At 53.9% G+C, this 57,671-nt stretch carries 44 protein-coding genes and 1 tRNA gene (1 of these 45 running past the window's edge); 13 read left to right on the top strand and 32 right to left on the bottom strand.

Annotated features, from left to right (window positions below):
• The 3 genes from ABD949_RS13350 to ABD949_RS13340 all read left to right on the top strand — a co-directional run.
• A protein-coding gene (locus ABD949_RS13350) for a glycoside hydrolase 5 family protein (RefSeq protein WP_345244212.1) crosses the window boundary here: on the top strand, positions 1–970 show its 3' portion. It extends 140 nt beyond the left edge of the window; the window shows 970 of its 1,110 coding nt (coding positions 141–1,110); its start codon lies beyond the left edge, outside the window; its stop codon occupies positions 968–970.
• Positions 971–1,421: 451 nt separating this feature from the next.
• A complete protein-coding gene (locus tag ABD949_RS13345; protein WP_345244211.1) occupies positions 1,422–2,282 on the top strand; it encodes a sterol desaturase family protein in 861 nt (286 codons plus the stop codon).
• 428 nt (positions 2,283–2,710) lie between these two features.
• Positions 2,711–3,670 (top strand): fasciclin domain-containing protein, encoded by a 960-nt coding sequence (locus tag ABD949_RS13340; RefSeq protein ID WP_345244210.1) that lies wholly within the window; start codon positions 2,711–2,713, stop codon positions 3,668–3,670.
• 114 nt (positions 3,671–3,784) lie between these two features.
• On the opposite strand, the gene ABD949_RS13335 is transcribed toward ABD949_RS13340, so the two are convergent.
• Positions 3,785–5,290, bottom strand: coding sequence for a capsule assembly Wzi family protein (locus tag ABD949_RS13335; RefSeq protein WP_345244209.1), 1,506 nt, complete (start codon positions 5,288–5,290; stop codon positions 3,785–3,787).
• A 210-nt stretch (positions 5,291–5,500) separates the two neighbouring features.
• Between ABD949_RS13335 and ABD949_RS13330 the strand changes: the two genes are divergently transcribed.
• The 4 genes from ABD949_RS13330 to ABD949_RS13315 all read left to right on the top strand — a co-directional run bounded on the left by ABD949_RS13330 (position 5,501) and on the right by ABD949_RS13315 (position 11,140).
• A complete protein-coding gene (locus ABD949_RS13330) occupies positions 5,501–6,265 on the top strand; it encodes a methionyl-tRNA formyltransferase (RefSeq protein WP_345244208.1) in 765 nt (254 codons plus the stop codon).
• 4 nt (positions 6,266–6,269) lie between these two features.
• Positions 6,270–7,151: a polysaccharide deacetylase family protein gene (locus ABD949_RS13325; protein WP_345244206.1), complete on the top strand. Its 882-nt coding sequence runs from the start codon at positions 6,270–6,272 to the stop codon at positions 7,149–7,151.
• A gap of 7 nt (positions 7,152–7,158) precedes the next feature.
• Complete coding sequence (polA, locus tag ABD949_RS13320) at positions 7,159–10,176, top strand: DNA polymerase I (protein ID WP_345244204.1); 3,018 nt, start codon at positions 7,159–7,161, stop codon at positions 10,174–10,176.
• Between the two features lie 103 nt (positions 10,177–10,279).
• A complete protein-coding gene (locus ABD949_RS13315; RefSeq protein ID WP_345244202.1) occupies positions 10,280–11,140 on the top strand; it encodes a universal stress protein in 861 nt (286 codons plus the stop codon).
• A 186-nt stretch (positions 11,141–11,326) separates the two neighbouring features.
• Here the strand turns inward: ABD949_RS13315 and ABD949_RS13310 are convergent, their stop codons facing one another.
• From ABD949_RS13310 to ABD949_RS13295, 4 genes are all read right to left on the bottom strand, one after another.
• On the bottom strand, positions 11,327–12,721 hold the full coding sequence (locus ABD949_RS13310; RefSeq protein ID WP_345244200.1) for a pyridoxal phosphate-dependent decarboxylase family protein: 1,395 nt from the start codon (positions 12,719–12,721) through the stop codon (positions 11,327–11,329).
• A gap of 96 nt (positions 12,722–12,817) precedes the next feature.
• Positions 12,818–14,329, bottom strand: coding sequence for a catalase (locus tag ABD949_RS13305; RefSeq protein WP_345244199.1), 1,512 nt, complete (start codon positions 14,327–14,329; stop codon positions 12,818–12,820).
• A 252-nt stretch (positions 14,330–14,581) separates the two neighbouring features.
• Positions 14,582–15,421 carry a class I SAM-dependent methyltransferase gene (locus tag ABD949_RS13300; RefSeq protein ID WP_345244198.1) on the bottom strand — a complete coding sequence of 280 codons (840 nt, stop codon included), beginning with the start codon at positions 15,419–15,421 and terminating at the stop codon, positions 14,582–14,584.
• Positions 15,422–15,533: 112 nt separating this feature from the next.
• Positions 15,534–16,280 carry an NUDIX hydrolase gene (locus tag ABD949_RS13295; protein WP_345244196.1) on the bottom strand — a complete coding sequence of 249 codons (747 nt, stop codon included), beginning with the start codon at positions 16,278–16,280 and terminating at the stop codon, positions 15,534–15,536.
• Positions 16,281–16,414: 134 nt separating this feature from the next.
• Here ABD949_RS13295 and ABD949_RS13290 point away from each other — a divergent pair, with 134 nt between their 5' ends.
• Both ABD949_RS13290 and ABD949_RS13285 read left to right on the top strand, forming a co-directional pair.
• A complete protein-coding gene (locus tag ABD949_RS13290) occupies positions 16,415–17,311 on the top strand; it encodes a sugar phosphate isomerase/epimerase family protein (protein WP_345244194.1) in 897 nt (298 codons plus the stop codon).
• A 9-nt stretch (positions 17,312–17,320) separates the two neighbouring features.
• Positions 17,321–19,648: a glycoside hydrolase family 3 protein gene (locus ABD949_RS13285; protein ID WP_345244192.1), complete on the top strand. Its 2,328-nt coding sequence runs from the start codon at positions 17,321–17,323 to the stop codon at positions 19,646–19,648.
• A gap of 165 nt (positions 19,649–19,813) precedes the next feature.
• On the opposite strand, the gene ABD949_RS13280 is transcribed toward ABD949_RS13285, so the two are convergent.
• From ABD949_RS13280 to ABD949_RS13230, 11 genes are all read right to left on the bottom strand, one after another.
• Entirely contained in the window at positions 19,814–22,258 is a 2,445-nt protein-coding gene (locus ABD949_RS13280) for an outer membrane beta-barrel protein (RefSeq protein ID WP_345244190.1), read from the bottom strand.
• A 200-nt stretch (positions 22,259–22,458) separates the two neighbouring features.
• Positions 22,459–24,366, bottom strand: a complete 1,908-nt coding sequence (gene acs, locus ABD949_RS13275) for an acetate--CoA ligase (protein WP_345244188.1) — start codon at positions 24,364–24,366, stop codon at positions 22,459–22,461.
• Between the two features lie 27 nt (positions 24,367–24,393).
• Positions 24,394–24,759 carry a response regulator transcription factor gene (locus ABD949_RS13270; protein WP_345244187.1) on the bottom strand — a complete coding sequence of 122 codons (366 nt, stop codon included), beginning with the start codon at positions 24,757–24,759 and terminating at the stop codon, positions 24,394–24,396.
• Positions 24,760–24,772: 13 nt separating this feature from the next.
• On the bottom strand, positions 24,773–27,505 hold the full coding sequence (locus ABD949_RS13265; protein ID WP_345244186.1) for a sodium:solute symporter family transporter: 2,733 nt from the start codon (positions 27,503–27,505) through the stop codon (positions 24,773–24,775).
• Entirely contained in the window at positions 27,498–27,710 is a 213-nt protein-coding gene (locus tag ABD949_RS13260; RefSeq protein ID WP_345244185.1) for a hypothetical protein, read from the bottom strand. Before ABD949_RS13260 ends, ABD949_RS13265 begins: the two co-directional genes overlap by 8 nt.
• A gap of 51 nt (positions 27,711–27,761) precedes the next feature.
• Positions 27,762–27,983, bottom strand: coding sequence for a DUF6814 family protein (locus tag ABD949_RS13255; protein ID WP_345244183.1), 222 nt, complete (start codon positions 27,981–27,983; stop codon positions 27,762–27,764).
• A gap of 41 nt (positions 27,984–28,024) precedes the next feature.
• Positions 28,025–29,611 carry an MFS transporter gene (locus tag ABD949_RS13250; protein ID WP_345244182.1) on the bottom strand — a complete coding sequence of 529 codons (1,587 nt, stop codon included), beginning with the start codon at positions 29,609–29,611 and terminating at the stop codon, positions 28,025–28,027.
• A gap of 29 nt (positions 29,612–29,640) precedes the next feature.
• The gene (locus ABD949_RS13245) at positions 29,641–31,029 is read right to left on the bottom strand and encodes a porin (RefSeq protein WP_345244181.1); all 1,389 of its coding nucleotides are present in this window, start codon (positions 31,027–31,029) and stop codon (positions 29,641–29,643) included.
• Between the two features lie 130 nt (positions 31,030–31,159).
• A complete protein-coding gene (locus tag ABD949_RS13240) occupies positions 31,160–31,579 on the bottom strand; it encodes an IS1/IS1595 family N-terminal zinc-binding domain-containing protein (RefSeq protein WP_345244180.1) in 420 nt (139 codons plus the stop codon).
• Between the two features lie 143 nt (positions 31,580–31,722).
• On the bottom strand, positions 31,723–33,651 hold the full coding sequence (locus ABD949_RS13235; RefSeq protein WP_345244179.1) for a propionyl-CoA synthetase: 1,929 nt from the start codon (positions 33,649–33,651) through the stop codon (positions 31,723–31,725).
• A 168-nt stretch (positions 33,652–33,819) separates the two neighbouring features.
• A complete protein-coding gene (locus ABD949_RS13230) occupies positions 33,820–35,436 on the bottom strand; it encodes a SulP family inorganic anion transporter (RefSeq protein WP_345244178.1) in 1,617 nt (538 codons plus the stop codon).
• Positions 35,437–35,600: 164 nt separating this feature from the next.
• On the opposite strand from ABD949_RS13230, the gene ABD949_RS13225 reads away from it, so the two are divergent.
• The 4 genes from ABD949_RS13225 (at position 35,601) to ABD949_RS13210 (ending at position 38,711) form a co-directional block, all read left to right on the top strand.
• Positions 35,601–36,809, top strand: coding sequence for a THUMP-like domain-containing protein (locus tag ABD949_RS13225; RefSeq protein ID WP_345244177.1), 1,209 nt, complete (start codon positions 35,601–35,603; stop codon positions 36,807–36,809).
• A gap of 50 nt (positions 36,810–36,859) precedes the next feature.
• Entirely contained in the window at positions 36,860–37,540 is a 681-nt protein-coding gene (locus ABD949_RS13220; RefSeq protein WP_345244176.1) for a hypothetical protein, read from the top strand.
• 269 nt (positions 37,541–37,809) lie between these two features.
• A complete protein-coding gene (locus ABD949_RS13215; RefSeq protein ID WP_345244175.1) occupies positions 37,810–38,367 on the top strand; it encodes a hypothetical protein in 558 nt (185 codons plus the stop codon).
• A 77-nt stretch (positions 38,368–38,444) separates the two neighbouring features.
• Positions 38,445–38,711 (top strand): YbeD family protein, encoded by a 267-nt coding sequence (locus tag ABD949_RS13210; protein ID WP_345244174.1) that lies wholly within the window; start codon positions 38,445–38,447, stop codon positions 38,709–38,711.
• A 15-nt stretch (positions 38,712–38,726) separates the two neighbouring features.
• Here the strand turns inward: ABD949_RS13210 and ABD949_RS13205 are convergent, their stop codons facing one another.
• The 16 genes from ABD949_RS13205 to ABD949_RS13130 form a co-directional block, all read right to left on the bottom strand.
• Positions 38,727–41,192 carry a bifunctional UDP-N-acetylmuramoyl-tripeptide:D-alanyl-D-alanine ligase/alanine racemase gene (locus tag ABD949_RS13205; RefSeq protein ID WP_345244173.1) on the bottom strand — a complete coding sequence of 822 codons (2,466 nt, stop codon included), beginning with the start codon at positions 41,190–41,192 and terminating at the stop codon, positions 38,727–38,729.
• Between the two features lie 10 nt (positions 41,193–41,202).
• A complete protein-coding gene (gene corA, locus ABD949_RS13200; RefSeq protein WP_345244172.1) occupies positions 41,203–42,381 on the bottom strand; it encodes a magnesium/cobalt transporter CorA in 1,179 nt (392 codons plus the stop codon).
• A complete protein-coding gene (locus tag ABD949_RS13195; protein ID WP_345244171.1) occupies positions 42,378–43,796 on the bottom strand; it encodes a DUF4403 family protein in 1,419 nt (472 codons plus the stop codon). The genes corA and ABD949_RS13195 overlap by 4 nt, the downstream gene beginning before the upstream one ends.
• A gap of 37 nt (positions 43,797–43,833) precedes the next feature.
• On the bottom strand, positions 43,834–44,007 hold the full coding sequence (locus ABD949_RS13190; protein WP_345244170.1) for a FeoB-associated Cys-rich membrane protein: 174 nt from the start codon (positions 44,005–44,007) through the stop codon (positions 43,834–43,836).
• Between the two features lie 64 nt (positions 44,008–44,071).
• On the bottom strand, positions 44,072–44,620 hold the full coding sequence (locus ABD949_RS13185) for a YfiT family bacillithiol transferase (protein WP_345244169.1): 549 nt from the start codon (positions 44,618–44,620) through the stop codon (positions 44,072–44,074).
• 112 nt (positions 44,621–44,732) lie between these two features.
• Complete coding sequence (locus ABD949_RS13180; protein ID WP_345244168.1) at positions 44,733–45,533, bottom strand: inositol monophosphatase family protein; 801 nt, start codon at positions 45,531–45,533, stop codon at positions 44,733–44,735.
• 17 nt (positions 45,534–45,550) lie between these two features.
• Positions 45,551–46,756, bottom strand: coding sequence for an Lnb N-terminal periplasmic domain-containing protein (locus ABD949_RS13175; protein WP_345244166.1), 1,206 nt, complete (start codon positions 46,754–46,756; stop codon positions 45,551–45,553).
• Entirely contained in the window at positions 46,749–47,477 is a 729-nt protein-coding gene (gene rsmI / locus ABD949_RS13170) for a 16S rRNA (cytidine(1402)-2'-O)-methyltransferase (RefSeq protein WP_345244165.1), read from the bottom strand. Before rsmI ends, ABD949_RS13175 begins: the two co-directional genes overlap by 8 nt.
• Positions 47,478–47,720, bottom strand: a complete 243-nt coding sequence (locus ABD949_RS13165) for a 4a-hydroxytetrahydrobiopterin dehydratase (RefSeq protein WP_345244164.1) — start codon at positions 47,718–47,720, stop codon at positions 47,478–47,480. It lies immediately after the preceding gene.
• Between the two features lie 128 nt (positions 47,721–47,848).
• The gene (locus ABD949_RS13160; RefSeq protein WP_345244163.1) at positions 47,849–51,757 is read right to left on the bottom strand and encodes a lamin tail domain-containing protein; all 3,909 of its coding nucleotides are present in this window, start codon (positions 51,755–51,757) and stop codon (positions 47,849–47,851) included.
• Positions 51,758–52,571: 814 nt separating this feature from the next.
• Positions 52,572–52,662, bottom strand: a tRNA-Ser gene (locus ABD949_RS13155).
• 55 nt (positions 52,663–52,717) lie between these two features.
• Positions 52,718–53,791 carry an asparaginase gene (locus tag ABD949_RS13150; protein WP_345244161.1) on the bottom strand — a complete coding sequence of 358 codons (1,074 nt, stop codon included), beginning with the start codon at positions 53,789–53,791 and terminating at the stop codon, positions 52,718–52,720.
• 11 nt (positions 53,792–53,802) lie between these two features.
• Positions 53,803–54,609: a TatD family hydrolase gene (locus ABD949_RS13145; protein WP_345244159.1), complete on the bottom strand. Its 807-nt coding sequence runs from the start codon at positions 54,607–54,609 to the stop codon at positions 53,803–53,805.
• Positions 54,610–54,682: 73 nt separating this feature from the next.
• Positions 54,683–55,690 (bottom strand): glycosyltransferase, encoded by a 1,008-nt coding sequence (locus tag ABD949_RS13140; protein ID WP_345244158.1) that lies wholly within the window; start codon positions 55,688–55,690, stop codon positions 54,683–54,685.
• Positions 55,683–56,321 carry a polysaccharide deacetylase family protein gene (locus ABD949_RS13135; protein ID WP_425576752.1) on the bottom strand — a complete coding sequence of 213 codons (639 nt, stop codon included), beginning with the start codon at positions 56,319–56,321 and terminating at the stop codon, positions 55,683–55,685. Before ABD949_RS13135 ends, ABD949_RS13140 begins: the two co-directional genes overlap by 8 nt.
• Positions 56,322–56,420: 99 nt before the next feature.
• A complete protein-coding gene (locus tag ABD949_RS13130) occupies positions 56,421–57,545 on the bottom strand; it encodes a glycosyltransferase (RefSeq protein ID WP_425576751.1) in 1,125 nt (374 codons plus the stop codon).
• Between the last annotated feature and the right edge of the window lie 126 nt (positions 57,546–57,671).

The following is a 57,671-nucleotide window of genomic DNA, read 5'->3' as shown; positions in this document are numbered from 1 at the left end:
CCCCAGCACCGCTATAAACCAAATTGAAATGTGGCAGGCCGAGACCTTTGACCCTGTTACCATTGACCGGGAGCTGGGCTGGGCCAAATCCCTTGGTTTTAACACCATGCGGGTCTTTCTGCACTACCTGGTGTGGCAGCAGGACCCGGCCGGGCTCAAGCAGCGTATGGATCAATACCTGACTATTGCCGCCAGTCATGGTATCCGCACCATGTTTGTCTTCTTTGATGATTGCTGGAATAAAGAACCGCAACTTGGCCCCCAGCCAGATCCGGTGCCCGGAGTCCATAATTCAGGCTGGGTACAGTGCCCCGGCCACAAAGAAGTGACCGACACCTCCCTGTATCCGGTGCTGGAGGCTTACCTGACCGATATCATGTGCACGTTTGCTGCCGATGAGCGGGTGGTGATGTGGGACCTGTACAATGAGCCTGGTAACTCCGGCCACGTTAATGAGTCGGTACCGCTGTTGACAAAGGTGTTCGAGTGGGCGTGGTCCGTGCGGCCGTCGCAGCCGCTGACGGTGGGGATCTGGAACTTCATCCCGGAATTTGATTTGCTGAACACGATGTCGATGTTTTACTCTGATATTGTGAGCTTCCACCACTACATGGATATCCCGCATCTGGAGAAGATCATCAAGATGTGCCAGGGGTATAAGCGGCCGGTAATCTGTACGGAGTATATGGCCCGTACTAATAAAAACTACTTCGAAACGCATATGCCGGTTTTGAAGAAGCATAATATTGCCGCCATTAACTGGGGGCTGGTCAGTGGCCGGAGCAATACCATTTATCCCTGGGGATCGCCGGAAAAAACCCCGGAGCCGGCGGTGTGGTTCCACGACATCTTCCGGGCCGACGGTACGCCGTTCTGTGCACGGGAGGTGAGTATTATTCAGGAACTCACAGAGTGTTTGATTATCGCTATGGAGGCCCCGCAGCAGACCGACGAATCAATGGTGGCTTAACTTCGATCAGGAAAATAAACAAACCGCCCCAGCCTGTTACGGGCTGGGGCGGTTTGTTTATGAAAGCCAGGGTGCCGATCTTTTTTTTAGGAAATATAGGGCTAAATGGTCCGGTCAGCTATGTAAATGGAGGTTATTGGCCCAAAACTGACAGAAATTGGCCTGAAACTGAAAGCCGGTTTACCCCAAAAAGCGGAACTTTCGCCTACAAAAAACGATTCGGAACCTCTCTCTTTAATCTGTGAAGAACGCGGGCTAACTGTAAAGGCCAATGGTATAAACGACTTAGTAAACCGATCGTGCTGCCATTGGCCCCACCGCTTCGTACTGTTCTGCCCTGCCTGGAGCGCGTCCGCGCCAGTTTAGCGTACTGTTGCTTGATGGAAATCAGTATATTTGTACTTACTAAAGTATGGATTAACTTATTCCACTATCAGCAGGCTAATTCGGTATGGAGCGCCTTATTCAATACTTTGAAACGATACCTTCTGCTCATCGTGCCCTGATTCTGGCCGGGGGAATCACCCTCTTTTGGGTTATTGAAAGTGCCCTGCCGCTGTTTCAGTTTGAGTACAGGAAAGTACGCCATGCCGGGCTTAATTTTTTCTTCACCCTGACCACTATTGTCGTTAATTTTCTGTTTGCCGTTCTGCTGGTAAAGACCTGTGACTGGGTGGTGGCTAATCACATAGGCATTATTCAATGGATTAGTCTGCCTTTCTGGGCTGAGGTGATCATCGGACTGCTGCTGCTGGACCTGGTTGGTGCCTATTTTATTCACTGGCTGCAGCACCACGTAAAAATCATGTGGCGCTTTCATATCATTCACCATTCCGATACGTATCTGGATACCACATCGGCCAACCGGCATCATCCTGGTGAAAGTCTTTTTCGGGCTATGTTCACGTCACTGGCCGCGTTAATCGCCGGCACACCTATCGGCATTGTTATGTTGTACCAGTCACTGTCGGTGGTGCTGTCGCAGTTTAATCACGCCAATATTCACCTGCCGCGCTGGGCCGACCAGGTGCTGGGCTGGCTAATTGTCACGCCCAATATGCACCATGTTCACCATCATTATGTCCTGCCGCATACCAACTCCAACTACGGTAACATTTTCCCAATTTGGGACCGGTTGTTTGGGACTTACATGGAACTGGCTCCAAAAGACCTGAAATATGGGCTTGACACCCATCCCGACAGCAGGGAACATTCGCATATCGGCACCATGCTGAAGATACCTTTCCAGAAACACCGGCCACCGGTGGGCACCGGCTCGGTGCAGCCTCAGGAAGAACTGAAGGAATCATAACCAAAGGGCTTACCAGTCGCCCTCTATACGGTCAGCCGATACTTTTGTTGAATTCTCGTTAAACGATGAATAGGCAATTCTGCTGGCAGCCGGATTAGTGAAGAAAATTACCTACCCTCAGGATTCCAGGTCCATTAAGCCCCGCGTAGGCGTTAATGCTTTTTGCCAAATAGCGTCAATAGCTTCTCCGATTTCCATTCCGCACTGATAATGTCAGAAACCATTCGATGAATGTAAAGAACCTGTATAGTAGTGTGTAGGCGGTATTTTTATCCGTAATAAAAATCTACCCATGTGGCAGGTCCTAAGATGGTGTTTAACTTTTTTTAAAAAATATTAAACAAACTAAAAGGCTTTGCGTTTTAAGTGTTGTAACATATTTAAGTTATCAGTTTATAACGTCCATTTTCACTTAAAACGTTTTTTCTATGATCCGCTCCACCTGGAAAGTAAAAGCTACTCTGCTTACCTTATTGGTAGCTACTGTCACCGTACTAACAAGTTGTAATAATGACGATGACGACGACACCGTACAGCCCCAGACTATTACGGACATCGTGGTGAATGATAATAATTTTACCCTGCTGGAGGCTGCTGTCGTTCGGGCTGGCCTGGCCGATGCATTGCGGCAGGGGAACCTGACTGTATTTGCACCCACCGACGCGGCTTTCCGGGCAGCAGGCTACAACGATGTGGCGGCTATCAATGCTCTGCCGGTCAATACATTACAGTCTGTCCTACAGTACCACGTGCTGAACCAGCGGGTTAACGCTGCGGCTATTCCTACGGCGGCCAACACGGCTCAGCCATCGCTGTTGACAACCAACGGGACGCTTTACATTACAAAAGACAATAGCGGAGTCACGGTTAACGGGGCACGGGTATCGCAGGCCGATATTGCAGCTTCAAACGGGGTGATTCACGTTATCGACCGGGTTCTGATGCCGCCAACGGGTGATCTGGTTGCACTGGCACAGGGCAACCCCAACTTCTCGCTGCTGGTAGCGGCCGTGCTGCGTGCCGGAACTCCAGTAATCAATGCGCTGTCAGGTCAGCAGGCCTTAACGGTATTTGCGCCCACGAATGCTGCTTTTCAGGCGGCCGGTTTTGCAAATGAAGCGGCCATAAACGCTGCCAATCCGGCAACTTTGGCTAGCATTTTGACTTATCACGTAGTGCCGGGCCGGGTGTTTTCGTCCAATATTCAAAACGGAATGGATGTGACTACTGCGCAGGGAACCACGATTCGGACGGCGGTAAACGGCAATACCGTTACGGTATTGGGGAGAGGAAATAACAATACGGCCGCCAACATAACAGCGGCTAATATGCTGGCAACGAATGGCGTCGTACACGTCATCGACCGGGTGTTGGTTCCAGCTCCGTAACCGCCATCCACTGCACTATCACTTCATTGACCATACGTCGGGTAATTAACCGCCGTTTACCACCTACAACCTGAACGGAAGGCTGCCTGTGATCCAGGCAGCCTTTTTTAATACTTACCAACTCTTCCTGACCGAAACAAAAGCGCCAGCCAGACTTGGGTATAGCTGTACCAGGTCAAGGGCCAGGCTCGTTGTCAGCACCGTATGGCTAAACCGGCGCAGGGGTACCTGTGCGTTCAGTAGCGTAGACACCTGCCGGTACGGTGCCGGGTAGAGCGCCAGATAGGTTCCAAAATTATGGCTTGCCGACACGCGTCCGGTCAGCTTAATCTGGTTAAAAAGCAGTCCTTCGGCACCCAGGTAAAAGACGTTGACCAGGTTGTTGGGAAAAAATCCACCCCAGCCCGACCGTAAGGCTTCGGGTCCCATTTCATTCCACGGAACAATAAACGGTGTACCAATGGCTCTTCCAAAATACGACCAGCCTTCTATATACTGGGTATGATTGAAGTAGTTGTCATTACCCTGAAATACGGAATTGGGGAGCCAGAAGGCAGGGCCTGTCTGATCCATGGTAGACAGAAATTCAACCACGATCCGGTTTATACGCAGCGCGGTATTCGTTTCGTTTGATGGTTGACGTTTCCAGCTAATTCCGGTGAGTCCGTCGGGCAGATTTTGGAAATATAATCCCGATTTATCATCGAAGATATGCTGGTGATACACCTGAAACTGACCAAATCTGGTAGTGGCTTCCAGCGCCAAGTCGATGCTTCCGACGGTGTTGCCCAGGGCGTAGCTGTCAAATTCATTGATTTCCTGGCTCCGATTACCAGAGGGAACGGTGCCGGTGATCACGTTACCGTAGTATTTAAAGGACGAAATCAGCTTGCCATTTTTGGCCAGAAACGGCAATTGTTTCAGATACTCGGCCTCCCCTCCCCAAAGCACCTGGTGATTCAGGCCCATATGAAACTTTACCGATGAACTGGGTTTGCCAAACCGGGTGTAGAGGTATTTCTGATGGAGGTAAGCCCCCCGAATATAAGGCACATTGAACCAACCGTGCGCAAAACCCGCATTCACCGCCACAAAATTCTTCAGAAATTTCAGGGGCACATAGCCCCGCGTGGCCAGTTGCACTTTAGGAACGGGCAGGGCATTGCCCGAGCCGATGATAAAACCGGAAGACAGGGTGGAGTCGCCCAGTCCGATTACCTCCCGCCGGCGACCGGCATAAAACTCAACTATTCCGTATTTTACCTTAACATAGGCTTCCGGCAGGTGAACCTGATTAACGGCCCCGGCATTGACAACCGGATTCACACCAAAACCCCAGCCAAACCGGTGCCGGCGGTTGGTTGTCGTATCATCTGCCGCATAGTCCTTACGTATACCGAACCGCAGGGTAGCTACCGGAGCCGAAAGCGGACTAATACCGTATTGGTTGGCCCGTAACCAAAAAGGCGTCCACCGGGAGGTTGAAACGTACCCTCCAGCCTCCAGATACATGTTTACCTTACTCGTATCCGGCGATTGGGCCTGGGTACCAACGCTGGCTAGCGCCGGCCATAGCGCCAGATGCAGTACTCTTGTTAAGCGTCGTGCCAGAATGGCCATACCATGTATGAAGTCAGAAACGGCAAATATATCAGAGTTGCCAGGTCCGGAACAGCCTTTCAATCAGATTACCGATTTAATAAATTTTCGGTTCTCTTCTGTTTTTTCATATTAATTTGCCTGCCGGTGGCCAGAGGTCGCCGGTTCAGGCTTCCCCATAGACGTCGCCGTTTCAGGGGTATCCAGGTTTAACTGTACAGCAACCCGTATATGAGAATAGTATTACTGACCCAGGATGATCCGTTCTACCTGGCCGAAAATATAGATTACCTGATTAAAAAGCTGCCGCCATACGCCAAAGTGGTGGCAACGGTGGTATTTGATGTGTCGCCGTTTGGCAAGCGGGAGAGTTTTACCGATAAACTGAAAAAGACGTATCAGATCTTTGGACCCGGCTTTTTTGTACGCTACGGAACCAAGTTTGTGATGTCGAAGCTTAATAAGAACAAAAACGTAAAGCATGTCCTGGAAACGCACGGGGTGCCGTTGATCGAGATTGAGGGCAACATCAACAAAGCCGAGAACCGGGAAAAGATTTCCGCCTACCAGCCGGATTTGCTCGTTTCAATCGCGGGTAATCAGATTTTCAAGCGCCCGCTGCTGGACCTGGCCCCCAAAGGCTGTCTGAACCTGCACACGGCGCTGCTGCCCAAGTACCGGGGGCTAATGCCCTCCTTTTGGGTCTTGAAGAACAACGAAAAGTATACCGGCGTGTCGGTGTTTTTTGTGGATGAGGGCATCGACAGCGGGCCGATTCTGGTGCAGAGGAAAGTGGAGATTGGCAACCGTTCGCAGGAGGAATTGATTAAGTACACCAAGCAACTGGGCATGGATGCTATTATTGAATGTGTGGAGAAAATCGAATCCGGCAACTACACCCTGATCGAGAACGACGAAAGCCAGATGACGTATTTCTCGTTTCCTACCCGCGAGGATGTGCAGGCGTTCCTGGCCGCTGGCAAGCGGTTTTATTAATACTATGAATATACTCACGTTTGATATAGAAGAGTGGTTTCACATTCTGGATCACCAGTCTACCAAGACCGAGAAGGAGTGGAGCCAGTACGAAAGCCGTATCCACGCCAACATGGACCGGATCTTTCAGTTGCTGGATGATACGGGCAACAGCGCTACTTTTTTCTGCCTGGGGTGGGTTGCCCGCAAATACCCGGAGGTAATCAAACGCATTGATGCCGCCGGTTATGAGGTAGCTACCCACTCAGACATGCACCAACTGGCGTATGAGCAGACACCGGAAGCCTTTCGCGAAGACCTGGCTCGTTCCATAGCCGTGCTGGCCGATATTACCGGCAAGAAGATCAGGGCGTACCGGGCACCGGGTTTCTCGGTAAAAGCGGAGAACCGCTGGGTGTTCCCGATTCTGGTGGAGCAGGGCATTGAAATCGATTGCTCGGTATTTCCGGCCCGGCGGGCGCATGGTGGGGATGCTACCTTTGGCAGTGCCGAGCCGTGTTACATCGACATCAACGGGCAGTTGCTGAAGGAGTTTCCCATCAATACGGTGCCGGTCTTGGGTAAAGATATGATCTTTTCCGGGGGCGGGTATTTCCGGCTGTTTCCGCCAAAGCTGCTCAGTCGGTTTATGCGGCAGTCGGGTTACGTGATGACGTATTTCCACCCCCGCGACTTCGATGCCGGACAGCCCTTGATTCCGAACCTGAGTGCGGCCCGCCGGTTTAAGTCATACTATGGGCTGAAAGGCTGCTGGAGTAAGTTGAAGTGGTTGCTGGAAACCTATCCGTTTGTGGATCTGGACCAAGCCGATAAAAGCATTGACTGGTCGACACGTAAGGTTCAAAAACTCGAAATTTCTGAATCTTACGGCAGCATAATTCGTTAATAAATAGATGGCTAAACCAGAGAAAAAACTCTTCCTGCTCGACGCAATGGCGCTGATCTACCGCGCCCATTTTGCGTTCAGCAAGGCTCCCCGCATTACCACCCGAGGATTAAACACCAGCGCCGTTTTTGGCTTTATGAACGCTTTGCTGGAAGTCCTCAACAAAGAAAAACCGACCCACATTGGGGTGGCCTTTGACTCGTCTAAAAAGACCTTCCGGCACGAACAGTTCCCGATGTATAAAGCGACCCGGCAGTCGCAGCCCGAAGACATCAGCGTGGCTATTCCATACGTTAAGAAAGTCATTGAGGCCATGAATATCCCGATGCTGATCATGGACGGCTACGAGGCCGATGACATCATCGGGACGCTGGCCAAGAAGGCATCAATGGCTGGCTTTGAGGTGTTTATGATGACACCCGATAAGGATTATGGTCAGTTGGTCGAAGACCATATCTACATTTACAAACCGGCCTTTATGGGCAAGTCGGCCGAGAAACTGGGCGTCAGCGAGATTCTGGAACGCTGGCAGATTCAGGACATCAGCCAGGTAACGGATATGCTGGGGTTGATGGGTGACTCGGTCGATAATATTCCCGGTATTCCGGGGGTTGGCGAGAAGACCGCCCAGAAGCTCATCGCCGATTTCGGCAGCGTGGAGAATCTGCTTGCCAATGCCGACCAGTTAAAAGGCAAGCTCAAAGAAAACGTGGTGCAGTTTGGTCAGCAGGGCCTGCTATCCAAACAACTGGCCACTATTCACATTGATGTGCCGGTACCCTTCGAGGAAGAGGCCCTGATCCTGTCGGAACCTGATAAACCCCGCTTGTCGGCGCTGCTCGATGAACTGGAATTCCGGCAGATGCGCCGTCGACTGCTGGGTGAGGATTACGACGGCCCGGCTCCGCAGACTGCCCCGGTGCAGAAGTCAGCCGCCGGCCAGATGGATTTGTTTAGTGCGCCGGCAGCCGCTGCTCCGGCCAAACAACCATCTGGTGCCGATGATCTGCCCTTTGTTTTTGACGACAAACCAGCCGGTACCGCTTCCCCCCCTGAGCTGACAAAACCTAAATCCCGTCGGTCTAAAGCCGATGTGGCGGTAACCATACCGGAAGCTTCGGGTGCATCAGCGACACCGGTTCCCGATAGCCCGGCGTTTCTCAACTTTGAGATGGAAGAGGTAGAGTGGGAGAACAAACCCACCGAACCGCGCAAAACGATTTATTCAGTCGTTCACGACTACCGGCTGGTCGATACCCCCGAACTGCGGGCCAGCCTGGCCCATTACCTCAGTTTGCAGGAGGCCATCTGCTTCGATTCCGAAACCACAGCCATTGATCCGGTAGAGGCTGACCTGGTAGGATTGGCGTTTGCTTACCGAAAAGGGGAAGCCTTTTATGTACCCGTACCCGCCGACCGGCAGGAGGCTCAGGCAATCGTGGACGTGTTTAAGCCGGTGCTTGAGAACCCGGGCATTACCAAGATCGGTCAGAATTTGAAGTATGATCTCCTAATGCTCAAAAAGTACGGCATTGAAGTGCAGGGGAAGATCTTCGATACCATGGTTGCGCATTACCTGATTGAGCCCGAGATGCGGCACAATATGGACGACATGGCCCGTAAATACCTCAACTACGAGCCGGTGTCCATTGAAACGCTCATTGGCCGCAAAGGGCCTAAGCAGGCTACCATGCGGGAAGTGGATGTTCAGAAGGTGGTCGAGTATGCCGGCGAAGATGCCGATATTACCCTGCAACTGCGCGATACGTTCCTGCCCCAACTTGAGGAAAATAAGCTGACGAAGCTGTTTGAGCAGGTGGAGATGCCGCTGGTGCAGGTGCTGGCCGATATGGAACTGGAAGGCATTACGGTTGATACCCAGGCCCTGGCGGACCTGTCGGCCACCTTGGAGACCGATATGCGACAGGTGCAGCAGCAGATCTTTCAATTGGCCGGTGGTGAGTTTAACATTGGTTCGCCAAAGCAGTTGGGAGAAATTCTGTTCGAACGGCTGAAACTCGATAAGAACGCCAAGAAGACCAAGACCGGCCAGTATGCAACGGGTGAAGAGATTCTTTCTAAACTGGAGGAGGAGCACGAAATAGCCCGGAAGATCCTCGATTTCCGGGAGTTGATCAAGCTGAAGAACACCTATGTGGATGCCCTGCCGCTGCTGATTAGCAAACGGGATGGGCGTATCCATACCTCGTTTAACCAGGCCGTAGCGGCTACCGGCCGGCTCAGTTCCACCAACCCGAACCTTCAGAACATCCCGATTCGGACGCCAAGAGGCCAGGAAATCCGGAAGGCCTTTGTACCGCGTGGCGACGAGTACCTGATTATGTCGGCGGATTACTCGCAGATTGAACTCCGCATTATGGCGTCTTTTAGTGGGGACCAGACCATGCTGGAGGCCTTTAACCAGGGAATCGATATTCATACCTCCACGGCTAGTAAGGTATTCCGTGTGCCGCTGACAGAGGTAACGCCGGATATGCGCCGGAAAGCCAAGACCATCAATTTCGGTATCATTTATGGTATTTCGGCGTTTGGGCTGTCGCAACGGCTGAAGATACCCCGTAAGGAAGCTTCGCAGATCATTGACGATTATTTTGTGGAATTCCCGGCGGTGAAGGCCTACATGGACAAAAGCATTGAGCAGGCGAAGACCTGCGGCTACGCCGAAACCATTCTGGGTCGCCGGCGGTACCTGCGCGATATCAACTCGCGGAACATGACCGACCGGATGTTTGCCGAGCGTAACGCCATCAACGCACCGATCCAGGGGAGTGCGGCCGATATGCTCAAGATTGCCATGAACCGCATCCATGACTACATCCGGGAGAACCGCCTGAAGTCGCGCATGATTCTGACCGTGCATGACGAAGTCGTTTTTGACGCGCACCGCGACGAACTCGATAAGCTCCGGGAGAACGTAAACCAAATCATGCAGACGGCCATACCACTAGCGGTAAGAATGGAAACCGGAATTGGGATTGGTAAGAACTGGCTGGAAGCGCACTAACAATAATTAAGAGTTAAGAGTTAAAGATTATCACTCACCGACAATTCTTAACCGCCGGGTGGCCCCGTCTTAATTCATAACTCATCATTCATCACTCTTATCTATGAAGAACATTCTCTTTGCGACTGATTTTACAAACAGCACTACCCCGGCGCTGGACTGGGTAAAGCTCTTTGCCAGACAGTATGGCTCCATTGTCACCGTCCTCCACGTATTTCAGCCTATGATCCCGGATACGACACTGCCGGTGATGGGTGATATGGGTGCCGGAGTGGCGGCCTCGCACGATATTGAAGAAATCAGCCGGCAAAACCTGACCGAGATGGTTACCCGCCTGTCGGCCGAGGGGATCAACTGCCAGTCGGAGTGGCGCACCGGAGCGGTAGAAGACGAAATCCTCGGAGCCGCCCGCGAATACCAGGTCGACCTGATTATTACGGGGCGTAGCGACATTTCTACCATCTTTGACCGGCTGGCCGGCAGTGCCGCGGCCGATGTGGCGATTGATGCACCCTGTCCGGTACTGGTCATCCCGATTCCCCACGACGGAGTAGGAGCCACCCGCCCAACCCAGATTCGCTCCATCGTCTACACCACCCAACTCGAGTTTGACGAAAACCACATCCTGCGGCAGGCATCAGCACTGGCTCAGACATTCAATGCATCCCTGAAACTAATGAAAGTGGATGCCAGCAACCAGCCAAATGTCAATGCCGACGATCAGATTCTGCGCGACATACGCCGGGAGTTCGGCTATGAGAACATTCACGTTGATAAAGTTGAGTCAAGGACGGTTTCGGGCGGCTTACTGGAGTATCTGGAGAAACACGATACCGATCTGCTCATCATGACCACCCGTCAGCGTGGTTTTCTGGACGGCCTGCTGAATCCCAGCCTGACCGAGCGTATGGTGTTGCGCTCACCGATCCCGCTGCTGGTCTTTCACGCCAAAGACGGTTATTAATCGAAAGCCAGACCTGCTTCCCGCCCATCGTTATCGGGCGGGCTTTTTTGTTTATAAGGCTTGCTGACTGTTCACTGCCAGATCGGTGAGCGTCTGTGACGCTCACCGATCTGGCAGTGAAGTCGTGCGTTTGTAACGCACTTCTCGCCCGTCTCGCGTTTATAAACGCGGACGAGCAGCCTGGTGCTACTCGCTAACCAACCGGTTGAGCTGATCCATCAGACTATCAACATCCGCGCGGGTGGTTTTGAAGTTGGTGATGCACATGCGGAATACTTTTTCGCCCCGCAGCGTAACCGACGAGATCCAGGCATCGCCTTCAGCGTAGAGTTTCGTCAGGACGCCATCGACGGAGACGGCACTCATTCGGATACGGGGGTGGGTGAAATTGACAACCGGCAGGGGCGTTTCATTAACGACGATCCAGCCTTCCTGTTTCAGCTGCTCACGGAAATACGCTCCTAAACCAGCCTGGTACTCAATCATCCGGGCGAGCTGATCTTCGCCCAGTTCCGCCAAAGCCATAAATAATTTAAGGCCAATAAAGCGCCGGGACCACTGCATGGTGGTCAGGTAGGGTACTGATACCGCTTCTTCGCTGGGCGGCATATAATCGGCGCGGACGGTAAAAGCGCGGGCGTTGCTGCCGGCATGGCGGGTGAAAAACATACCGGCTCCCATGGTCAGGTTAAACCACTTGTGGGCGTCGACCGTCACAGAGTCGGCGAGTTCAATACCGGCTAGTGCAGGCCGAATGGTGTCGGAGAAAACAGCTGCTCCGGCCCAGGCAGCATCCACGTGAAACCAGAGGTCGTACTGGCGGCACAGGTCGGCAATGGCGGTCAGCGGGTCAATGGTTCCGGTAGCGGTAATGCCGGCCGTACCCACCACCATAAATGGTTTTCGCCCGGCGTTCTGATCCTGTTTGATCAAAATACGTAGTGCGTTTACGTCCATCTGTAACGAGTCATTCACGGGAACGATCCGCAGGCCATCCAGCCCCAGCCCCGTATGCTTGACGATCTTGTCGAAGGAGTTATGAGCCAGCTCAGAGGCATAGATGATGGGACGTTGGGGCAGTGCCCAGAGGCCGTCTTCCAGTGTTTGAGGAAAATTATGAGCCAGTGCCACCAGCACGGCTGAGTGGTTGGCTTCGGAGCCGCCGGCGGTAAAGTTGCAGGCCAGGGCTTCAAGCGGCAGACCAATCTTTTGGGCAATATGCCGTAGAGTATGGCGCTCTATTTCATTGGCGGCCGGCGCGTGTGACCACGCTGCCATCTGCGGATTATAAACGGCTGCCAGGGCCTCGGCAATGACAGCCGTGAGCAGGGGCGCGGGATTATACAGGCCGAAGTAGCGGGGGTGGGTAATCTGTACGTTCCAGTTACGCATCATATACTGTACCTCCTCAAACACCCGCTCCGCATCGATTGGCTTACAGAAGTCGAACGACTGCAAATGCGTCCGTATCTGTTCGGCGGTTACCTGAGGTACTACGGCCGTCGGGTTTTCATAAAAGGAGGTAATCTCGTCGGTCAGCCGGTCCAGCAGGGTAGTCGATGAGGTGGAAGGGGTAAACATGTGCGAAACTTGGTTTAGCTGCGCGGCAAATTATACAAATAAAAACACCAAGCCATAGCGGCTTGGTGTTTTTGCGTAAAAGCATTAAAAAAACAATCAGGCAGGCTCCGCCTGGGCCTGGGGCATGGCACTGGAAATCGTCGCCATATCTACCTGGAGACCCTGCGCAATGGCCAGACCCAGTGACAGATCGGCCCGGAACCAGTGGCAGAGCTGACGCAGAATGATGGTATCCCGCTTCGGGCCGCTGATGCCGCTCATCGCACCCACAATGTTGCTGATCGTGTTGCGTTTCTGCTCTTCCGTCAGCAGGCGGTACAGATTACCCGGCTGCGTGTAGTGGTCGTTTTCATTAGCCCCGTTCCGGTCGTACCAGTCGGCAACCGAGGTGCCCAGATCCCAGGACGGTTGTTTGTAACTTTCGTCGGCCACAATGTTGTCGAAGCTGTTGGGGAAGTAGTTCGGTAAATCCCCGCCGTTGCCATCGACTCGCATTTGTCCGTCGCGCTGGTAGTTATTTACCGCGTACGGGCAGCGGTTCACCGGGATCTGCTCATAGTTGGCTCCCAGGCGATACCGGTGTGCATCGGGGTAGGAGAGCAGACGGCCCTGCAGCATTTTATCGGGCGAGTAGCCGATACCATCAACGATGTGTGCCGGCGCAAAAGCCGATTGTTCGACTTCCGCAAAGTAGTTGTTCGGTACCTGATTCAGCTCCAGAATACCAACGTCTACCAGCGGGTAGTCGGCGTGCGGCCATACCTTTGTCAGGTCGAACGGGTTCCAGCGGTACGTTTTGGCTTCAGCTTCCGGCATGATCTGCACCTTAACGGCCCAGCGGGGGAAGTCACCGCGCTCAATCGACTCGACCAGATCGCGCTGTGCGTGGTCCGGGTCTTTTCCTTTCATTTCTACCGCTTCGGCATCCGTGAAGTTTTTGATGCCCTGCAGCGTTTTGAAGTGAAACTTCACCCAGAACCGCTCGTTCTGCGCGTTTATGAATGAGAAGGTGTGGCTGCCGTAGCCGTTCAGATGGCGGTAGCTATAGGGCGTACCCCGGTCCGACATCAGAATTAGCACCTGGTGCAGGCTTTCGGGGTTCAACGACCAGTAATCCCACATCATGGTTGCGCTCTTGCAGTTGGTCTTCGGGTCCCGCTTCTGCGTATGAATAAAGTCGCCAAACTTCTTGGGATCTTTAATAAAGAAAACCGGTGTGTTATTACCTACCAGATCCCAGTTACCATCTTCGGTATAGAATTTCACGGCAAAACCACGGGGGTCACGCTCGGTATCGGCAGAGCCTTTTTCCCCACCAACGGTTGAGAAACGCAGGAATACTTTAGTCTGCTTGCCAATCTGGCTGAAAACCCGGGCGCGGCTATAGGCCGTAATGTCGTTGGTAACCGTGAAGGTACCGTAAGCGCCAGAACCTTTGGCGTGTACTACCCGCTCCGGAATGCGCTCGCGGTTGAAGTGCGCCATTTTTTCGTGCAGGATATAGTCCTGCAGCAACAGCGGACCACGAGGCCCTACCGACATACTATCTTCGTTCTCAAAGTACGGGCTTCCCGATGCCGTCGTGAGTTTCTTTTTATTCTCTTCCATGGTTTTGAGGTAATATTGGAACTAACGTGAAGTGAATGATGGGCTATCAGTAAGAGCAACTCACTGCGCCGACAGTGCAAGACTATTAACATAAGAGGAATAAATCAAATCGATTATTTTTATTTTCTTATAAATATTTTCTATTAATACAGATGCAGTGCCCTTTCTATCAGGGGTATTGGGCGTATGGGATTAAAAAAACCTGCAACGTTCGTCGCAGGCTTCCAATTAATAGCCTCTAAGGAAATGAACTTATAGTTTCTCAATCAACACAATGTCCTGGAATGAAATCCCATCTTTCCGGCTGCACCAGGTTCCATATAAAATTGGGTCCAAACTAGTTAAGTTATTGCTACTCAACATAGCTCTTAGCACGGTCTCATCCACTGCGGAACAAATATCCGGATCGTCTGTCGAATGAACGTAGCGTCCGTCTACTGCATGTTTGAAATTATAGACGCTCTCAGGGCTTGTCATCAGCCTGCGTGACTCGTCGTTCAGGATAAAGAATGTAGCAAAACACCGGCCTCCGCTTTTCATAACCCGATTGATCTCCGCTAAATACTGATCTATCTCACGAGGAGGCATGTGGGTAAACACAGAAGTAAGGAAGATAAAATCAAACTGGTTATCAGGATAAGGCAGTTGATATTCGTAGGCCTGGTATCTGCCTGTCGGGTTATAATGACTGTTATAAACGTCGGCTTGCTGGAAACGAAAATTAGGAAACCGGGGCGTAATATGTTTCCTGCACCAATCAATGCCCATTTTTACAATATCGATACCTTCGTAGGAGCCGGACTCATTGAGGTAATTGGTTAAAGGGACCGCCATCCGGCCGATGCCACAGCCAATGTCTAATACGTTGTGGTGAGGTTTGAGTTCGCCATATTCGATAAAAAGCCGCTTAAACTCCTGGCCGATTGCTTTAAAATCGCCCCCTCCAATAAAAATTTTGGATCGTGGGGGGGTTAACGCATCGCGTTTACCCAGCCATAACTCTGTTTGATCTTCCAGAGATATGTACAGATTTTTCACTATTCTGCGCAAACTCGCCGGCACAAATGGCCTGACAACCTGGATAATACTCATAACGGTACTGACTATATGAGACAGAAAGCCCTAATGTAAGATTTTATGTTATAAATGCTTCATCTGTCCGCTTACTAAATTAATAAGTTTCATCAGCGTTGAGTCTGCGCTATTATGGGTGCGGGGTAAATCGATACAGATAAGGCGCTTTATGTGCTCCGCCGGTCCATTTTTTATCCACTCGCTCCAGCACTTCCAGGCTCAGCATCTTACGCTGAAAGTTAGTACGCAGAAGCTTTTGACCAAGAATTGTTTCGTATAACTGCTGTAGATCGGCCATAGTAAAGGTTTCGGGTAGGAGAGGAGCGGCCCGTCGGCTAAATCCGGCTGGGTTATGCGCCAGCAGGGTACGAAGGGTATCCAGCGCTTTTTGTATGATCTGGCGGTGGTCGAGGAGGAGGGGAGGCAAGGCCTGTACATCGTACCAGTCGATGGAGTCAGACAGGTAATCAGGAGCAGGCACTACCTTCGAGAATTCTACCAGTGCGTAATAACCTACCGACACGTACCGGCGGATAAACCAGTGACCGGCGGGTAACAGAATACCCTGGGCTTCAATAATTGTCTTGTTAAACAGGTGATTCTGCCGGTCTTTCTGGCCAAATATGTGAAATTGCTCCAGGTAGATATCCGCCATCCCTGTCCGTTCCAGCAAAATCCGGCCGGCTGCCTCATCGATGCTTTCCTCCTGACGGACAAACCCACCCGGCAGCGCCAGGGCATCAACGTTGTGATACTTTAACAGCAGCACCTTCAATTCACCGTTGTGAAAACCGAATATCACGCAGTCGATGGAAAGGCTGGGCAGCCATTCGTTCTCGCTTTTTAAAAAGGCCGTCAATTGGTTGCTGGGTTTCATACCATGGATTAAAATATTGCTAAAAATAAAGAAGGATTTGGAGGAATCCGCTAAAATGTTGAATATTGTATCATTATGATACAATAGTTGTCCTGTATTTTCCAGCCTATTGTTTAACTCTTATTCTGATTTATATGTCTGTTTCCCCCAAAATATCCCGGCAGAACTTTCTGCGTCAGGCTGTTACCTTAGCGGTGGCCGTTCCAATGCTGCCTAAACTGGATGCGTTTGCCAAAGCTCCGCAGAAAGTGGGCCTTCAACTGTATACGCTCCGCAATGAGCTTGGTAAAGATCTGGAAGGTACATTGAAGAAGGTGGCTGAAATCGGCTACAAAGAAGTTGAATTGTTTGGCTACAACGACGGTAAGATTTTCGGTAAAACGCCAAAGGAGTTTAAAGCACTGTTAGACAACCTGGGGCTAGCTGCCGTCAGCGGGCATTATATGGCGGGCGTAGCCATGCCTCAGATGAAAGGTACGCTGAAAAACGGCTGGGAGCAGGCCGTGGCCGATGCCGCCGTGATGGGCCTGAAGTACATGAACTGTGCCTACCTGTTTCCCAATGAGCGTAAGACGCTGGATGATTATAAGAACTACGCCCAGTTGTTTAACCAGGCCGGCGAAGCTACCCGGAAAGCCGGTATTCAGTTCGGCTACCACAACCATGACTTTGAATTCCAGCCCCTCGACGGGCAGGTGCCGTACGATATTCTGCTGAAGAATACTGATCCGAACCTGGTAAAGATGGAACTGGATTTGTACTGGGTAGCTTTTGCCGGTAAAGATCCTGTTGAGCTTTTCAAACAGAATCCCGGACGTTTTCCGCTGGTTCACCTGAAAGATATGGCCAAAACCGAGAAACGTGAGTTTGCCGAAGTGGGAACAGGCTCGATTAATTTCCAGCGTATCATGGATGCCAAAAAGATTGCCGGTATTCAGCATTTCTTTGTCGAGCAGGATGCCGTAACGCAGGGTACACCTCTGGAAGCTATTGCCACCAGCTACCAGAACGTAATGAAGCTGAGCGTCTAAGACGGAGCGATGAGAAATTTATTGGTGGGTTTGGGTTTAGCCGGCCTGATCCCCGGCGCAATGGCTCAGGGGCAGAAATGGACTGAAACCAGGTCAGGTGAAATTGTCACGGTGACGAATCCCGGTGGCCAGACGTTAGGCTACGCTGCCACCTCCGGAGTGAAGATTCTTACCGTCAACGGCTTTGCCTTTAAAGACCTGAATAAAAACGGTCAGTTAGATAAATACGAAAACTGGCGTCTGCCGGTCGACCTACGGGCCAAAGATCTGGCGTCTAAGATGTCGGTGGAGCAGATCGCTGGTCTGATGCTGTACAGCCGTCACCAGCCGATCCCCGCTGCCGCCGGCGGACCCTTTGCCGGCACCTATGGCGGTAAGGTATTTGCCCAGAGCGGGGCACAACCGTACGATTTGTCGGATCAGCAGAAAGAGTTTTTAACGAAGGATAATCTCCGGCATATTCTGGTAACGTCGGTACAAAGTCCGGAGATTGCGGCCCGGTGGAACAACAACGTGCAGGCGCTGGTAGAAGGCATTGGTCTGGGCATTCCAGCCAACAACAGTTCGGACCCCCGGCACGGTACCCGCGCCGATGCCGAATACAATGCCGGAGCGGGGGGCGCTATTTCCATGTGGCCCGGTTCGCTGGGCCTGGCGGCTACCTTTAATCCGGCGCTTGTAAAGCAGTTTGGGCAGATAGCGGCCACCGAATACCGGGGGTTAGGAATTGCCACCGCCCTGTCTCCGCAGGTCGATCTGGCGACCGATCCGCGCTGGAGCCGGGTGAGCGGTACCTTTGGCGAAGATCCGCTGCTGACCACGGATATCGGACGGGCATACATCGACGGCTTTCAGACCTCAACCGGCGCCAAGGAAATCACCGGCGGCTGGGGCTATACCAGCGTCAACGCCATGGTGAAACACTGGCCGGGTGGGGGTTCCGGTGAAGGCGGGCGCGATGCCCACTACGGCTACGGCAAATACGCCGTTTATCCTGGTAATAAATTCCAGACGCACTTCCGGCCCTTTACCGAAGGCGCTTTCAAATTACACGGTAAAACGGGTATGGCTTCGGCGGTGATGCCCTATTACACCATCTCGTACGATCAGGACAAAAAGTATAACGAAAACGTCGGTAACAGCTACAACAAATACATTATCGGCGATCTGCTGCGCACGAAGTACAAGTACGATGGGGTGGTCTGTACTGACTGGCTGGTCACCGGCGACGAAACAGCGGTCGACGTGTTCCTGACCGGAAAGTCATGGGGGGTAGAGAACCTGACGGTAGCGCAGCGCCATTACAAAGCGCTGCTGGCGGGCGTCGACCAGTTTGGGGGTAACAACGAGGCTGCTCCGGTGCTGGAAGCGTACCAGATGGGTTTGAAAGAATTTGGCGTAGCCTTTATGCGCCGACGGTTCGAGCAGTCAGCGGTGCGGCTGCTGAAAAACATCTTCCGGGTAGGCTTGTTTGAGAATCCGTACGTAGATCCGGAGGTGTCGAAAGCGACGGTCGGGAAGCCGGAGTTCGTAGAGGCTGGTTACCAGGCGCAGTTACAATCGGTGGTAATGCTGAAGAACAAGGCGAAGGTACTCCCGTTGCAGAAAAACAAAACGGTGTATGTGCCAAAACGGTATACTCCGGCTGGCCGGAATTTCCTCGGTATGGCTACTCCCGAAAAGCTGGATTACCCGGTCAACATGACTATTGTGAAAAAATACTTCCGGGTAACTGACAATCCGGACGAAGCTGATTACGCGCTGGTGTTTATCCAGAGCCCCAACTCCGGCGGGGGATACGATAGCGATGATGCCAAAAAGGGAGGTACCGGTTATGTTCCTATCAGCCTTCAGTACGGCGAATACACGGCGCAGGATACCCGCGATCCCAGCATAGCGGGTGGCGACCCGCTGGAGACGTTTACCAACCGTAGTTACAACGGCAAGCAAACAAAGACTATCAACAGCACCGACCTGACCATGGTAACGGAGACCTATGCCAACATGAAAGGCAAGCCGGTCATTGTATCCATGAACATGTCGAACCCGGCCGTTTTTGGCGAATTCGAGAAGCAGGCTAACGCCATCCTGGTCAATTTTGGCGTACAGGATCAGGCACTACTCGATCTGCTGACGGGAGCCGCCGAGCCGTCGGCCCTGCTGCCGATGCAAATGCCGGCCGACATGAAAACCGTGGAGGAGCAGTACGAAGACGTCCCCCGCGACATGAAGTGCTATGTCGATTCGGAAGAAAATACGTATGACTTTGGCTTTGGACTGAACTGGAAAGGCGTTATCCGTGATACCCGAACGGCCCGTTACAGGAAACCATTATAACCTGCTTGGTTTAAAGTAAGGAGACCGGGATACTGAACAGGATTGTTCAGTATCCCGGTCTCCTTACTCATCGCTTTCATGTTTCTGTGCCTAAACCTGATGAGGTGCCCCGCGCTTACCGGCGAAAAACAACACCCTTGATAGTATCGTGCGGTAGTGATGGGCTTACGAGCCACCCGCCCGGCGCTTCTCTTCTTCGGCACCACCCGCACGCCGGCGGGCGGGCGGTACGGTATCACGGCCAAAGCGGTAGGTGAACGACAGGGTAGCGACGCGCGAATCCTGCCGCTGGTAGAATCGCTCGACGTAGTTGGTGTAGCTCGACGTAGCCCGCACTTTGTTGGTGTAGAACAGGTCAGTGGCATTGAACCGGAAGGTGCCTTTCTTACCCCAGACGCTTTTCTGCACACCAACGGCAACCTGCCCGAGCGGACGCACCAGCATGAATCCGTACAACTCGCGTGACTGGTACATGGCGGTTAAGTCGGCCCCCCAGCCGTTGCCCAGCGTGAAGGTATTGCTACTGTTGATGTTGAACGCGGGCAACCCTTTGTTGATGGAAGTACCGGCCAGATCGCCAATGAAATGTCCGTAGTACCCCACAACGTTGTTCGACATGCTCCACCATTTAGTGACTTCAACCGGAACCGTCAGCGTAAGCGTGAAGTTATCCTGCCGTTTCAGGTTCTGGAAGGTGGATACTACCATGCGGTCGCCGTCGGGGGCGGGCTGCACCACGTTGATGATAGGATGCTCGGTGGAACTGATGCCAAATGAGGTGACAAACTTCTTTTGGAAAGTATGGCTCAATTCAACATTGTAGCTGAGTTGCGGCAGCAGGTAAGGATTACCGGAACCATACGTTGTTGCATCGATATAAGCCCGGAACGGATTGAGCTGTCCGTACGAAGGACGATCGATCCGGCGGCTCATTGCTATAGCCAGTTCGTGCTTATCCGACAGCGTTTGTTTAACGGATGCACTGGGGAAAAACTGGAAATAATCCCGGGTGAAGCCCTGATTGCCAATGTCCTGCCGGCCAATGGCTAAGGTTTGTTCGCCCCGCAGGCCGAGTTGAAACGATAACTTTTTGATGGACCGGCTGTAGTTAATGTACCCCGCCCGGATGGTTTCGTCGTACCGGAAGCGGTTCGATTTTCCCGTATCGATCACTGTCTGGCCTTCGCTGACGGTGGTAAACAGCACATTGTTATCGGAGTTGACCTTGCTTAGTTTAATGCCCGCTTCGAGCCGGCCCTTCGCACCGAACGAGTGGCTGTAATCGGCTTTTGCTGAACGGATGATCAACTCGCCAGTCTGGTCGCCGTTCAACTGAAACGGTGACAGGCTGGGAAAGGTGAAGATCGTTCTGAGTTGCTGAACCCGGTGGGTGTTATAATGGGCATAGTCAGCGTCGGCGGTCAGTTCGCTACCTTGTTTGAAGCTATGCTTAACGTTCAGGTTACCTGAGGCATTTGGGCTGCGGGATGTCCGGTCGTTGGTCGACCGGTAGCTGGCCAGCGGTTTCGCTAGTGCATCGTAGGTCTTGCTCACATTGCTGCCTTCGGTGATAACCTGGTTGACAATTCCGCTTGCGGCTATACCAACGGTCGTTTTTTTGGAAAGGGTATAATCCGCACCTGCCCGCCAGCTATGAGCCTGACGCGCGTTGAACCCGTAGTTGGCCTGATCGCTGCTTCCGGCAAATTGCCTGTTCTCGTAGAAGTCGCGGTGGATGTCAAGAGCATTATAATTGTTTTGGCTGGAATACGTATACGAACCAAATACGTTCATATTTTTTTGTCGGTGGTTCAGTGATACACCACCCACCAGGCGGCTGAAACGTCCTTGCCCGTAACTCACGTTGGCGTTGCCATTGGTGCCGTTGCGCCCGTCTTTCTTCATTTTGATCGAGATAATACCCGCGCTGCCGGCGGCATCGTATTTAGCCGATGGATTGGTAATCAGTTCAATCTTCTCAATCTGATTGGCGGGCGTAGCACGTAGCAGATCGGCCAGTTCGTTGCCGGTCATGGGTATGCGTTTACCGTCGATCAGGACCAGCACGCCCTGCTTACCCCGCAGGCCAATGTTATCGTTCTGATCCACCGTTACACCGGGGGCCCGGCTCAGAATATCCAGCGATGTAGCACCGGCGCTGAGCGGACTGGATTCGACATTGACGATCAGCCGGTCGGGTTCGCGTTCAAACAGCGGCTTCCGGCCCTGCACCGTCACTTCCTGCAAGGTAGTGCTGCCGCTGGCGGAAAGTTTAATGGTTGGCAGGTTGGTGCCGACTTCGGTATGATTGAACGGCTGGGTACGGTAGCGGTCGTAACCGACCATGGATACCGACACAAAGTACTGACCCGCTGCGATGCGCTCAAACAGAAAAGCACCTTTGCTGTCGCTGAACTCGGTTTTCACCACGACGGAGTCGCCGGCCCGGTGCAGCGCTATCGTGGCAAATTCAACGGATGCACCAGTTGGGTCATTAACGGTGCCGGTAATTGTCTGGAGATCCCGGGCCTGCACAGCACTGAGGCTGATTAGTAAAAAGGTCAGAAAAAGACCTGCGTTGATAAAACGCTTCTGTAAAAAGAACTGCATGGTGTGGCGTAGTAATGTCTGTCGTTGTTTTCTGTATTTCAAAATTATATGTTATATCATAGATTGTGGTAAATGAGAGCGTCTAATTATTTAAACGGCAGAAATCCGGTATAAGCGGGCAATAGCAGCGTCGAAGGTTAAGAAAAAAAAAGCGCCGGATCAGTGAACCCGGCGCTTTCAATTTTATTTCGGCAAATACATTACGCCTTCACACTCACCAGCGCTCCGGCTTTAATGTCCTCTACGACACCGGGGTCGAGCAGGGTAGAGGTATCGCCGAGGTTGGACGTGTCGCCTTCGGCAATTTTGCGGAGAATCCGGCGCATGATCTTGCCCGACCGGGTCTTGGGCAGACCCGTCACAAACTGAATCTTGTCGGGCTTGGCAATGGGGCCGATAATCCGGCTGACGGTCGCCAGAATATCCCGGCGCATCAGATCGGCCTCGTGCTCGGGGTCCGCTTCGGTGATGACGTAGGCGTAAATACCCTGCCCTTTGATGTCGTGCGGGTAGCCCACCACCGCACTTTCCACCACGCCGGTGTGCATGTTGATGGCATTCTCCACCTCGGCGGTGCCGATGCGGTGGCCGGATACGTTCAGGACATCGTCTACGCGGCCGGTGATGCGGTAGTAACCATCTTCGTCGCGCAGGCAGCCGTCGCCGGTGAAGTACATGCCGGGGTAGGTCGAGAAGTAGGTCTGGCGGCAGCGCTCATGGTCGCCGTAGGTGGTACGGATGATGCTCGGCCACGGGAACTTGATGCAGAGGTTACCGCTCACGCCATTACCTTCGATCACGGCTCCGTTTTCGTCCACCAGCACCGGCTGCACGCCCGGTAGCGGCAGGGTGGCGTAGGTGGGTTTGGTCTTGGTGATACCGGCCAGCGGAGAAATCAGGATACCCCCGTTTTCGGTCTGCCACCAGGTATCCACAATCGGGCAGCGGTTTTTGCCGATATTGTCGTCGTACCAGTGCCAGGCTTCGGCGTTGATCGGCTCCCCAACCGAGCCCAGCACTTTCAGAGAACTCAGGTCGTGGCCTTTCACGTAGTCCAGGCCAAAGCCCATCAGCGAGCGGATGGCCGTGGGGGCCGTGTACAGGATGTCGACCTTATGCTTATCCACAATATCCCAGAACCGGCCGGCATCGGGCCAGGTCGGTACGCCCTCAAACATCAGCGTGGTCGCGCCGTTGGCCAGCGGTCCGTACACGATATAGCTGTGGCCGGTAATCCAGCCGATGTCGGCGGTGCAGAAATGCACGTAACCCGGTTCGTACTGGAATACATTCTGGAACGTATAGGCCGTGTAGACCATATAACCCCCGCAGGTATGCACTACTCCCTTCGGTTTACCCGTTGAGCCGGAGGTGTAGAGGATGAACAGCATATCTTCGGCGTCCATTTCCTCGGCCGAGCAGTCGGCCGTTACCTGCTTCATTTCGGTTTCCCACCAGACATCGCGGCCTTTGATCATGGATACACCCGTGCGCGTATGCGTCAGCACGATCACCCGCTTCACCGAAGGGCAGGCAATCAGCGCATCATCTACGGTATCCTTCATCGGGATGGTCTTATTGCCCCGCAGAGCACCGTCGGAGGTGACCACCACCTTGCACTGGGCATCGTTGATCCGGTCGGCAATGGACTGCGCCGAGAAGCCGCCAAACACCACGGAGTGAACCGCCCCGATGCGGGCGCAGGCCAGCACAGCTACGGCCAGTTCGGGTACCATCGGCATATAAATACAGACGCGGTCGCCTTTCTCGACGCCGTTTCTCTTCAGCACGTTGGCGAAGCGGCATACCTGGTCGTGCAGCATCTTGTAGGTAAGGGTCACCGAGGGTTCGGAGGGGTCGTTGGGTTCCCAGATGATGGCCGGCTGATCGCCCTTATCGGCCAGGTGCCGGTCGAGGCAGTTTTCGGTGATGTTCAGTTTACCGCCGATATACCACTGCACGTTGGGCTCGTCGAAATTCCACTGGAGGGTCTTTTTCCAGGGTTTGCGCCATTGAAAGTTCTGGGCTACTTCGCCCCAGAAACCCTCGGGGTCTTCTACGCTATACTGGTAGGCCTGCTGATACTCGTCAAAGGTTCGGATTCTCATAATGGTTACTATAAAAGGATGATCAGTTTATGCTGCGGTTAGTTCGTTGGCTTTCGCGACCAGTTCGCGGGTCGAAAAGGGTTTGGGCAGATACAGGTCGGCCCCGGCATCGTAGCCTTTCTGTTTATCGACGGTCTTACTTTTGGCGCTCAGGAAAATTACTTTCGCGTGCTTCAACTCGTCCCGGCTCTTCACCAGCCGGCAGAGTTCGTAGCCGTCGAGGCCCGGCATCATGATGTCGAGCAGGAGCAGATCGGGTTTCTCCTGCTGAATCAGCTCAAACGCTTCCAGGCCGTCGCGGGCAATAAACACCTGATAGCCTTCCTTCTTCATCAGGAATTCCAGCGAAAGCAGGATATTCGGTTCATCGTCGGCAATGACTACTTTAGGCATGGCGTGAAATTAGTTAAGATTGGGTCAAAAGCGGCAATTGAATCGTAAACGTAGCGCCCGCACCGGGTTGACTGTCGACGTGGATCGTTCCCCGGTGCAGTTCAATAATTTTCCGGGAAATGGCTAATCCCAAACCACTTCCCTTCGGTTTGGCGGCTGTCCGGACCAGCGTACCCGATGCGGCTGCCGGGTGTTCCTGCGTCTGAAAAAATTTGTCAAAGATCAGTTCATGATAGATTGGATCAATACCGATGCCATTGTCGGTGACCTTAACCAGTACGTTTTCGTCCCGGCAAAGGGTCTCTACGTGTATCTTGCCAACGCTGGCATCGCAGAATTTAATGGCGTTGGCCATCAGATTAATCAGCACCTGCATGAGCCGGTCCCGGTCGCCCTGCACCAGAGCGTCCCGGCAAAGCGACGTTACCGTTAATTGCACGGCTTTCTCGTCGGCCAGCCGCGACACCGACTCTACGGCATCGTCCAGTACCTCGCCGATGCGTATGGGCTCCAGCTCAGGTTTGTAGCGGCCGGATTCCAGGCGTTCGAGATCCAGCACCTGGTTGATGAGCCGGGTCAGCCGTTCGGTTTCTTTGATGACGGTCCCCAGAAACTGCCGGCGGGTGGCATCGTCCAGATCCGGGTTATCGTACAGGATTTCCGATACGGCCCGGATGGAGGTGATCGGCGTGCGGACTTCGTGCGTGACCGTCGACAGAAATTCGTCTTTCTGCTGGTCGGCCAGCCGGAGCCGTTCGTTGGCTTCGCTCAACTGCTGGGTGAGGTGCTCCAGGTCCGACGACTTGCGCTTCAGGTCTTTGTTCACCGTTTTCAGCTCCTGCGTTGTCTTGAGTATCTCAATTACTTCGTCTACCTTGATTGGCTCTTCCTGACCAATGGAGGCCACCAGAATGCGGGCAGATGCTGTCCCGACCACCCCGGACAGCAGTTTTTCGACAAACGTCAGCACCCGCGGATCGGCATAGCGGGCGTTCTCGCTCAACTGGTTGCGCTGTTTATAGCGCTGCAGCGCCCGTTTGGCCTGTTCGTCGCCAAAGAACGAAGCCAGCAGCGATTGCAGGTCTTTCGACAACGCCCGGCCCTTCCAGACAATGGCGCTGTCGTAGTTGCGGGCGTACCGAAAAATATCCACGAACAGCACCGCCTGGTTATAGTCGCGGGTACTTTGCGCGTAGTTTAGCGAGCCCCAGAAATAAGCCGCTATGTTGAAAAACAGCGACCAGAACACCGACTGCGACAGCGGGTCGAGGGTTGTCAGGCCGAACAGCGCCTGTGGTTTCAGCCAACCCATCTCCCAGGGCCCGGTGGTCAGCAGGGTCTCGGGCAGCAGACCGGCGGTAACCAGCGTGGGTACAATCAGCGTATAAAACCAGACGGCCGTACCGGCAATCAGGCCTAGTAAGGCCCCGGTATAGGTCCCCCGTTTCCAGAAGATACCGCCAATGACCGCCGGGGCAAACTGAGCCACGGCGGCAAACGAAATCAGCCCGACGGAGACCAGCGGATACTGGTACCCAACCGTGCGGTAATACAGATACGACAGCAGGAACAGGCCCAGAATAGTTACCCGGCGGATGTTGATAACGACTCCGCTCAGCGAATTACCGGACCGGTTCTGCCAGTTGGCTTTACCGACGAACGCCGGCAGGATCACGTTGTTGGTGAGCATTAGGCTCAGTGCCGTGGTCTCCACAATGATCATACCCGTAGCAGCCGACAGTCCGCCCAGATACGCCAGCAGCGCCAGCCCCGGCTGGCCGAACTTCAGCGGCACCGATACCACATAGCCGTCGGCTTCGGCCGGCAGGCCGCTCATGAGCAGTTGACCGCCCATGGCCAGCGGCAGCACAAACAGGGTAATCAGGAACAGGTACAGCGGCAGCAGCCACATGGCTTTGTCGAGGTGCTTTTCGTCTACGTTCTCCACCACCGCTACCTGAAACTGCCGGGGCAACAGCACAATGGCCAGCATCGACAGCAGGCTGTACCAGAACCAGTCGGTAGCCGTATGTCCCGGCCGGAGCACAAAGCGCTGCTGCAACTCGGGCACGGCAGCTACCCGCCCGAAAATATCGGCAGGACCGTCGAACAGCCAGAAGGTGACAAAGATGCCTACCGCCAGAAACGCAACCAGCTTGACGACGGACTCAAATACGATGGCAGCTATCATCCCCTCCCGGCGTTCGGTGGCTTCCAGTTTTCGGGCTCCGAACAGGATGGTAAACAGCACCAGCATGAGCGTAATGTACAGCGTCTGGTCGCCAATGCCGCCGGAGATTGTTTGCCCAGACAGCAGCCGGAAGCCGTCGCCCACGGCTTTCAACTGAATAGAAATGTAGGGGATCAGGCCGCCTACGCAAATCAGCGTGGCCAGTACGCCGAGGGTCCGGCTTTTGCCGTAGCGGGCCGACACAAAATCGGCAATGCTGGTAATGCGCTGGACTTTGCAGATGCGGATGATCTTCCGGAGCACGATCCACCAGAGCGGAGCCGACAGCGTTGGTCCAATATAGATGGCCATCACCTCAATCCCCGCCGACGCGGCCCGTCCCACGCTGCCGTAGAACGTCCAGGCCGAACAGTACACCGCCAGCGATAAGGCGTATACGTACGGGCTATTGACCAGACTTTTCCCGGCCCGGCTTCTTTTTTCGACCCAGTAGGCGATCAGAAACAGGGTGCAGAGGTATAGCAGCGAACAGACTAAGACGGTCAGGCTACTCATCGGCTTCGGGGGTATCGCTGGTATGCCGGTTCTGGTGAACGATAAAGGCGATCAGGATAATGAGAACGAGCCAGGCCACGGTGACGTACAGGTACAGCAACGGGATACCCGCTACCAGCATTGCCCGGTTGGCGATGGATAGCAGCGGGTCGTTAAGCAGCATCAGAAAAAGCAGGCTGACTGCCAGTAATCGCATTTTCTTCATAGGCTAGGCTCTATACAACGGTCCGGGTCGCCGGTGCGATTGCAATCCGTTTTACTTGTCGCTGTCGAATTCGCCTTGCAGGGCGTAGCGGCCGAACAGGACCAGGCCACCGACGATGATCGGTACCAACACTAGCAGTACTACGTAGCCGAACACTTCGTCTTCCAGTTTGCCGCTGCTGATCTTTTCTACGCTGTCGAGAATGCCGGTGTAGCCTACATACAGGCCCAGGGCGATCCAGACTATGCCTAAATATTTTTTGATTGCATCCATAAGGGAGTGATGAGTTAAGAGTGATGAGTTGTGGGGCGGTGCTAATCATCCGCGTGGGTGTAGGCTTTGTTATTCAGGTAGAGAACGCCGATGACAAAGCAGACGCTGGCGATGATGATCGGGTACCAGAGCCCTTCCAGATACGCTTGCTTGATGACCGGTGCCTGTCCGGCTTTCTCGGCAACTTCGTTGGCTTTCTTCGCGGTTTCCACCAGGGCCGTGGCCAGGAAGGGCGTTAGTCCCCCGAAGATGCCGTTACCAATGTGGTAGGGCAATGACATGGAGGTGTACCGGATGCGCGTCGGGAACAGCTCGACCAGGAAGGCGGCAATCGGGCCGTACACCATCGTGACGTACAGCACCTGCACCAGAATCAGCAGCACCATCAGCCAGTAGTTGCTGCCGCTCAGCGTTACCGATTTGGTTACTTCCGGCTTGGGCGCTTCCTGCAAGGCCACGGCCGTTACCGTTTTCTTCTCAATCTCTTTGACCGTTGTGCCGTCGGCATACGCCCGGGTGGTCGTTGTGGTGATGAGTTGGTCGCCGTTCTCCTGGGTGGTAGCTTTCTGGTCGGTTTTCGTCTGGTCGACCAGTTCCTGCTTGGTTTTCAAGTCCGACAGTTCATACATCTTCTGGTAGATGGGCCGGTAGGTGAGCACACCCAGCAGCATACCGGCCAGCATGATGCCCTTGCGGCCGATGCGGTCCGACAGGCCGCCGAAGATGATAAAGAACGGCGTGGCAATCAGCAGGGCAATGGCCACGATGTAGTTCGACTGCACGAATTCAATATTGCAGGTTTTCTGGATAAACGACAGGGCGTAGAACTGACCCGTGTACCAGATTACTCCCTGACCGGCCGTTGCACCAAACAGAGCCAGCAACACCATCTTCAGGTTATCTTTCTTTCCGAAGCTCTCCGCCAGCGGGTTCTTCGAGATTTTGCCTTCCGACTTAATTTTCTGGAACAGCGGAGACTCCGACATCTTCAGCCGGATATAAATGGAAATCGCCACCAGAAACGCCGACAGCAGGAACGGAATGCGCCAGCCCCAGCTCGAAAAGGCGTCTACCCCGACGGTTTCGCGGGTCAGTACGATTACCCCCAGCGACACAAACAAGCCCAGGGTAGCGGTGGTCTGAATAAAGCTGGTGAAGAAACCCCGTCGGTCGTCCGGTGCGTGTTCCGCCACGTAGGTAGCGGCTCCGCCGTACTCACCGCCCAGGGCCAGGCCCTGCACCAGCCGGAGCAGCAGCACCAGCGCGGGTGCCCAGAAGCCGATACTGGCGTAGCCCGGAATCAGACCGATCAGGAAGGTAGAGCCCCCCATCAGCACCAGCGTGACCATGAAGGTGTACTTTCGCCCGACCAGGTCGCCGAGCCGCCCGAATACCAGCGCCCCGAACGGCCGAACAATGAACCCGGCGGCAAACGTCGCCAGGGTCGACAGCAGGGCCGCCGTGGGGTTATCTTTCGGGAAAAACTGCGTCGACAGGATAGCCGCCAGGCTGCCGAAGATATAGAAATCGTACCACTCAATCAGGGTACCGACCGACGAGGCCGAAATGACGCTGAACAGGGTCCGGGCGTTGGTCGTCGATTTTTTGACGTTAGGTTCTGCAATCATTGGTTTTGGGTTGTGCGGGTTGTCGCTCATTAGAGATATATCTGGGCTTGGAGTATAAATTCACCTTTGGTGCCGGTGACGGTGCTCTTGTCGGTGTACACCGGCCGGAGCGAGTACTGCGGAGTCAGTTTGGCGTGGTGGCCGTCGATGTAAATATTACAGCCCATGTCGTAATAACTGCCGGCCTTCCGAAGGGCATCAAACTGCTTTAGCGCATAGGCGGCAAAGGGCTGCACCCGGACCTTGGTATCTCCGCGTTTCGGTAGCAGGATACCCGCCTGCGTGTACCAGATGCTGCCGGTGCCGATCATGGCGCGGGCGTTGCCGGGACCGGCCAGCGCCTTGTGGTCCGTAAAGGCCGGGTCGCTGGTACCGATGTTCATGATGCCGATGTTTCGCATGTAGTTGGGCCCGAAATTATTACTGTAGAATGTGCTGTAGGCCGTCAGGGCCGCGTTCCGGTCCGCGTTGCCAATGGGCAGGTCCGCAAACATGTCTACGGCAAAAAGCGAAATATCGTGATTTCTAACCACCCCATTTTTCAGGCTCTGTGTGCCGTCGGGCTGGTGGTAGAACCCGGCCCCGAGGTTGAACACCCGTTTGGTGCCGACGTAGGTGCCTACTTTGTACGGCAGTACGTCGGCTTCCTGGTCCAGAAACTGGTACTCGAAGTACCCGCCGTACGACATCCGACTGACGCCATTGTTGTCGACGGCTGTCCTTTCAATTGGGGTCTGGTTGGTGGCAAATGGTTTGTTGATATTGGCTCGGTACGCTAATTTGCCCAGTTTCCCTTTGGCATATACGCCGAACAGGCGGGCAAACTGGTCAGAATTTTCGATGAGCGGCCAGTTAAAGATTGGCGCATCAACGGCCAGGAAGTTCAGCGTGCTGGCGGAGGTCATGCGGGAGATGCCGTGCCAGTAGTGCAGCCCGGCCCCGACGAACAAAGTAGCCTTGTTGGCGTCGCCGGTGAGCGGGTCTTTGGCCGCTACCACGGCGTATTCGTTCCAGATGTCGTGAAAGAACATACCCGGTTTTTTACCGGCTCCGTAGGCTCCCGTGCCGGTACTGCCGGCCGCTCCGCCGTTGGTAAAGCTCTGGTTGTTAATACCCCAGTGGGCCAGAATCAGGTAGCGGGGCGAAATCTGGGCGTAGGCCAGCATCCGAATCCGGCGGGTACCAAAGTCGCTGGCCTGCGTGGTGGGTACGCCGTTGACAAGCGTACCGGGGTTCATCTGCATTGACCGAAACCAGATCTGGTTCCACAGAATCAGGCGGACGTATTTTGTCCCCTCCGGGTTAATGTTTAATTTTAGGCCCGAACCGTAGTCCGTCGAGCCCTGTCCGGGGGAGGGATGCGTACTTACAGCCAGCAACGCCAATGCAGCTATAAGCCATAAAGCGGTTTTGTTCATCGGTTTAAGGGAGTAGATTTTTTGTGAATCGCCGTTCCAAAAGTCTGCTCCTTTTTCCGGTGAACAAAATGATTGAGATGGATACGCTAAATAGCTATAGATTCCTTCACTATCCAGAGATTGCCTTGGATTAATCGCGGAACCGCTCCCATTTAATCAGCATAAACTTATCGCCCAGTTCGGTCACGATCATGCCGGCTCCGGCCATGTTCTGCCGGTCGTTCATAAAGTCAGCTAACTCTTTGTGGCTGAGTATTTTGTAGGTAGGGTGGTAGGTGTTCTTTTCGGGCACTTTAACCTGGTATTTCTTCACCCAGTTCATAACCGATACGTGGCTGATGCCCAGCAGCCGCTCAATTTCCCGGAAGCTGACCCCCTCGATGTACAACTGCAGCGCCTTGATGACGTAGTAGGTGCTGATGCCTTTACCGACTTTATCGACGGTAAAATTGTAGCCGCACTGCCGGCAGCGGAAGCGTTGGCGGTCGTTGATAACGCCGTTGCGGACGGCATCGGTAGATTCACATTTCGGGCATTTCTGGGCTGGCATACAGTTACGGCGATTTTCTATAGCAATTTAGCAAATATATAGCATTTTAGCATTTTCGGTCAATCCAATACCGAAATAGTGCTATAACGTTTTGCCTGCCTGGGTATTCGCCAAATAATCGCCGTGAAATCGCGTCCGAAACCTCATAAAGGCGTATCGGTGTCGGCAAACGCGAGGCCAATGTGGCGGGTTTGCAGCACCGACCGGATTTCGTCCAGAATCGCCGGGTCATCAATGGTGGAGGGGACGGTAAACGACACCCCATCCGCGATCTGCCGGATGCTTTTGCGCAGGATTTTGCCGGAGCGGGTTTTAGGCAGTCGTTTCACAATGGCGGCCGAGCGGAAACTGGCTACGGCCCCGATCTGCTCCCGAATTAGCGCGACCAGCTCGCTTTCCAGCTGTGGTTCGTCAATCTGCACCCCGTCTTTCAGCACGACCAGCCCAACCGGCCGCTGGCCCCGGATCTCGCAGGCAATGCCCATCACGGCGCATTCGGCCACGGCCGGGTGAGCTGCCAGAATCTCTTCCATCTCGCCCGTCGACAGCCGGTGCCCGGCTACGTTAATGACGTCATCCACCCGACCCATGATAAATACGTAGCCGTCTTCGTCGATGTACCCACCGTCGCCGGTCAGGTAATAGCTGGGGTAGCGGCTGAGGTACGCCTGGCGGAAGCCGTCGGTATTGTTCCAGAGCGTCGGCAGGCAGCCGGGTGGGAGGGGGAGCTTCACGCAGACATTGCCTTCCTGGTTGGGGCCAAGCTGGTTCCCATCCTCATCGAGAATCTGCACATCGTAGCCGCAGACCGGCCGGGCCGACGAACCCGGTTTGGGCGGTACCGGCTCCACACCCATCATGTTGGCCACCATCGGCCAGCCCGATTCGGTCTGCCACCAGTGGTCGATCACCGGCAGACCGGTCAGGTCGGTCAGCCAGTGAAAGGTAGACGGATCGCAGCGTTCACCGGCAACAAAAAGGTACTGTAGCGACGAGAGATCGTATTGTTGTTTCAGTTGCCCATCCGGGTCTTCTTTCCGGATAGCCCGAAAGGCCGTGGGAGCGGCAAACAACACCTTAACCCGGTGGTCCTGCACCACGCGCCAGAAGGTACCAGCATCGGGTGTCCGGACAGGCTTGCCTTCAAACAGCACCGAGGTGCAGCCGTGCATCAGCGGTCCGTACACGATGTAGCTGTGGCCTACCGCCCAGCCCACATCCGAGGCCGCCCAGAATACCTCACCGGGCTTGACGTCGTAGATGGTATCCAGGCTGAACCGCAGCGCCACCGCATGCCCACCGTTGTCGCGCACAATACCCTTGGGTTTGCCGGTAGTGCCGGAGGTGTACAGGATATACAGCGGATCGGTAGCATCGACGGCCACGCAATCCGCCGGAGCCGCCCCCGTCACCAGGTCCTGCCAGTCAGTATCCTGCCCCGGCTGAAGCTGGGCCTGCTGCATGGGGCGCTGGAGGATCACACATCGATCGGGGCGGTGTGACGCCAGCCGGAGCGCTTCATCCAGCAGTGGCTTGTAAGGTAAGACACGGTCAACCTCAATGCCGCAGGAGGCCGACAGGATAACTTTGGGCTGGGCATCGTCAATACGGATAGCCAGTTCGTGCGGAGCAAAGCCGCCAAACACCACCGAATGAACCGCGCCCAGCCGGGCGCAGGCCAGCATAGCAAACACCGCTTCCGGTACCACCGGCATATATATCACCACCCGGTCACCCTTGGCCACGCCCAGCGACTGCAGCCCACCGGCCAGCCGACTCACCTCATCCTGCACCTGCCGATAGGTGTAGGTGCGTATGGTTTGGGTCACCGGCGAATCGTACACCAGCGCCGGCTGATTGGCCCGGCCGTTTTCCACATGGTAATCGACGGCCGCGTAGCAGGAGTTCATCTGCCCGCCGGCAAACCAGCGGGTAAGTCCTTCGGCATCGGTAGACAGAATGTTTTGGGGTGGAGTGTACCAGGGAACGGCATCGACATAGCTTTGCCAGAAAGCTTCCGGGTCAGCTAAGCTGCGCTGGAACAGGTTGTGGTAGGTCGTTGGTGGCTCCATGGCTGACAGGTTCAGGTGATCTCCCAAATGTAGAGCAATACCCCGGTATCAGACAATGGAATTACCAAATATGTACAGAGTGGGACCGAAACCGATAAAAACAGATAAAAAAAAGCAGTGACCCCGAGAGGAGTCGCTGCTTCTGTCAACGTAACGAAGTTACCCGCGTTATTCGGTCACTGTAGCTTCCTGGGTAGCTTTTTTAGGCTGCCCGATATGCTTTTTCAGCCCGACATTTTTCAGTTCATATTGGATGTTCTGTGAATGAGCCGTCTCTCTGAAATCCAGCAGCATATTGTAGATATCATGGTCGATAAAGCCGGCATGGGTCCCTTCGATCACCACCCGATCGCCCGGCTGAAGTTCCCGTAAAGCTTCTTTCAACTCCGGTTTGCTCAGGAAATACATATCTTTCTGTAAGCGAATCAGCACATCCTTACCCGTGCGGACAACGCGGAAGGTCGACTGCGAATTGGTGTAGAGCACAAACAGGATACCGACTACGGTACCGACGGCGATACCAACCAGCAGATCAGTAAAGATAATACCCAGCACCGTTACGATAAACGGAATAAACTGGTTGAAGCCTTCTCTGTAATATTTGACAAAAATTTCGGGCTTGGCCAGTTTATAACCAACCGTAATCAGTACAGCTGCCAGACAGGCCAGCGGAATGCGGTTGAGCAGTGAAGCGGCCAGGAAAACGGCTCCCATCAGCAGGAAACCATGGACAATTGCCGAAACCCGGGTCTTTGCCCCGCTGTAAACATTAGCCGAGGTACGGACCACCACCGACGTAACCGGAAGGCCACCGATCAGCCCCGACAGGATATTACCAACCCCCTGGGCGACCAGCTCCTGATCGGGCGACGAAACCCGCTTCTCGGGATCAAGCCGGTCGGAAGCTTCAAGGTTCAGCAGCGTTTCCAGGCTAGCCACAATGGCAATGGTAATGCCCACTATATAGATCTGCGGGTTGTTCAGCTCGGCAAAATTGGGGAAGTCGAAGATTGAGAAGAGGCTTTGCCCCGCTTCAATCTGCGGAATCTGCACCATATGCTGGGTAGCCGAGCGGCCCATATACAGATTAGGAGCTACGGCCCGGAATAACTCATTCAGCCCAACGCCTACTAATACGGCTGCCAGGGCACCAGGGAACACCTTGAAGAAATTGATTCCTTTTTTGGCCAGTTTCTCCCAAAAAATCAGCAACAGCAGCGCCGATACACTGATAATTAACGCACCAGGGCTCATCGTTTCCACCGCCCGGTAGATTTCCGACAGGGTATTCTCGCCGTCGGCCAGTTGCTGGAACGCAAATTCACCCTCATAGTCGTTGTCGCGGCCAAGCGCATGGGGAATCTGCTTCAGCACGATAACAATACCAATGGCCACCAGCATACCTTTGATGACACTATCCGGAAAATAGCCGCTGAATCGACCCGCTTTCAGCAGGCCCAGGGCTAACTGAAAAACACCGGCCAGCACCACAGCCACCAGAAACGCTTCAAACGACCCTAATTTCGTAATTGCATCGAAAACAATCACGGCCAGACCGGCCGCCGGACCGCTGACGCTGAGTTCAGAACCCGATAGCGTACCAATAACGATACCCCCGATAATACCAGCAACCAAACCTGAAAAGAGCGGGGCACCCGACGCAAGCGCAATACCCAGACAGAGCGGCAGCGCTACCAGAAATACAGATAAACCAGCGGATGCGTCGTACCGGAGCAGCGAAGGAGAGTAATTTGTTAGTGTTTTTAGAGGATGAAAGATTTTCATAAAAATCGTTAAATGAAACCAAAGGTGTATGCTTAAAAGAGGTATAGAGGTTATACCTACTATTAAGTAGGAAAGTTTATAACGAAGATAAAAAAGATTAATGTTTCCTGTAGAAGAAGGTAATTTTACCGCAAATGGTTCAGGCCAAAAAGCTATTATGCGGTATGAATGAGCTTACCGTCGACGAAAGAGCATTTATTGAACAGAACCTCCACGCTGATATTCAGACGCTGCTGCTGCGTAAGAATGTTGGTGGTATACGCTGGAAAGAAGTGGCAGTCCAGATCCAGGCCCGGCAGAAAGCTGCCCAGAAACTACCATCCTGGTACGCAAACCCACACCTGATTTTTCCGCCAGCGCTGTCGGTGGAGCAGGCTTCGTCCGAGCGAACTGCCCTGTATAAGGCTTCGCTGGTTGGTGGTGACAGCCTGCTTGATCTCACCGGCGGCATGGGAGTCGATAGCTGGGCGTTTGCTCAACGGGTTTCCAGCGTAGTGTATGTAGAAAGGCAGCCGGAACTGGCAGCCCTGGCGGCTCATAATTTTCCCAGGTTGGGGATGACCAATGTAGAAATCCATCCTCAGGACGGGTTAGCTTTCCTGGCATCGGTAGCCGAGCCGGTTGATTGGATTTACCTCGATCCTGCCCGTCGGGATAGCCGGGGCGGAAAAGTGGTCCGGCTGGAGGATTGCGAACCGGATGTTACGGCCGACGGGCTGCTGGATTACCTCCTGACTAAGACAGAACGTATACTGATAAAAACATCTCCGCTGATCGATATTGATGCGGCTGTGCGTCAGTTGGCGTTTGTTGAAGCCGTACATGTGGTGGCGGTGCAGAATGAAGTTAAAGAAATAGTATTCATAATCAGTCGCTTGGCTGCATCTGCCAGCAATATACCCATCACCGCTGTTAACCTTACCGAGCAAGGCGATGGTCCGGCCATGATCGTCCACCGGTCCAGTGAGCGAACGGTACCGGTAGCGTTCGGCAACCCGCTCCGGTACCTCTACGAGCCCAACGCTGCCGTTATGAAAGCCGGCGCCTTCCGGTCTGTAGCTACCCTGTATGGCCTGCAGAAACTGGCCCCGCATAGTCATCTTTACACCACCAATAACCTGGTGTGGCCGTTCCCTGGCAGGGTTTTTGAACTAATGGCTATTTGCAGGCCCGACCGGAAAGAACTCCGGGCATTGCTGCCGGAGCTGAAGGCCAATCTGACGGTCCGGAACTTCCCGCAATCGGTGGAGGAGTTGCGTAAAAAATTGGGATTGCACGAAGGCGGTGACATTTTTGTGCTGGCGACGTCCTTATTAAACGGCGATAAACGGCTGCTGATAACCCGAAAGGTGACAAATCCGCAGCCGATATAACAAGAATCGTTGATAAGTAATCGTTCTTACTACGCACAAGATACACTATTATGAGAGGTAACCTATACCTGACAGGTCTGATGCTGGTCATCGGGAGCCTAAGTGCCCGCGCTCAGACGGTTTATGCCGGTGAGCAGACGGTTGAGAAGAACAAACTGCCAGGCCTGTTTCTGACCATTCCGCTGGATAGCAAAGTGGTCGAACGGGAATGGCAGAACCAGTTGAAAAGCTGGGGGCGGCTGGTAGGCTCGCGGGGCGTATATAAAGTGTCGTCGGCTGATATACCGCCCGTATCGTCGGAACCCATTAACCTGGTAAGCCAGGTGAAATCGGGGCGAAACTCAACGACGATTTTTGCGTCGTTCGACCTCGGTGCCGCCAATTACCTGACCGTTGGCAATGGTAAGTACCGGGAGGCCGAGCAGTTGCTGAAGGATTTTGCCGATAAGGTGTCCTACAGCGAAGAACTCAGGCTGGTTCAGCAGAGCTTCGACGAAGCGCAGAAGAATCACCAGAAAGTGGTACGGACCGGCGAGAAACTGCTGCGTGATATTGAACGCAACAAAAAGGATAAAGAAGCGCTGCTCAGGCGGATTGAAGAGAACGGGAAGGAACTGGAGCAGCTGGAGAAAGATATAGTGATGAACAAAACCGACCAGTCTAACGCGCTGACGGAAGTCGAAAATCGCAAGAAAGCGGTGGAGGCCGTGAAAGCGAAGCGCGGAGAGTAGCGAGCGGGTAGTCTTTAGCTGGCAGTGTGCAGCGAGCAGTTGGTCGATGGCAGGTGATGTTTCTGCCTACTGGAAGTTGCATATTGCCGGCTAGAACATTGAGGGGAGCGATAGAGGGGAAGAGAAAGCCCGTCGGACACCGTCCGCGGGCTTTATTTTTTGCAAATCGTCAGACCGGATAGTAACTCAGATCAAAATCGTGTGCTGTTTCCTCGTAGCTTTCGGATATACGTAAAGTCCTCTGTGGTAAGGGACAGTGTTCACTTCGTATGAAGCAGCCCGGTTTTATCAGTTGCCTGTTCACGCTCCTGTTGGCGTCGGTGGCCGGCTATGGACAACGGACGTTTATTTCTGCCGGTGGCGAAGCCGCGTTTCCTGGTAAAGGGCTGGAATATCATGCCGGCACCGGGTTTGGCGGTTCGTTGCGTTTCCAGTTTGCCTGGGGCGAACACGTTGCCGGTATGGCTACGATTGGGTATGTAGCATTCGCGGAAAAAAGCATTAGCGTTTCTTCAACCAGGCTCCGTGCTGTTCCCATTCAAGTGGGCGTCAAGTATTATCTGCGAAGGAGAACAGAACACGCAGACGGCTTTTTTCTGTCTGCCGAACTGGGCCTGATGCCTGTCACCCGGCGCGTTACGTATCAAAGCGGCTTTCCCGGTATTACTCGTAAAAATACTGATCTGAGTTTTGCGGCCGGGTTGGGTTACCAGCTCGGTCGGTTTGAGCCGAGTCTCCGTTTTCAGTACAACCTCCCCGACGCTGGCTATCAACTATATTACCTGAACTTCAGACTAGCTTATACTTTCCTGCGTGGCAAGACCTGACGGACTATTTGCCGGCTATCGCTGGGCTGATCAGTTGCAGCCGTTTTGTGTTATATTCGATTGTAAAACTCTTGAACATGCTAGAAGTATACAAACTCTTATACCAGGCCTTGATCCAGCAAAGTGGTCGTACGAAAAGCGGCTACCAGGCTGCCAGTCTGGAATTCAACACCGCGGTAGAACTGAAGCTTTCCCATTCGGGCAACCTGCCAGGATTGACCGTTACCATCCGTAATGCCCGGCAGCAAAAGATTGACGTTGACTGCCAGGCTGACACCGGCAATAGCTTTGTCAGGAGTTTTATCAATTCCAGCCTTGCTGCAGAAGCCGTACTGAATATCTGAGAAGCTGTCGATATACTATTCTTTATAAAATACCCGCTTTACCCGTTCGCTTACCCCGGTGAGTATCTCATACGGAATGGTGCCGATCTGGCCGGCGAGGGTGGTAATAGGCACCTCGGCTCCGAACACGATTACCTCATCACCCTCCAGCGCGGTGGTGCTGGTCACGTCGATCATGGTCATATCCATGCACACGTTGCCGACGGTAGGGCATAGCACGCCATCGACAGCTACCTGCCCTACTCCGTTGCCCAGCCGTCGGTCGTAGCCGTCGGCGTAGCCCAGGGCAATGGTGGCAATACGGGCGTCGTGGTCCAGTACCCCCCGGCGGCTGTAACCAACCGTTTCACCTGCTTTCAGCTCTTTGATCTGGCTGATGACAGTTTTCAGGGTACCGACGGGCCGGACCTGCGCCCGTTCCAGCTGGCTGGCTTCTACTCCGTACAGACCAATTCCAACGCGTACCATATCCAGCCTGAACTCCGGGAAACGCACAATCCCGGCCGAATTAAGCAGGTGCCGGATGGGGCGGTAGCCGAGACCGTTTTCCAGGGTTGCGGCTCCGGCAATAAACCGCTCGTACTGCTCTCTCGAAAACGAATTAAACTGCGCTTCGTCGGCCCCGACAAGATGACTGAATACAGAGGCTACCCGCAGGTTGGGGCGGGCTTTCAGGTAGGTAATTACGTCCGGCAAATCGTTGGGTAAAAAGCCGAGCCGGTGCATACCCGTGTCGAGTTTCAGGTGAATCTTCACCGCCCCAGTGGTGGCAAAGTCACCAAATTCTTTCAGGACGCGGGCGCTGTACAGTTCCGGCTCCAGGTTGTGTTCCACCAGTGTCCGGAAGGTTTCGGGCGCGGGGTTCATGACCATAATGGGCCGGTCAATACCGTTCTGCCGCAGAGAAACGCCCTCGTCGGCGTAGGCCACCGCCAGATAGTCGACCCGGTGGAACTGAAGCAGTTGAGCCACTTCGGCGCTGCCACTGCCGTAGGCAAAGGCTTTTACCATCACCATGATCTTTGTGCCAGTACCTACCTTGCTGCGGTAGTAATTAAGATTATGCGTGAGCGCATCCAGGTTGATCTCCAGCACCGTGCCGTGTACCTTCCGTTGCAGCCGGTTGACAATCCGCTCAAACGAAAACGAGCGCGCTCCCTTGACCAGAATTACACTGTCCTGCAGGCGATTAAGCGGAAATTGCGCCAGAAACTGATCGGTGCCGGCATAAAACAGACAGTCTGGGGCGTCGGGTAAGGCGGTAAACGAATCCGCATTGCGCCCGATTACCGGCCCGATGCCGATAAACTGGCTGACACCCTGCTCGGTAATCAGTCGGCCTATCTGCCGGTACAGCTCGTCTTCCCGCTGGCCCGATTGCAGCACGTCCGACAGAATAACCACTTTGCGGTCGCGGTTCACCTGTTGATTCAGAAAATTAAGCGCCAGTTGCAGGCCGGCTACGTCGTTGTTATACGAGTCATCAATGACCATGCAGCCGTTCAGCGCTTCTTTCAGTTCCAGGCGCATGGAGACCGGCCGCAGGCGGTTCAGGCGGCTCTGCAGGCGGCTTTCGTCCAGCATTCCCAGCGTGAGCATGGCCACCACGCAGTGGATGATGTTCTCCACCGAAGCCGGGTCGGTAAACGGAAGGCGTAGCCGCCAATGGCCGTGTTCGGCGGTGAGCGTCAGCCACTCGTCTTTTACCTGCGCCTGGTAGACGGCATTGGTGACTGGAGCCGCTTTGTCGGTACGGAGCGACCAGTGGATTAAGCGGATGGTGGGGTTGACGGCCCGCAGCAGCAGGTTAATTTCTTCGTCAATGTCGGTGTAATCTTTGCGGTAGATCAGCGTTTCGGCCTGGGTAAACAGACGAAGCTTTTCGGCTACCTTTTGTTTCCGGCTGCGGAATCCTTCGTCGTGGGCCGTACCAATGTTGGTGAAAATGCCCAGCGTAGGGTTTACAATGGGCTGCAGTGCCTGCATTTCGTGGGGCCGGGAGATACCGGCCTCAAAAATACCCAGCGTATGGGTTTCGTTCAGCTGCCGGACCGACAGCGGCACGCCCACCTGTGAGTTATAACTTTTCGGGCTTTTGGCAATGACGTAACTATTGGCCAGCAACTGCGACAGCCACTCCTTCACAATGGTTTTGCCGTTACTACCGGTAATCCCGATCACCGGAATCCGGAACCGGCTGCGGTGCTGAGCGGCTAGCTGCTGGAGTGTTTTCAGGCTGCTGTCTACCTCGGTAAACTGAGCGTCGGGGTAACCGGTAAAGGCTGCTTTGCGCTCCGGATTGAGGGCCGGCGACTCCACCACAAACTGGCGGACGCCTTTTTGGTATAGCTCACCTATATAATCGTGACCGTCGTGGTGGTCGCCCCGGATGGCAAAAAAAACGCTCTTCTCCGGCACAATTACCTGCCGGCTGTCGGTTACCCAGTATAGTGCATCAAGGGTTAAGTCTTCGGAAGTCATACACTTTGCATTACATCCACCCCCGGCGTCGGAAATAGATAATCATCACAACGGCCAGGAGGCCCATAAAAATCCAGATCTTGTAATAACCGAGCGGGTCGCGGAGTTCGGGCATTACATCGAAGTTCATACCGTAGATCCCCGCAATGAACGTTAGTGGCATGAAAATAGCCGAAAAGATGGTCAGCGTTTTCATCACAGAATTCATGCGATTGCTCACCGTCGATAAATACACGTCGAGCAGGCTGGCCATGAGTTCGCGGTAGGATTCAATTGTTTCGAGAACCTGCATCACATGGTCGTACAGGTCGCGCAGGTACGGATTTGTATTTGCCTTCATCAGGGGAGACTCTTCGCGGATGAGCAGCCCCAGCATATCGCGGAGAGGCCAGATCGCCCGGCGAATCACTGCCAGCTCACGCTTCAGGCCGTACAGACTGGCTAAAGTTGGCTGCCCGGCGGAATTCTGAACAATACGATCTTCTATATCTTCAAGATCACTGCCAATTTGCTCCAGCACCATGAAGTAATTATCGACAACTAGGTCCATCAGCGCATACAGCAGGTAGTCGGGACCATTTCGCCGGGTTTTGCCGGCCGACTCTACAATGCGCTTCAACACAGGTTGGAAAATATCGCCTTCGCGTTCTTCCTGAAAAGAGAGCAGGTATTGCCGCCCCAGGACAAAACTGATATGTTCGGTGTCTACCTCCTGCACGGTGGCGTTGTAGCGGAGCATTTTTATGGTTACAAACAGCGTATCTTCGTCATACTGCTCCAGCTTCGGTTTCTGCAGCGTGTTCAGGATGTCCTCCAGCATGAGCCGGTGCAGCCGGAACTGCTGGCCCAGGGATTCGATTACCTTCGGCTCGTGAATGCCATCCACACTGATCCAGGTGATGAGGGAATTCTCGGCGGACGGCAACCGGCAGTGGCTCAGTTTGCCGGAGTCATCAATCTCATAGGTTGCTTCGTTGTACTGGATGCGTCGGATCCGGGTCTCGTGCTCAATGTCCTGGCCAATATAGGTCAGGGTGCCGGGCGAGGTACCCAACTTCTGTTTGTAGAGGTGCTTCCGCCGTCTGGCCATAGGGTGTTGCAAAATTGGCGCGTTCAAATATAACCGGATTGGGGTTACCGGAACGAGGGTGCCGGGGCAAATATCTACTGCCTGGCTCGAAGATGTCATAATCGTTTGACCGACAGATTGACTTTCGCGTCGAGATGAAGCAATATATCGATACTGTTGGGCCGGATAGCGATCTGTCGGGGTACCAGCCTAAACTGATTGATACCAATAGCGGCTTTTCTGCCCGCTTTACTGCGGGCAAAGGCAAGCTCGACCTTGTCCGGAAGCTGATTGAGCTGGCTTCGTAGCGGAACGTTCAGCAGGCTCTGTAACGTATCTTTCACCGTATCGTGCAAGAGCCAGTCGGCCGTTGATAGCAAGAGTTCTTCCGTCAGGACATCGTAGTCGATATGCTTGACCATCAGCATCTGATGGGTAGTGTCAAATTCCGGGCGGCCCCGGAAAAAGAGCGTTCCTTTTACGGCTCCGCCCACTTCCGTCTCTACAATCAGCGTTTTTCCTCCGCCGTACACCCTGGCTTTTTTGACCTTTAGCATATGGCCGGCAACTTTCAGCTTCTCATCCTTGATCTCCTTCGCCAGAATCTTATTGAGGTCTTCGTAATAGATGCTTGTCAGCATATTCAGATCACTGACCATAGCCAGGGACTTTACCCGTTCGAGCCTGGGCAGCTTGCCAGACAGGGCGTACTGTGGCCGGGGACCGAGGGCCGAGCCAATCTTCAGAAAGATCCGGATGGGTAACACCAGGTTTTGCTGGTTACCGCTCAGGGGCGCTACCTGCACCCGGTAGGGCTTCGGAATCAGCCAGACAGAATCTATTTTCTTGTGAATCAACAGGGGTTTTTGAATATCCTGCCAGACCTTCCGCAACGACCGGTCGAGCCGCAGGTTCTGGTATACGGCCCGGTCTATGGCAACTTCAATGCTGTCTTTGTTTTTTTCAATGAGGTTCTCTACCGTCTTCACCACCGGGATATTAATCCCGAGAACTTTCAGCGACGGCGGCTTCACCCATTCGTATTTGTAGAATGTCGATTTGGTCTGAACGCGCCAGTCGTTTCGTACGTTTAGCGGACTCTGAAAACGAACGTCCATGATGCAGAAAGGCTCCCGGTCCGGATCAGTTTTTTTACTTAACCGGAGTGGATTATTCAGATAGATGGTCAGGGGAGCACTGAAGCTCATCTTATGTCCATCGTAGGAGAGTTTAATGGGGCCGGACCGCTCGACCTTCAGGTCAAGCTTTCTGAGCTTTTCATTCTTCAGGTTACGTTCACTAACCAGTACGATCTTCAGTTTATCATTAATTTTCTTTTCGAGGTCGGCTATTTCAATGATGATGGGCGAACTGACGTAGGAATTACCTACCGTAAGGGAGTCGTCAAAATCGGTGATTTCAGGCCGTTGAGGCTTTACTTTCCGGCAGGAGGGCAGGCTTCCTATCGTAATTAGCAGACATAAGCCGACCAGCAGCATGCTGCCGGACCGGTACACGCGTCTATCGGTGTCCATAACAATGTTGAGTACTTCGGAAAAGAAAAGCGAGGGTCTACCAGACTGACGCTTTATCGGATTGCTGGTTTGTGCGAGCGGGCGCAGCTGTATCGCATCCACAACCTTTGGCACAGCCGTCTTTCCTGGTAAAGAAGCTTTTCCATCCCCGACGGCCCAGAAAAGCCAGCGCAGCCAGAAAAACAAGCCCTATGATGATCTGTTCAAGCATATATTCGCATCGTCACCGCTACCTGCCGCAAATGATTAGTCCATCATAGTATCGGCAACATATACTAAACCACGTGCTCCAGCCAATTGTTCCGGGCCGCCAGCTGGTAGATATGCTGGTAGTGGTGCTCGCCATGCCAGGCGTACATCGCAATGACCTGGTTCAGCGAAAAGTCACGACCGTTCTCGGGGTGGTGGTACGTCCGCTGCAGATCGGTCTCGGCCAGCGACTCCAGAATGGTGGCCCAGCGGAGATGCAGATTGCTGAGGATGACCAGCGACGGCGCAATCGTCAGCAGCGAATCGGGCAGTTTCGCCCATTCGGCTTCTTTGTAGGGTTTGATGGTCGGGTTATCTTCCGTCAGCGCCAGCTTGGTACGTACGTAGGCGTTAATATGACTGTCAACAATATGGTGGACCAGCATCCGGACGGTCCAGCCGTCGGGGCGGTAGGGTGTATCCAGCCGGTCGTCGCCCCATTTGCCCACCAGGTCGGTGAGTTTTTTAGGCAGGTGAGCAATCTGCTGAATGTCGGCTTCAGTCTGCTCAAACGTATAGGTCTGAGCCGGGGCAAATTTCCCGATCGGGTAGCGGAGTATGTCGATGTCCTGCATAATAGTTTGAAGTTTCAAGTTTCAGCCGGGCGGCCGTCGGACCGCCGAAGCGGTGCCGTTTCAAGTTAGGGAGTTGCTCAACAACTTGAAACATGAAACCTGGAACAAAAAGTTAATCTTCCCAAAAACTCCGTATCTCTTCCAGTAGCTCCGGTTGCATGGCGCAGCCGGCAATAACGTCGCCCCGGAACAGAAATTCGTCTCCCCCGTGGAAGTCGGTGACGATGCCGCCTGCTTCTTTGACCAGCAGCACGCCGGCGGCCATATCCCAGGAGTTGAGGTTGAATTCATAGAACGCTTCGAAGCGGCCGCAGGCCACGTAGGCCAGATCGAGGGCCGCCGAACCCATCCGGCGCAGGCCGTGGGTTTTCTGCATCAGTGTCTCCAGGATCTTGAGGTAGCGGTGCATCCGGTCGAAGCGGGTGTAGGGAAAGCCGGTAGCCAGCATACTCTCGTTCAGGTTCTTCACGGGGGATACCCGGATACGCTGCCCGTCGCGCCACGAGCCCCCGCCTTCGTAGGCCGAGTAGCACTCGTCGCGGTTGATGTCGTAAATGACGCCGGCAATGGTCCGGCCTTTGTCGATGAGCCCAACGCTGACGCAGTACATGGGAACGTTGTGGATGAAATTGGCGGTGCCGTCGAGCGGATCGATTACCCAGTTCAGCCCGTTGCGGTCGGCGAGCTGGCCGGTCGTGCCTTCTTCGGTAATGAAACCGGCTTCCGGCAACAGCTTACTCAGGTGCTCGACCAAGAGTTTCTCGGCTTCCTTATCCACGTAGGAAACCAGGTTGTTGACGTCCTTGTATTCAATGGATTCCAGGCTGAACGAGAGCCGCTCCTGCCGGATAAACTCACCTGCCTGTTTGGAAATGAGACTAAGTTGTTGGGTCAGCGAATTCAGGTCATTCATAAAAAAGGAGTTGACGCTCAGGCTGCATTGGTCAGCACCGGCTGTTGAGCTTTATGGGTAATAAACATATGGTAAGCGCACCGGACCAGGAGCGTCAGGATAAACAGCGAATCGGCCTGCCCCGGCACATTGGCCCCGTACAGGATCAGCGAGATGAGCGCCAGCGCAAAGGTTACCCGGAAATAGTTGACCGTGCGTTTGGGGTGCCCCGGTTGCGTGGCCCAAAAAATTAACGGCATATGAAACGGCGGCAGCCAGACCAGTGATGGATTCCAGGCCGTAACGCCGTGGTCGGTGGCCACCCAAAGCAGCAGCAGCACCCAGCCGCAGATACCCGCAAAGCCAAACAGCACCCGGTCAAGCCAATAGCCGGACTGCCGCCGGCGGAGTTGGCGACCCGTGAGAATTAGAACCACCAGCAACACCATACCAAAGACAAACTCGGGCGTTGCGTAGAACGGAGTGGGGGGCTGATTGGTCTGGATTGCTTGGAACACCGTCTGGTCGGCCGTAACCAGCGGAGCCGGCCGGCCGTCGGGCTGGAGAATGGTGGCATGGGCAAACTGCTGGTACAGGTTTTCGGGGAGAAACATCTCCTGGTAATCCGACGCCGTTTCGTCGGAGGGCCGGCCCAGGCCAACGTTCATCCCAAAACGCGCCCAGGGCTGATTGCCCAGGTAATCGTTCATCCACTCCCGGAACGACTTAGTGCCCAGATTGAACGATTGCGAGAATTTGATGCTGTCGGCGGCCGCTTTCGCGATAATATCCCGCGGGCGACTCGAACAGTTGTCGTAGTAGAACTTATAGCGGTACGAGCGGTTCTCGGGCAGGTAATTCGTCTCCAGCAGATCCGACAGCCGCTGCCGCTGCGCCATGGAGAGATTGAGCACCTGTTCTTTCACCGACCGGTTTTCGTACTGCGACCCGTACACCATCGTAGACATATCCGATACCGATAGCTGATAGGGGAGCGTGCCCTGCATGAATTTCAGGTAAAAGTTATCGGTCCGGAAGTCGAACGTACCGTAATTGTACACCTTATCAACGCCAATGACGGGGTCATAGACGCGGATAGCGGTGTGGCCGAACGACGAATACAACTCGGCACCCGGTGATACGGTAATCAGGCTGATGCGGGCCGAGGGAGAGAGCGGCTGGGCGAGAGCCGTCAGGCTACTGAATAAGGCGCAATGGATAAACAGCAGGAAGCGTTTACTCATCCTCGTCTTCTTCCTCGGTGGTATATCGATCGCGTTTGCGTTTTCCTTTTTCCGGTTCTTTTCCCTGAACAACAATGACAATTTCACCTTTAATCGTTTTTTCGGCAAAGTAAGCAATTATTTCGGGCAACGTGCCCCGTACGGTCTCTTCGTAGATTTTGGTCAACTCCCGCGACACACTGGCCTGCCGGTCGGAACCAAAGTATTGGCTAAACTGCTCCAGCGATTTCAGCAGCCGGTGGGGCGATTCATAGAAGATCATCGTCCGCTCCTCGTTTGCCAGCTCCTGTAGTCGTGTTTGCCGGCCTTTTTTGTGCGGCAGAAACCCCTCGAAGGTAAAGCGATCGGCGGGCAGGCCGGAGTTCACCAGCGCCGGTACAAAAGCTGTGGGACCGGGCAGGCACTCCACGGGAATATCATTTTTCAGGCATTCGCGCACCAGCAGGAAACCGGGGTCGGAGATGCCGGGCGTACCGGCATCGGATACCAGGGCAACGGTTTTGCCGCTCTTTATCTGGTTAACGATGCGCTGCACCGTTTGGTGTTCGTTGAAGATATGGTAGCTATGCAGCGGTTTGCTGATGCCCAGGTGTTTGAGCAGCACCCCCGAGGTGCGTGTATCTTCGGCCAGAATAGCGTCGGCCTCTTTCAGGATGTTGATAGCCCGTAGGGTAATGTCTTCGAGGTTCCCGATGGGGGTGGGTATAAGGTATAGTTTCATTTACTCGCGTTCGTCCAGCAGCAGATCAATGGCCTCCGCCAGGGTACGGTCTTTGTCGGTGACAATATCGCCCGCATCGTGGGTGTTCAGTTCAATGCTCACTTTGTTGTATACGTTCGACCACCAGGGGTGATGGTTCATTTTTTCGGCGAGCAAGGCCACACGGGTCATAAAAGCAAAGGCCTCGCTGAAGTCGGCAAAGGTAAAGTCGCGGGTGAGTTTATTGTCTTTTTCCTGCCACATGGTTGTTTGGAAATGAGGGTGCAACTTATCACAAAACCGGCGTATCCGAAAAGTGTTTGCCCGGTACCGGCAAAACAAACCCCCGCTCCGGACAGAAGCGGGGGTTTGCGTATGGGCTGAAAGGATGCTTATTGTTTCAGGAGTTTCAGCGTCTTCCGTTGAGTCGGTGTACTGACTTGGAGCAGCAACAGACCGGTAGCTTGTTTACCGACAGACAGAGACTGTCGTTCGGTCTCAGTGGCGACGTCTATCTGCTTTTCCGTAACAAGTCGGCCGCTCAGATCAGTCACCGTTAACCGCAGTGACTTGCCCACAGCTCCGCGCACTTCCACCTCAACGTGTTCGCCCTGAACCGGGTTACCTAAGACGGTCACACTTAGATCGCTAGCCACCTCTTCTGCACCCACACGAGTGGATGGGCAGGGTTGTGGGGTGAAGTCAAGGGTAACTACCTGGTCATAACCTTTGTTAATGCCGGCTGAATTGAGTTGCATCGCCTTTAGGGTCAGTGTTTTTCTAAGGTCTTTCCTCGATAACGTAAATACAGGCGACGACTGTCTGATGTTTTCAATCTGATAATCGATCGGATTGCCGTTACCGCCGATGGTCCGGATGGTTAACTGGCGGGTAGTACAGTCATATACTGGAGTCAGCATCTGCAGCGGCCCGGCATTGATGGTCACCGTCACGCTGACTGGATCACTGATGCAGCCGCCAACGGTACAGAGGCTGGTATACACGATAGTGCCCGTGGTGCTGGTCGTAACAGTAATGCTGTTTGTGCCACTGGTGTTATCTGATCCAACCCAGCTGATATGGCCACCCTCACAGCCCGTAGCATCCAGCGTAATAGTCCCACTGTATTGAGTCAGAACAACGCTTTGTGACGTATACAACGGCGCATCGGGCTGAGCCTGTACCATAACGCTGGTTGTAACGGTAGCCGTTTGGCTGATGGCATCAGTCACCACTACGGTAAACGTTTGGGGGCCAGCCGTCAGGCCGGACACCGTAGCCGTTGCCGAATTGCTGTTGGTCAGGGTACCCGTGCCCGTCCAGTCGTAAGTATACGGAGCTACACCGCCACTGACCGAAACGGACAGCGAAGCCGTAGCGTTGCTGCAAATAGTAGCTGGGGTAGCCGAAGCCACCAGCGTTAATGATGTCGGCAACAGACTCAGGTCGAAACGGGCTACTACCGGATTGTGGTCAGAGGTAGTATTGGCGTAGTTCGGAATGCTGAGCGGCTGCAACACATAAGCGGTGTTGGTCACGTACGCCCGCGCCAGGTCATTCGACACAATCATGTGGTCGATAAAGCTGGACGACGAGTTAAAGGTTGAGCAACCCTGATTCTCCAGCGGGGTGGTAAGCGCTGAGTAACCGGTTACATCTGAAACAAAAGGCTCGTAAGTTGATACCTTGCCTGTTGCGATTGAGCCATTCAGTTTGTCGTTATAATCACCCAGTAGTATGAGGTTTGCGTTTGGATAATTGGCATCGAGGACGGCTTTCAGGTCAAGAATATCCTGTTTGCGACGATCGTAGTCTGAGGTGGCACTACCTGATTTGGCGTGAATATTGACCACGTGTATACGCTTAGTGATCCCGTCGATGGTTGCATCGGCGACAAACAGGAACGGCAGACGCCCCGATGACCATCCATTGCCGGTGGGATAGTTGTAGGCGCCGTCCAGTAACGCTTGCGTCTCCGCAAGAAGGGGTGTTACGGTAGCCGTGTTGTATATCACACATACCTTCTGAGCCAGTGACGTTGGACCGAAGACAGTAGGAGGATTGCCCGACGGTACCTGCGTACACTCATCCTGAAAATAGTAGGAGAACCGGTCTGAACAAATGTAGCTGTAGCTGCCCGGCATAGCTGCCACGGCTGCCTGTAGTCGGGAGACATCGCTCATTTCCTGTACCGCAATAATATCCGCGTTCAGTTTGTTCAAAACGGCGGTTCCGTTCGTTTGCTGCAAATTTTCATTGACCGGTCCCATATCGTTGTAAGGCAGAGGACCGGTAGGGCAGTTGATGACACCGGCGTCGGCTCCGAAGAACTCCATGTTCCAGGTGGCAATATCCAGGGTCTGATCACGGGTCAGGGTAGTGGAAGCTGGTATACTACAGATCTGGTCCTGTGCCGGGGTCGAGCCGGGAATGTCGGCCAGAATACGCGGCTGAAGTTGCAAACCGGTAGAGCCAGGAGCGGTAGAGCCAGATACAAAGCGGTCCGCAATACCGGTCACACTGACCGGATTAGACGGGCGGCCGGCACCGACTAATGGTGAATTGGCATTGATCCGCAGTGTGCCCGACTGACCACCGGCAGTAATGTTATAATTAGAGTTTCCGGTAAACGTAGCGCCTTCCGGAGTGATGTTAGCGTCAGAAACGCTTACCAATTGCCCCTGATAGCTGGCCAACTGGTCGAGCGTAATCGCTTTAGGTGTTGGCACTCGATTGGGCACACCTGACACAACCGTAAAGCCCTGGGTATTCGTAATTTCGGTAAAGCCATTGAATACGGAGATAGGACCCCGCACCTGAACCGAGTCGCCCAACTCTACCTGAGTAGTCAGATCGGTTCCGGCCGGTCCGCTGTATACTACAATACCGCCTGTATTGTCCTGAATATAAATCTGACGGGCACCCAGTTGGTTGGTTACCGTAACGCGACCGGCAATGGTGAACGTCTGGCCAATAGCTGCCCTGGCAATAGCGATTGGCATGTACGTATCGGTGTTTGAGGTAACCAAACCAGTAACCGGAACCGACTGTGTAGCGCCACCCCCCGCCAGGGTAATTGTACCGGAATACACTCCAGCTTCTAAACCGCCTGCCAGTTGAACAGCGATCGTCGTGGCCGACAGGGCCGAGTTGCTGAACGGAATACTCGAGGTAGACACCGTGATCGCCGTATTGGAAGAGGAGACCGTAATGGTACCTGATGCCTGATCCAGATTCGTTCCGCTCACCGATATGGTTTTGCTCACCGGACCGGTACCGGCTATATACGTCAGGCTATTAGCGCCGGTCAGATTGGCAGGCGTAACCGTAAGGGCAGGTGCTGGCGGGGCAGAGTTGCGGGGATTTGGCGAGCCAACCGTAAAATCTGAAGCATTGTTATCCGTGTCGGTGGCACCGTCGTTTTTCCGAATAGCGGCTGTTGTGTTACTTAAGGTCGCGGTTGGTGCGGTTTCCGAACAGTTAGCCGCCGACCCATAACCAACAAAGTCAATTACATCTGCTCCTGTGTCACAGGAGCCGGATAGGGCTGTTGTTATTTTAACCAGCGCTACCTTACCAGCACCGGCTGCCATGGGGATGGACCCGGTAGCATCCGGTGTCGGCAGGTCCGCTGTGCCGCCACTGCCTGCTGCCTGCTGAATCAGGTAATAACCACCAGCCGGTATCGTTCCGGTTAATGGTGTCACCTGCCAGGTTGTGCCGGCTGAAGATGTATACTGTACGCTCCAGCCCGCCAGACTAATGGGGGCGTTGGTGCGGTTGTATAGTTCAATGAAGTCGTTCTTATAGGTGGCTCCTGAGTTACCACCACCGCCGTACACCTGGCTGATAACCACACTTCCCTGTGTTACGGAGGTTGGAGAGTTTACGGTACCACTTACTATTACCGCAGCCGTAAGTGTGCTGTTTGACGCATTGGTTATAGTACCGCTGAACGGCCCGACCGCAACCGAACCGGCGAGTCGGGCGTAAACAACCTGGGAGAGCGATCCTGATGCGGGCGATAACGACAGTGGTGTTGCTGCAAAGGTATTTCCATTGGTGCTTAGCTCAATACCTTTGGTGGCTGATACGCTGACTGGGTTGTCATCCAGGTTACTACCTGTCAGGGTATAAGACTGCACATTAGAGACAGATCCTTCTGTAGCTTCAAAACCGGTCAGCGTATTTGGGCCTGCCGATAGCGAAGCAGTAGGCGGAGTAGGTTGTGAGGAATACGTCAGTTGAAAATCATCGATACCCGTTGTTGGACGGTTCCCGCTTCCTGTGGAAGCGGTCAACGCTACGATGCGTATCCAAACGGGTTCTGTCTTATTATCTAAGGCTGAGCTAAATATGGCTGTCAGTGTGTTATTGGAAAACGATGTCCCACTTGTTACGGTACCTCCCGTTGTATTAGGTCCCGTTACTGTAGCGGCTGTAAACGAAGTTGGAGCTGCACCGATACCATACTCAACTCGCCATGTTGTTATGCGCGGTGAAGTTTGATCAAGGTTTTGTAGTTTGAACGACAAAGCAAATTTATATAACCCTGCGGTATTAGTGATTTGAAAAGCAAAAGCTGCTCCTGGGTCTCCCAGTGAGCCGGTTTGCCGAACCGCCAACGCTCTATCCTGGCTGTTTGCCTGATCTGTATTAGTGGAAGTAGCAACCAGGTCATCTGCTGATGCTACATTTCGGAAGTTTCCTGAAGTACTGGTCCAGGCGGTAGGGGCAGTTACATGAGTTGTGGAGTTACCCAGAGAAGTTGCCGTAGCCCCGGTTCTTACTGTCCATCCAGTAGGCAAACTAGTACCTACCCCATCAAAATTCTCACTATACGTGCCAATAGCAGGCAATGTGACTTGCCCCCACGCACTTCCCAGCGGCACCAGAGCCGCCAGCCAAAGAAACAGTCTGTTGAAGAGACGTAAAGAATTATTCATAAATGATTGTGAGTTAATGTGTAACAAAAATACCAAGAATTTATCAAACGGTTAGTTACTAAATTATTAACTCGGGAAAAAGAACGGGAGATTAAACGAATGAAGGAATGCTTGTGGAGACAAAAAAGCCCTTAAAGCTTTGTCCTTCAAGGGCTTTGGTTACATGATTTGGCAGAGAGGAAGGGATTCGAACCCTCGATACGCTTGAGACGTATACACACTTTCCAGGCGTGCTCCTTCAACCACTCGGACACCTCTCTAATTGGGGCTACAAATATGTAGCTTTTATCACGTTTAATCAAGAATTAATCTTGCTTACTCGCTCATTTCCCCGCAAAGCGGCATCCCCAGATGCTCCCGTAGCTCAACCGGGTCAGCATGACGGCCGAGCAGTACCATCAGTTTGGTAATGGCCGCTTCCAGGGTGATGTCGGCTCCGCTGATGACGCCAATCTGTTGCAGCAATTTACTGGTCTGGTAGCGGCCCTGCGTGACACGGCCGCCTTCGCATTGTGAGACGTTGAAGATAACAATGCCCCGGTCGATGGCTTCTTTCAGGGCGTCCAGAAACCAGCTGTCGGTGGGGGCGTTGCCGGCCCCGTAGGTCTCCAGTACCACACCTTTCAGCCCGTGAATGCCAAGTACCGAGCTGACTACCTGCGGGGTAATGCCGGGGAAAAGCTTCAGGATCGTAACGTTGGTGTCCAGCACCGTATGGATGTCCAGCGGCTGGTCGGGCCGGCAGGGACGGATGAACGGATAGTTGTAGTCGATGCTGACGCCGGCAATAGCCAGGTGCGGGTAATTCTCAGAAGTAAAAGCGTTGAACTGCACACTTTCCTGCTTCTTGGCCCGGTTGCCGCGCAACAGCAACGAGTTAAAATAAATACATACCTCGGGCACGATCGATAGGCCGTCCTGCTGGGCTGCGGCTATTTCGAGGGCGGTAATAAAATTCTCCCGGGCATCCGTGCGGGCCACCCCGATGGGCAACTGGGCACCGGTCAGGATTACGGGTTTGCTGAGGTTAACCAGCATATAACTTAAGGCCGAGGCTGTATAGGCCATAGTATCGGTGCCGTGCAGAATCACGAAACTGTCGTACTGCTGGTAATTGCGTTCAATGATCCGGACCAGTTCTACCCATACGGGCGGTTTCATGTTCGAGGAGTCGATGATCTCGCGCAACGTAAGCAGGGTAATCTCGAAGTCGAGCCGGCGGATCTCGGGTACCTTATCGAGTACCTGCTCAAAGTCAAAAGGTAGCAACTGGCCGCTTTGGGCGTCGTAGACCATTCCCAGCGTACCGCCGGTGTAGATCACCAGCACCGACGAGCGGGGGCGTTTGGGTAAAGCGGGGTTTATGCGGACTGTGGTATAGGAGGACATGGTGTGGTACATTACTCAGGCAATAAATTTGCGTGTAAGGCCGGTAACAGCGACAGGGCATTGGCGGTGGTGTGCCGGGCCACGTCGTCAACGCTGATGCCCTGCAGGTCGGCAACCCGCTGGGCGATCAGGCGCAGGTAAGCGGGTTCGTTGCGTTTGCCCCGGTAGGGAACCGGTGCCAGATAAGGGCTGTCGGTCTCCAGCACCAGGTGTTCAAGGCTGACGTGCGGGAGAACCTTATCCAGTCCGCCATTCTTGAAGGTAACGACTCCGCCAATGCCGAGTTTGAAGCCCAGGTCTATCGCCCGCCGGGCTTCATCCAGGTTGCCGACGAAGCAGTGGAAGATACCCGTCAGGTCCGGCAATGCCAGTTGCTCGATCACATCGGCGGCTTCGGCAAAGGCGTTGCGGTCGTGGCCGGACCGGACGTGGATGGATACGGGCAGCTTGAGGTTGGAGGCCCACTGCAACTGCGTCCGGAGGGCGGTGAACTGCTGGTCGACATACGTCATATCCCAGTAGAAATCCAGACCAATTTCGCCCACGGCCATAAAGGCGTTGCGGTTAAGCTGGTCTTCCACTGCCAGCAGTTCTTCTTCCATGGTGTCGCCGACGTAAGAAGGATGCAGGCCCATCATGGGCAGGCAGCGGTCGGGGTACTGTTCGGACAGCGCCATCAGGCCGGGTATGGTCTCGCGGGCGCAGTTGGGCATCCAGATCTGGCTGATCAGCTGCGAGGCCGCTTTGTCGAGCATGGCTTCCCGGTCAGCGTCGAACAGCGGGTCGTAAATATGGGCGTGGGTGTCGATGAAGGTCATTGTATTTGGTCGATAGTCAAGAGTCGATAGTCGTTCGGGTAGTAGCGGGAGTGAACAGAGAAATAACCGCAAATCAGGGGTTGAATGTTCGGTTTTTCCACGTTACCGGCGTGGGGAGCCAGTAGTACAACAGAGACAGGAGCCAGTTGACAGACATGACCAGGTCATACGGCAGCAGGTACGGCAGAAAATCGTACCGGCGGAATTGCCGGGCTACCTGCACAAGCTGGACTGACTGCCACAAAAATCGGGCGAGCCAGAGGCCCAGCGCCAGCAATGGTTGCCATAGTGCCAGCAGCAGTAGCAAGGGTAAAAACAGGGCCTGCGCTACCAGCAGTACCGCAAAGTACCAGGGTAACTGAAATGCCCCTACCATCCAGCGCTTGCGCTGCTGCATCCACGAGCGCCAGTCGGGCATCGGCTGCGTGGTGGCCAGCACCGTAGGTTCAAATAGATGCGCAAAGGAGTGTCCTCGCTGTAGCACTTCCCGGAACAATTGGTAGTCCTCTACCACCGAGAACGGCAGCTTTTCGTAGCCGCCGGTTTGCTGATATACCGGCCGCCGGACGGCCATGTTGTTGCCCATCGCCGTGAGCGGAATGTCCCAGTCGGCAAACTGCTTAATGAGGTATTGGGTAACCAGCCACTCCATCGCCTGAATCGTTGCCCAGAATTCACGCCCGTTAATCTGGGTGCAACCCGTGACAATACCAATGCGCGGGTCCTGAAACGGTCGCAGCATACCGGAAATCCAGGTCGGTGGCACGGCTGTATCGGCATCGGTGAAGAAAAGGTATTGCCCACTCGCCTGCCGGGCCAGTTGTGCCAGCACATTGGCTTTCCCTTGCTGCTGATTCAGGTTGGTGGTAATATCGACTAAACGAAACTGAGGCTTATTACAAATAAACTGATCAACCAATGAACCCGTACCGTCCTCCGACCGGTCGTTGCCGATGAGTACTTCCAGGCAGTCAGGTGGGTAGGCCAGGTTGTCGATAGCCTGCAAACAAGTCAGGATAGTAGCTTCTTCGTTTCGGGCGGCAATCAGGATACTGACTCGTTCGCGGATTGCCTCAGGCATAGATCAGTTGGGGAACAGCCCGGAACTCGAAGCCACGCTTCGCGAAATGGGCCAGCATTCGGGGCAGGGCGTAACGCATATTGGGCCAGGCCTTCACGCTGTCGTGGAAAACCACAATCGATCCCGGTTCGGTGTATTGAATCGTTTTGCGCAGGCAGGTCTCGGGCGGGAGCGACGGATCAAAATCGCCCGACAGCACATCCCACATCACAATCGAATAGGTATCGAGCAAATCCAGCGCCTGGCTCCGGCGAATACGGCCGTAGGGGGGGCGGAACAGCGAGGTTTCTACCCGCAGTTCGCGCTGGGCTTTGGATACGTTTTCCAGGTAGGTATCGTCGCCGGTCTTCCAGCCGTTGAGGTGGTTGTAGGTATGATTGCCAATCGCGTGCCCGGCTTCGATAACTTTGTAGTAGATATCGATATGTTTGCGCACGTTGTCGCCGATGCAGAAAAAGGTGGCCTGTGCAGCATATTTGTCGAGTTGCTCGAGCACAAACTCGGTAATATCGGGAATCGGACCGTCGTCGAACGTCAGGTAAATAGTCGGCTGTGGATCGTCGAGACGCCACAGGAACTCCGGGTAAATCCGGCGGAGTATAAAGTTGGATTTATGTAAGAACAGGGACAAAGCGTTTTCTTTGTTTTTTGGGTGTTCTTGTCTTTGTTGTCGTTGATCGTCAGTCCGGTATCCCGGTGCCCGGTTATTATCCGGTAAACTGATTCTGCCTTACTGTAGTTTCCGGTCTTTCCAGTCAAATCCTTTACGCTGAGCGGCTAAACCAAAAAATAAAACGTAAAATGGATACACCAATTGTGTCAGCGGTATCCGGCTTACGGCCGGTTTTTTCTGTAAAAAAACAAGAACCTGACGTAAAAACAAAAATTCCGGCACGACCTTCAGTAGAACAACAGTCAGAAAACCTTTAGCGCTGATCCAGTTAGCCAGCCAGCCCAATACGGAGACAACCAGGCTGGTGTTACTCAGAAAAACAAAAACCGCCAGCACCGTAGGCAGGTAACTCTGGTACGCCTGCCATTTGCTGGCCCAGCGTTTGCGCTGATTATAAAACGCCCGCCAGGAAGTATGCGCCCCCGTTTGCACGATAGCGTCCTGACTCTTCAAAAAGCGGATACCCTGCGGATACCGGTGGGCTATCTTGTGCATCAGCAGTTCATCATCACCGGAGGCCACATGGTCCACTCCGTCGAAGCCGCCTACCTCCTCAAAAACCTGTTTTTCATAGCAAAGATTGGCCCCGTTACACATGGTTGGTACGCCCAGCGCCATGGTACAGGCCCCGGAGCCAATCAGGCTGGCCCCTTCGACGGTCTGCAGAAAATCGGCAACGGATCGTTCCGGCGTAAACGTGACGGGGCCGCTGATCAGCCGGGCGTGGGTGGTGGCGTAAAAAGCCGCTATAGTCTCCAGCCAGCGCGGTCCTACCCGGCAGTCACCGTCGGTTGTTACGATGAGGTCACCCTGCGCCTGCCGGATACTTTGGGTGATGGCCCGCTTCTTGGGCGAGGCTGTACGTATATTGCTGAGCGGTAGTGCCCGGAGCGAAAAGGAAGCCTGGCCGGTAAACGCCTGCGTGAGTGCCAGGGTCTCATCGGTAGAGGCATCATCAGCAACGATTACCTCAAACCGGCTGTAGGTCTGCTGATTGAGATCATGCAGCAGAAGGGGAAGATTTAAGGCTTCGTTGCGGACCGGGATAATGACAGTTATAAACGGCAGTTCTGCTGGATTAGCCGGTGGGTGGACGGTGGGTATACGCAGCCACGTCACCCAGAGTGTAAGGGTGAAGAGGGCATAAAGGAGCGTTATGGCAAGGAGGATTGGGAGCAGCATAAAAAGGCATTTTTTGTCATTCCGACGCAGCCGGGCGGATTTCTATGATCTATGCAAGAGTTGAGGCATAAAATTTGTCATATTTTTTGCCCCGCTTTACTACGGCATAGATTCGATGAATTAGCT

The organism is Nibrella saemangeumensis, from assembly GCF_039541915.1.
Taxonomy (GTDB): Bacteria; Bacteroidota; Bacteroidia; order Cytophagales; family Spirosomataceae; genus Nibrella; species Nibrella saemangeumensis.
Note: the sequence above shows the minus strand (reverse complement) of the source record. Positions and strands in the feature narration are given on the sequence as shown.

What these genes read in the sequence shown, in the direction of transcription:
- ABD949_RS13180 (WP_345244168.1), bottom strand. Translation starts at nt 45,533, where the DNA reads ATGAATGACCTGAATTCGCTGACCCAACAACTTAGTCTCATTTCCAAA.
- ABD949_RS13325 (WP_345244206.1), top strand. Translation starts at nt 6,270, where the DNA reads ATGAATATACTCACGTTTGATATAGAAGAGTGGTTTCACATTCTGGAT.
- ABD949_RS13340 (WP_345244210.1), top strand. Translation starts at nt 2,711, where the DNA reads ATGATCCGCTCCACCTGGAAAGTAAAAGCTACTCTGCTTACCTTATTG.
- ABD949_RS13310 (WP_345244200.1), bottom strand. Translation starts at nt 12,721, where the DNA reads ATGTTTACCCCTTCCACCTCATCGACTACCCTGCTGGACCGGCTGACC.
- polA (WP_345244204.1), top strand. Translation starts at nt 7,159, where the DNA reads ATGGCTAAACCAGAGAAAAAACTCTTCCTGCTCGACGCAATGGCGCTG.
- ABD949_RS13205 (WP_345244173.1), bottom strand. Translation starts at nt 41,192, where the DNA reads ATGACTTCCGAAGACTTAACCCTTGATGCACTATACTGGGTAACCGAC.
- ABD949_RS13185 (WP_345244169.1), bottom strand. Translation starts at nt 44,620, where the DNA reads ATGCAGGACATCGACATACTCCGCTACCCGATCGGGAAATTTGCCCCG.
- ABD949_RS13345 (WP_345244211.1), top strand. Translation starts at nt 1,422, where the DNA reads ATGGAGCGCCTTATTCAATACTTTGAAACGATACCTTCTGCTCATCGT.
- ABD949_RS13215 (WP_345244175.1), top strand. Translation starts at nt 37,810, where the DNA reads ATGAAGCAGCCCGGTTTTATCAGTTGCCTGTTCACGCTCCTGTTGGCG.
- ABD949_RS13190 (WP_345244170.1), bottom strand. Translation starts at nt 44,007, where the DNA reads ATGCTTGAACAGATCATCATAGGGCTTGTTTTTCTGGCTGCGCTGGCT.
- ABD949_RS13235 (WP_345244179.1), bottom strand. Translation starts at nt 33,651, where the DNA reads ATGGAGCCACCAACGACCTACCACAACCTGTTCCAGCGCAGCTTAGCT.
- ABD949_RS13195 (WP_345244171.1), bottom strand. Translation starts at nt 43,796, where the DNA reads ATGGACACCGATAGACGCGTGTACCGGTCCGGCAGCATGCTGCTGGTC.
- ABD949_RS13265 (WP_345244186.1), bottom strand. Translation starts at nt 27,505, where the DNA reads ATGAGTAGCCTGACCGTCTTAGTCTGTTCGCTGCTATACCTCTGCACC.
- ABD949_RS13300 (WP_345244198.1), bottom strand. Translation starts at nt 15,421, where the DNA reads ATGAGTATTATCCAGGTTGTCAGGCCATTTGTGCCGGCGAGTTTGCGC.
- ABD949_RS13335 (WP_345244209.1), bottom strand. Translation starts at nt 5,290, where the DNA reads ATGGCCATTCTGGCACGACGCTTAACAAGAGTACTGCATCTGGCGCTA.
- ABD949_RS13140 (WP_345244158.1), bottom strand. Translation starts at nt 55,690, where the DNA reads ATGCCTGAGGCAATCCGCGAACGAGTCAGTATCCTGATTGCCGCCCGA.
- ABD949_RS13240 (WP_345244180.1), bottom strand. Translation starts at nt 31,579, where the DNA reads ATGCCAGCCCAGAAATGCCCGAAATGTGAATCTACCGATGCCGTCCGC.
- ABD949_RS13250 (WP_345244182.1), bottom strand. Translation starts at nt 29,611, where the DNA reads ATGATTGCAGAACCTAACGTCAAAAAATCGACGACCAACGCCCGGACC.
- ABD949_RS13225 (WP_345244177.1), top strand. Translation starts at nt 35,601, where the DNA reads ATGAATGAGCTTACCGTCGACGAAAGAGCATTTATTGAACAGAACCTC.
- acs (WP_345244188.1), bottom strand. Translation starts at nt 24,366, where the DNA reads ATGAGAATCCGAACCTTTGACGAGTATCAGCAGGCCTACCAGTATAGC.
- corA (WP_345244172.1), bottom strand. Translation starts at nt 42,381, where the DNA reads ATGACATCTTCGAGCCAGGCAGTAGATATTTGCCCCGGCACCCTCGTT.
- ABD949_RS13130 (WP_425576751.1), bottom strand. Translation starts at nt 57,545, where the DNA reads ATGCTGCTCCCAATCCTCCTTGCCATAACGCTCCTTTATGCCCTCTTC.
- ABD949_RS13145 (WP_345244159.1), bottom strand. Translation starts at nt 54,609, where the DNA reads ATGACCTTCATCGACACCCACGCCCATATTTACGACCCGCTGTTCGAC.
- ABD949_RS13290 (WP_345244194.1), top strand. Translation starts at nt 16,415, where the DNA reads ATGTCTGTTTCCCCCAAAATATCCCGGCAGAACTTTCTGCGTCAGGCT.
- ABD949_RS13255 (WP_345244183.1), bottom strand. Translation starts at nt 27,983, where the DNA reads ATGGATGCAATCAAAAAATATTTAGGCATAGTCTGGATCGCCCTGGGC.
- ABD949_RS13305 (WP_345244199.1), bottom strand. Translation starts at nt 14,329, where the DNA reads ATGGAAGAGAATAAAAAGAAACTCACGACGGCATCGGGAAGCCCGTAC.
- ABD949_RS13270 (WP_345244187.1), bottom strand. Translation starts at nt 24,759, where the DNA reads ATGCCTAAAGTAGTCATTGCCGACGATGAACCGAATATCCTGCTTTCG.
- ABD949_RS13280 (WP_345244190.1), bottom strand. Translation starts at nt 22,258, where the DNA reads ATGCAGTTCTTTTTACAGAAGCGTTTTATCAACGCAGGTCTTTTTCTG.
- ABD949_RS13220 (WP_345244176.1), top strand. Translation starts at nt 36,860, where the DNA reads ATGAGAGGTAACCTATACCTGACAGGTCTGATGCTGGTCATCGGGAGC.
- ABD949_RS13260 (WP_345244185.1), bottom strand. Translation starts at nt 27,710, where the DNA reads ATGAAGAAAATGCGATTACTGGCAGTCAGCCTGCTTTTTCTGATGCTG.
- ABD949_RS13230 (WP_345244178.1), bottom strand. Translation starts at nt 35,436, where the DNA reads ATGAAAATCTTTCATCCTCTAAAAACACTAACAAATTACTCTCCTTCG.
- ABD949_RS13245 (WP_345244181.1), bottom strand. Translation starts at nt 31,029, where the DNA reads ATGAACAAAACCGCTTTATGGCTTATAGCTGCATTGGCGTTGCTGGCT.
- ABD949_RS13295 (WP_345244196.1), bottom strand. Translation starts at nt 16,280, where the DNA reads ATGAAACCCAGCAACCAATTGACGGCCTTTTTAAAAAGCGAGAACGAA.
- ABD949_RS13330 (WP_345244208.1), top strand. Translation starts at nt 5,501, where the DNA reads ATGAGAATAGTATTACTGACCCAGGATGATCCGTTCTACCTGGCCGAA.
- ABD949_RS13175 (WP_345244166.1), bottom strand. Translation starts at nt 46,756, where the DNA reads ATGAGTAAACGCTTCCTGCTGTTTATCCATTGCGCCTTATTCAGTAGC.
- ABD949_RS13285 (WP_345244192.1), top strand. Translation starts at nt 17,321, where the DNA reads ATGAGAAATTTATTGGTGGGTTTGGGTTTAGCCGGCCTGATCCCCGGC.
- ABD949_RS13165 (WP_345244164.1), bottom strand. Translation starts at nt 47,720, where the DNA reads ATGTGGCAGGAAAAAGACAATAAACTCACCCGCGACTTTACCTTTGCC.
- ABD949_RS13210 (WP_345244174.1), top strand. Translation starts at nt 38,445, where the DNA reads ATGCTAGAAGTATACAAACTCTTATACCAGGCCTTGATCCAGCAAAGT.
- ABD949_RS13150 (WP_345244161.1), bottom strand. Translation starts at nt 53,791, where the DNA reads ATGTCCTCCTATACCACAGTCCGCATAAACCCCGCTTTACCCAAACGC.
- rsmI (WP_345244165.1), bottom strand. Translation starts at nt 47,477, where the DNA reads ATGAAACTATACCTTATACCCACCCCCATCGGGAACCTCGAAGACATT.
- ABD949_RS13315 (WP_345244202.1), top strand. Translation starts at nt 10,280, where the DNA reads ATGAAGAACATTCTCTTTGCGACTGATTTTACAAACAGCACTACCCCG.